The sequence below is a fragment of the Micromonospora sp. H61 genome (assembly GCF_018070325.1).
Classification (GTDB): domain Bacteria; phylum Actinomycetota; class Actinomycetes; order Mycobacteriales; family Micromonosporaceae; genus Micromonospora; species Micromonospora salmantinae.
Window position 1 is genome coordinate 227,828 of the sequence record NZ_JAGPXY010000002.1, and the last position, 46,251, is coordinate 274,078.

General features: G+C 72.2%; 42 protein-coding genes and 1 riboswitch (1 of these 43 running past the window's edge). Of the genes, 23 read left to right on the forward strand and 19 right to left on the reverse strand.

Features of this window, described 5'->3' with window-relative positions; all coding sequences use genetic code 11:
* The 3 genes in view from KBX08_RS02565 to KBX08_RS02575 are tightly spaced (at most 30 nt apart) and all read left to right on the forward strand, a layout consistent with a single transcriptional unit that may run on beyond the window.
* A protein-coding gene (locus KBX08_RS02565) for a BTAD domain-containing putative transcriptional regulator (protein WP_210780878.1) crosses the window boundary here: on the forward strand, window positions 1-1,544 show its 3' portion. 1,309 nt of this gene lie to the left of the window's left edge; 1,544 of the gene's 2,853 nt are visible here — the last part of the coding sequence; the start codon falls outside the window, past its left edge; its stop codon occupies window positions 1,542-1,544.
* 30 nt (window positions 1,545-1,574) lie between these two features.
* A complete protein-coding gene (locus tag KBX08_RS02570; RefSeq protein ID WP_210780879.1) occupies window positions 1,575-2,564 on the forward strand; it encodes an ATP-binding cassette domain-containing protein in 990 nt (329 codons plus the stop codon).
* Window positions 2,561-3,346, forward strand: a complete 786-nt coding sequence (locus KBX08_RS02575; protein ID WP_210780880.1) for an ABC transporter permease — start codon at window positions 2,561-2,563, stop codon at window positions 3,344-3,346. Before KBX08_RS02570 ends, KBX08_RS02575 begins: the two co-directional genes overlap by 4 nt.
* A gap of 19 nt (window positions 3,347-3,365) precedes the next feature.
* Here the strand turns inward: KBX08_RS02575 and KBX08_RS02580 are convergent, their stop codons facing one another.
* Window positions 3,366-4,601, reverse strand: a complete 1,236-nt coding sequence (locus tag KBX08_RS02580) for an APC family permease (RefSeq protein ID WP_210780881.1) — start codon at window positions 4,599-4,601, stop codon at window positions 3,366-3,368.
* A 10-nt stretch (window positions 4,602-4,611) separates the two neighbouring features.
* On the reverse strand, window positions 4,612-5,349 hold the full coding sequence (locus tag KBX08_RS02585) for a phosphatase PAP2 family protein (protein ID WP_210780932.1): 738 nt from the start codon (window positions 5,347-5,349) through the stop codon (window positions 4,612-4,614).
* Between the two features lie 120 nt (window positions 5,350-5,469).
* Here KBX08_RS02585 and KBX08_RS02590 point away from each other — a divergent pair, with 120 nt between their 5' ends.
* Complete coding sequence (locus KBX08_RS02590; protein WP_210780882.1) at window positions 5,470-6,693, forward strand: DUF4032 domain-containing protein; 1,224 nt, start codon at window positions 5,470-5,472, stop codon at window positions 6,691-6,693.
* A 296-nt stretch (window positions 6,694-6,989) separates the two neighbouring features.
* Here the strand turns inward: KBX08_RS02590 and nagA are convergent, their stop codons facing one another.
* The 3 genes from nagA to KBX08_RS02605 are packed head-to-tail and all read right to left on the reverse strand — an operon-like array spanning window position 6,990 to window position 9,972.
* Window positions 6,990-8,099 (reverse strand): N-acetylglucosamine-6-phosphate deacetylase, encoded by a 1,110-nt coding sequence (gene nagA / locus KBX08_RS02595; protein ID WP_210780883.1) that lies wholly within the window; start codon window positions 8,097-8,099, stop codon window positions 6,990-6,992.
* On the reverse strand, window positions 8,096-9,046 hold the full coding sequence (locus KBX08_RS02600; RefSeq protein WP_210780884.1) for an ROK family protein: 951 nt from the start codon (window positions 9,044-9,046) through the stop codon (window positions 8,096-8,098). Before KBX08_RS02600 ends, nagA begins: the two co-directional genes overlap by 4 nt.
* Window positions 9,043-9,972, reverse strand: a complete 930-nt coding sequence (locus KBX08_RS02605; RefSeq protein ID WP_210780885.1) for an SIS domain-containing protein — start codon at window positions 9,970-9,972, stop codon at window positions 9,043-9,045. The genes KBX08_RS02600 and KBX08_RS02605 overlap by 4 nt, the downstream gene beginning before the upstream one ends.
* A gap of 200 nt (window positions 9,973-10,172) precedes the next feature.
* Between KBX08_RS02605 and KBX08_RS02610 the strand changes: the two genes are divergently transcribed.
* The 9 genes from KBX08_RS02610 to KBX08_RS02650 all read left to right on the forward strand — a co-directional run bounded on the left by KBX08_RS02610 (window position 10,173) and on the right by KBX08_RS02650 (window position 16,960).
* A complete protein-coding gene (locus KBX08_RS02610; RefSeq protein ID WP_210780886.1) occupies window positions 10,173-10,958 on the forward strand; it encodes a DeoR/GlpR family DNA-binding transcription regulator in 786 nt (261 codons plus the stop codon).
* Window positions 10,959-11,079: 121 nt separating this feature from the next.
* On the forward strand, window positions 11,080-12,090 hold the full coding sequence (locus KBX08_RS02615) for an ABC transporter ATP-binding protein (RefSeq protein WP_091403013.1): 1,011 nt from the start codon (window positions 11,080-11,082) through the stop codon (window positions 12,088-12,090).
* On the forward strand, window positions 12,087-13,103 hold the full coding sequence (locus tag KBX08_RS02620) for an ABC transporter permease subunit (RefSeq protein WP_210780887.1): 1,017 nt from the start codon (window positions 12,087-12,089) through the stop codon (window positions 13,101-13,103). Before KBX08_RS02615 ends, KBX08_RS02620 begins: the two co-directional genes overlap by 4 nt.
* A gap of 87 nt (window positions 13,104-13,190) precedes the next feature.
* The gene (locus KBX08_RS02625) at window positions 13,191-13,598 is read left to right on the forward strand and encodes a DUF3263 domain-containing protein (RefSeq protein ID WP_210780888.1); all 408 of its coding nucleotides are present in this window, start codon (window positions 13,191-13,193) and stop codon (window positions 13,596-13,598) included.
* A gap of 194 nt (window positions 13,599-13,792) precedes the next feature.
* On the forward strand, window positions 13,793-14,431 hold the full coding sequence (locus KBX08_RS02630) for a hypothetical protein (RefSeq protein ID WP_210780889.1): 639 nt from the start codon (window positions 13,793-13,795) through the stop codon (window positions 14,429-14,431).
* Window positions 14,428-14,823 (forward strand): phage holin family protein, encoded by a 396-nt coding sequence (locus KBX08_RS02635; protein WP_210780890.1) that lies wholly within the window; start codon window positions 14,428-14,430, stop codon window positions 14,821-14,823. Before KBX08_RS02630 ends, KBX08_RS02635 begins: the two co-directional genes overlap by 4 nt.
* A gap of 22 nt (window positions 14,824-14,845) precedes the next feature.
* Window positions 14,846-15,445: a DUF3618 domain-containing protein gene (locus KBX08_RS02640; RefSeq protein ID WP_210780891.1), complete on the forward strand. Its 600-nt coding sequence runs from the start codon at window positions 14,846-14,848 to the stop codon at window positions 15,443-15,445.
* The gene (locus KBX08_RS02645; protein WP_210780892.1) at window positions 15,414-16,301 is read left to right on the forward strand and encodes a hypothetical protein; all 888 of its coding nucleotides are present in this window, start codon (window positions 15,414-15,416) and stop codon (window positions 16,299-16,301) included. Before KBX08_RS02640 ends, KBX08_RS02645 begins: the two co-directional genes overlap by 32 nt.
* Before the next feature lie 149 nt (window positions 16,302-16,450).
* Window positions 16,451-16,960 carry a GNAT family N-acetyltransferase gene (locus tag KBX08_RS02650; RefSeq protein ID WP_210780893.1) on the forward strand — a complete coding sequence of 170 codons (510 nt, stop codon included), beginning with the start codon at window positions 16,451-16,453 and terminating at the stop codon, window positions 16,958-16,960.
* A 5-nt stretch (window positions 16,961-16,965) separates the two neighbouring features.
* Here the strand turns inward: KBX08_RS02650 and KBX08_RS02655 are convergent, their stop codons facing one another.
* From KBX08_RS02655 to KBX08_RS02685, 7 genes are read right to left on the reverse strand one after another with little or no spacing between them, the layout of a single operon-like run.
* Window positions 16,966-19,179: an AAA family ATPase gene (locus KBX08_RS02655; protein ID WP_210780894.1), complete on the reverse strand. Its 2,214-nt coding sequence runs from the start codon at window positions 19,177-19,179 to the stop codon at window positions 16,966-16,968.
* Window positions 19,180-19,215: 36 nt separating this feature from the next.
* A complete protein-coding gene (locus tag KBX08_RS02660; RefSeq protein WP_210780895.1) occupies window positions 19,216-19,716 on the reverse strand; it encodes a hypothetical protein in 501 nt (166 codons plus the stop codon).
* 38 nt (window positions 19,717-19,754) lie between these two features.
* A complete protein-coding gene (locus KBX08_RS02665) occupies window positions 19,755-20,513 on the reverse strand; it encodes an ATP/GTP-binding protein (protein ID WP_210780896.1) in 759 nt (252 codons plus the stop codon).
* The gene (locus KBX08_RS02670) at window positions 20,491-20,979 is read right to left on the reverse strand and encodes a DUF742 domain-containing protein (protein WP_210780897.1); all 489 of its coding nucleotides are present in this window, start codon (window positions 20,977-20,979) and stop codon (window positions 20,491-20,493) included. The genes KBX08_RS02665 and KBX08_RS02670 overlap by 23 nt, the downstream gene beginning before the upstream one ends.
* Complete coding sequence (locus tag KBX08_RS02675; protein ID WP_091402960.1) at window positions 20,976-21,449, reverse strand: roadblock/LC7 domain-containing protein; 474 nt, start codon at window positions 21,447-21,449, stop codon at window positions 20,976-20,978. Before KBX08_RS02675 ends, KBX08_RS02670 begins: the two co-directional genes overlap by 4 nt.
* Window positions 21,446-24,064 carry a nitrate- and nitrite sensing domain-containing protein gene (locus KBX08_RS02680; RefSeq protein ID WP_210780898.1) on the reverse strand — a complete coding sequence of 873 codons (2,619 nt, stop codon included), beginning with the start codon at window positions 24,062-24,064 and terminating at the stop codon, window positions 21,446-21,448. The genes KBX08_RS02675 and KBX08_RS02680 overlap by 4 nt, the downstream gene beginning before the upstream one ends.
* Window positions 24,051-25,229 carry a hypothetical protein gene (locus KBX08_RS02685; RefSeq protein WP_210780899.1) on the reverse strand — a complete coding sequence of 393 codons (1,179 nt, stop codon included), beginning with the start codon at window positions 25,227-25,229 and terminating at the stop codon, window positions 24,051-24,053. Before KBX08_RS02685 ends, KBX08_RS02680 begins: the two co-directional genes overlap by 14 nt.
* 372 nt (window positions 25,230-25,601) lie before the next feature.
* On the opposite strand from KBX08_RS02685, the gene KBX08_RS02690 reads away from it, so the two are divergent.
* Together KBX08_RS02690 and KBX08_RS02695 are read left to right on the forward strand one after the other, a co-directional pair.
* On the forward strand, window positions 25,602-28,466 hold the full coding sequence (locus tag KBX08_RS02690) for an alpha/beta fold hydrolase (RefSeq protein ID WP_210780900.1): 2,865 nt from the start codon (window positions 25,602-25,604) through the stop codon (window positions 28,464-28,466).
* Window positions 28,466-29,332: an ABC transporter permease gene (locus KBX08_RS02695; protein WP_210780901.1), complete on the forward strand. Its 867-nt coding sequence runs from the start codon at window positions 28,466-28,468 to the stop codon at window positions 29,330-29,332. The genes KBX08_RS02690 and KBX08_RS02695 overlap by 1 nt, the downstream gene beginning before the upstream one ends.
* Here the strand turns inward: KBX08_RS02695 and KBX08_RS02700 are convergent.
* The gene (locus tag KBX08_RS02700) at window positions 29,322-29,945 is read right to left on the reverse strand and encodes a DUF4232 domain-containing protein (RefSeq protein WP_210780902.1); all 624 of its coding nucleotides are present in this window, start codon (window positions 29,943-29,945) and stop codon (window positions 29,322-29,324) included. The genes KBX08_RS02695 and KBX08_RS02700 overlap by 11 nt on opposite strands.
* Before the next feature lie 266 nt (window positions 29,946-30,211).
* Here KBX08_RS02700 and KBX08_RS02705 point away from each other — a divergent pair, with 266 nt between their 5' ends.
* On the forward strand, window positions 30,212-30,667 hold the full coding sequence (locus tag KBX08_RS02705) for a DoxX family protein (RefSeq protein WP_210780903.1): 456 nt from the start codon (window positions 30,212-30,214) through the stop codon (window positions 30,665-30,667).
* Between the two features lie 205 nt (window positions 30,668-30,872).
* On the opposite strand, the gene KBX08_RS02710 is transcribed toward KBX08_RS02705, so the two are convergent.
* Entirely contained in the window at window positions 30,873-31,178 is a 306-nt protein-coding gene (locus KBX08_RS02710) for a helix-turn-helix transcriptional regulator (protein ID WP_210780904.1), read from the reverse strand.
* Window positions 31,179-31,269: 91 nt separating this feature from the next.
* Between KBX08_RS02710 and KBX08_RS02715 the strand changes: the two genes are divergently transcribed.
* The 3 genes from KBX08_RS02715 to KBX08_RS02725 all read left to right on the forward strand — a co-directional run bounded on the left by KBX08_RS02715 (window position 31,270) and on the right by KBX08_RS02725 (window position 34,866).
* On the forward strand, window positions 31,270-32,079 hold the full coding sequence (locus KBX08_RS02715; RefSeq protein ID WP_210780905.1) for a DMT family transporter: 810 nt from the start codon (window positions 31,270-31,272) through the stop codon (window positions 32,077-32,079).
* A gap of 68 nt (window positions 32,080-32,147) precedes the next feature.
* Window positions 32,148-32,283: riboswitch (SAM riboswitch) on the forward strand.
* 10 nt (window positions 32,284-32,293) lie between these two features.
* The gene (gene thrC / locus KBX08_RS02720; RefSeq protein WP_210780906.1) at window positions 32,294-33,580 is read left to right on the forward strand and encodes a threonine synthase; all 1,287 of its coding nucleotides are present in this window, start codon (window positions 32,294-32,296) and stop codon (window positions 33,578-33,580) included.
* Between the two features lie 266 nt (window positions 33,581-33,846).
* On the forward strand, window positions 33,847-34,866 hold the full coding sequence (locus KBX08_RS02725; RefSeq protein ID WP_210780907.1) for a GNAT family N-acetyltransferase: 1,020 nt from the start codon (window positions 33,847-33,849) through the stop codon (window positions 34,864-34,866).
* Between the two features lie 9 nt (window positions 34,867-34,875).
* Here the strand turns inward: KBX08_RS02725 and KBX08_RS02730 are convergent, their stop codons facing one another.
* Window positions 34,876-37,068 carry a hypothetical protein gene (locus tag KBX08_RS02730; protein ID WP_210780908.1) on the reverse strand — a complete coding sequence of 731 codons (2,193 nt, stop codon included), beginning with the start codon at window positions 37,066-37,068 and terminating at the stop codon, window positions 34,876-34,878.
* A gap of 178 nt (window positions 37,069-37,246) precedes the next feature.
* On the opposite strand from KBX08_RS02730, the gene paaN reads away from it, so the two are divergent.
* Window positions 37,247-38,920 carry a phenylacetic acid degradation protein PaaN gene (paaN, locus tag KBX08_RS02735; protein ID WP_210780909.1) on the forward strand — a complete coding sequence of 558 codons (1,674 nt, stop codon included), beginning with the start codon at window positions 37,247-37,249 and terminating at the stop codon, window positions 38,918-38,920.
* A 169-nt stretch (window positions 38,921-39,089) separates the two neighbouring features.
* Here the strand turns inward: paaN and KBX08_RS02740 are convergent, their stop codons facing one another.
* Window positions 39,090-39,620, reverse strand: coding sequence for a GNAT family N-acetyltransferase (locus KBX08_RS02740; protein ID WP_210780910.1), 531 nt, complete (start codon window positions 39,618-39,620; stop codon window positions 39,090-39,092).
* Window positions 39,621-39,947: 327 nt separating this feature from the next.
* On the opposite strand from KBX08_RS02740, the gene KBX08_RS02745 reads away from it, so the two are divergent.
* From KBX08_RS02745 to groL, 3 genes are all read left to right on the forward strand, one after another.
* Window positions 39,948-40,151, forward strand: a complete 204-nt coding sequence (locus tag KBX08_RS02745; protein WP_091402914.1) for a cold-shock protein — start codon at window positions 39,948-39,950, stop codon at window positions 40,149-40,151.
* 93 nt (window positions 40,152-40,244) lie between these two features.
* Window positions 40,245-41,417 (forward strand): hypothetical protein, encoded by a 1,173-nt coding sequence (locus KBX08_RS02750; protein ID WP_210780911.1) that lies wholly within the window; start codon window positions 40,245-40,247, stop codon window positions 41,415-41,417.
* A 272-nt stretch (window positions 41,418-41,689) separates the two neighbouring features.
* Window positions 41,690-43,312: a chaperonin GroEL gene (groL, locus tag KBX08_RS02755; protein ID WP_210780912.1), complete on the forward strand. Its 1,623-nt coding sequence runs from the start codon at window positions 41,690-41,692 to the stop codon at window positions 43,310-43,312.
* Between the two features lie 56 nt (window positions 43,313-43,368).
* Here the strand turns inward: groL and KBX08_RS02760 are convergent, their stop codons facing one another.
* The 3 genes from KBX08_RS02760 to KBX08_RS02770 all read right to left on the reverse strand — a co-directional run.
* Entirely contained in the window at window positions 43,369-43,617 is a 249-nt protein-coding gene (locus tag KBX08_RS02760; RefSeq protein WP_210780913.1) for a hypothetical protein, read from the reverse strand.
* 79 nt (window positions 43,618-43,696) lie between these two features.
* A complete protein-coding gene (locus KBX08_RS02765; protein WP_210780914.1) occupies window positions 43,697-44,632 on the reverse strand; it encodes a GNAT family N-acetyltransferase in 936 nt (311 codons plus the stop codon).
* Window positions 44,633-44,701: 69 nt separating this feature from the next.
* A partial coding sequence (locus KBX08_RS02770) for a S8 family serine peptidase (protein WP_210780915.1) occupies window positions 44,702-46,251 on the reverse strand: 1,550 nt, incomplete at its 5' end.

Consider the following 46,251-nt stretch of genomic DNA (forward strand, 5'->3'; position numbering starts at 1 on the left):
TCGCGCCCGACTTCACCGTCACGCCGGCCAACGTCGAGATGGTGCTGCGGATCTGCCGCAGCCTGGACGGCCTGCCGCTGGCGATCGAGTTGGCCGCCGCGCGGCTGCGGGCGCTGTCCGTCGCCGAGGTGGCCGCCCGTCTCGACGACCGGTTCCGGCTGCTGTCGACGGGCAACCGGGCCGCGTCGCCGCGACACCGCACCCTCCGGGCCGTGGTCGGGTGGAGCTGGGATCTGCTCGACGACGCCGAACGGGAAGTGGCCCGGCGGCTGACCGTCTTCGCCGGTGGGGCCACGCTGGAAGCGGCCGAGCGGGTCTGCGGCCTGCCCACCGCCGACTTCGTCGACGCGCTCACCGGCCTGGTCGACAAGTCCTTCGTGGAGATGACGGGTGGCCGGTACCGGATGCTCGAAACGGTGCGGGCCTTCTGCGCCGAGCGCCTCGCCGAGGCCGGCGAGGCCGACCAACTCCGTCGCGCGCACACCGCGTACTTCCTGGAGTTCGCCTGGACCGCCAGCGACCACCTCCGGCGTGCCGAACAACTGCACTGGCTGCGGCTGCTGGACGCGGAGCGGGACAACCTGCACGCGGCGTTGCGCCGGGCCACCGCGGCCGGTGACGCGTCCGACGCGGCCGGAATGGTCGCGGCCCTGTCGTTCTACTGGTGGCTGCGCGGCATGCGCGGGGAAGGGGCGCGGCTTGCCGCGGACGTCCTCGAACTGCTCGGCACCGAGGCGCCGCCGGGGCTGGGTGAGGAGTTCGCCCTCTGCGTCTACAACGCCTCGCTCGCCGGCTCCGGGCATCTGCCGTCCCTCGGGACGCAGCGGTCAGTGATCCGCAGCCTCGACCGGCCGCCCCGACAGCCCTTCCTGCTGTACCTGTCGGGGATCTCGACGGGACCGCCGTCCGGCGGCGCCGAGGATGTCGACGAGCTGATGGCGGAGCTGCGGCGGCTGGTCGGCCCGGACCCGTGGATCAACGCGCTCGGCGCGATGGGCAGCGGCTCGGCGCTGATGTGGAGCGACCAACGGGACCGGGCCAGGGCCGCGCTGGCCACTGCGCTCGACGGCTTCCGCGCCACCGGGGACCGGTGGGGCACCATGATCACGCTCGGTGCGCTCGGCGAACTGGCCGCCTGGCAGGGCGATCCGGAGACGGCGGGGGCCCACATGGATGAGGCCATGGGACTGGTCGAGGCGCTCGGGTCGGCCGTCGACCAGGCCGACATGCTGCGTACCCGGGGCGAGATAAGGCTGCGCGCCGGTGACCTCGCGGCGGCGCACGACGACTTCGCCGGTGCGCTGCTCCTCGCGCAGCGCAGCGGCGCGCCCGAGTTCGTGGCCAGCGCCCGGCTCGGCCTCGCCCAGGTGGCCCGGGTGCGCGGAGACCTGGCCGCCGCGAGGCGGTTCTGCGAGGAGGCGTTGGCCGGCGGGCTCACCGGCTGGTACGTCGGCGAGGCCGCCCGTGCCGAGATCATTCTCGCCCTTAAGGAGATCACCGAGGCGGAGAAGGCCGGTGCGCCGCCGTCAGCGGACGGTGCGTGACCGGTCAGCGCCCGGCAGCACCGTGGGGGCATGACGACATTCGAGGTGGTCGCCGAGGGTCTGGGCAAGCGGTACGGCCCGACCCGTGCGCTCGACGCGTTCGACCTGACAGTGCCACCCGGCACGGTCCACGGACTGCTGGGACCGAACGGCGCGGGCAAGACGACTGCCGTACGGATCCTCACCACGCTGCTGCGTTTCGACACGGGACGGGCCACAGTGGCCGGGTACGACGTGCTGCGCCGGCCGGACGAGGTGCGCGCCCGGATCGGGCTGACCGGGCAGTACGCCGCGGTCGACGAGATCCTCAGCGGCCGGCAGAATCTGGAGCTGTTCGGCCGCCTGTTCCGGCTCGGCCGACGGGAGGCCCGCCGACGCGCCGGTGAGCTGCTGGAACGGTTCGGGCTCGACGAGGCGGCGAGCCGGTCCGCCGGTGAGTACTCGGGTGGGATGCGTCGCCGGTTGGACCTCGCCGCCAGCCTGATCCGTACGCCGCGGGTGCTGTTCCTGGACGAGCCGACGACCGGCCTGGACCCGCGCAGCCGCAACCAGGTGTGGGACCTGGTCCGCGGTCTCGTGGCGGACGGGACGACCGTGCTGCTCACCACGCAGTACCTGGAGGAGGCCGATCAGCTCGCCGACCGGATCTCGGTGATCGACGCCGGTCGGGTGGTGGCCGAGGGTTCACCGGACCAACTGAAGGCGATGACCGGTGGCGACCGGATCGAGGTGGTGGTCCGCGACGCGGCCGAGCTGAGCCGGGCGGCCCGCCTCGTCGCGCCGATCTGCGGTGCGGAACCCGAACTCGACCCGGTGATCCGGCGGCTCAGCGTGCCGGTGCTCGATCGGGTCGCCGGCCTGGTCGACGTGGTACGCGCGCTGGACGACGCCGGGATCGCGGTCGAGGACATCGGCCTGCGGCGCGCGACGTTGGACGAGGCATTCCTGCACCTGACCGGGCACCGGCCGGACGAGGCCCGCGAGCCCGTGGCGGCCGAACGAACTGTGGAGGTGGCATGACCACGGCGATCGCTGACGGTTGGACGATGACCAGGCGGAACATGACGCACGTGGTCCGCGCTCCGGAGGAGCTGATCCTCTACTTCTCGCTGCCGATCATGTTCGTGCTGGTCTTCGGGTACGTGTTCGGCAGCGGCATGCAGGTGGCGGGTGGCGGCAACTACCGCGAGTTCCTGCTGCCCGGGGTCTTCGTGATGACGATGCTCTACGGGTTGGGGGCCACCGCGACCGGCGTGGCGCTGGACCTCAGCCGGGGCGTGGTCGACCGGTTCCGGTCGATGCCGATGGCACGGTCCGCCCTGATGACCGGTCGCAGCGCCGCCGACCTGCTGCGCGCCCTGCTGGAGATGTCCACCCTCCTGGTGTGTGGCCTGCTCGTCGGGTGGCAGTGGCGACAGGGTGTCGGAAAGGCGATGCTCGCCGTCGGTCTCCTCCTGCTGCTGCGAATCGCTATCACCTGGGTCGGGATCTACCTGGCGCTGCTGGTCCGCAACCCGGACACGGTCGGCGTGATCGTCTTTCCGGCGGCGTTCCCGTTGAGCGCGATCTCCAACGTCTTCGTGTCGCCCGAGCTGATGCCTCCGGTCATCGGGACGATCTCGGAGTGGAACCCGCTGTCGGCCACCGTCGCGGCGATCCGCGAACTGTTCGGCAACCCGGGCCTGGGTGGCGACTCCTGGCCGGCGGAGCACGCGCTGCTGTTGGCGGTGCTGTGGCCGGTGCTGCTGATCGCGACGTTCGCCCCGCTGGCCGTGCGCCGCTACCAGCGGTTGAGCCGCTGACGCCGGCCGCCTGCCCGGGTCAGCGGCGGGCCCGCAGCGCGTAGCAGGCGGCACCGACGGCGAGCACGCCGAAGCCGGCGATCACGCTGCTCAGCGGCAGGTTGACCGCGAGCAGCAGACAACCGAAGAGCCCGAGAACGGCGAGCGCCCGGACCGGCAAGCGTCGGTCCGGGTCCCGGCCCACTGTGAGCGCCGCCGCGTTGGTGATCGCGTAGTAGACCAGCACGGTGCAGCTGGAGAAGCCGATCGCGTCGCGGACGTCGCCTATCAGCACCACCACGATCACCACGGCGGCGACCGCCAGCTCGGCCCGGTGCGGCACCTGGTGCACAGGGTGCACGGCGGCCAGCGCACCGGGCAGGTCACGGCGGCGGGCCATCGCGAGGGTGGTCCGACCGACCCCGGCGACCAGGGACAGCAGCACCCCGACGACTGCGATGGTGGCACCGGCGCGGACCACCCACGCCAGGCCGGGCAGCCCGGCGGCGGTCACCACGTCGACAAGGGGCGCGGCGGAGTCGGCCAGCCGGTCGGCGCCGAGCACGCCGAGGGTGACCACGGCCAGCACCAGGTAGATCACGAGCACCACCCCGAGCGCCAGCGGCAGCGCGCGCGGGATGGTCCGTTGCGGGTCGCGGACCTCCTCGCCGAGCGTGGCGATCCTGGCGTACCCGGCGAACGCGAAGAACAGCAGCCCGGCGGCGGTGAGCACGCCCCGCGCCGAACCGCCGGGTTCGCCGAGCCGGTCCAGATGCACCGGCCCACCGACCAGGCCGACGACCGTGACCAGGGCGAGCACCGCCAGCACGAGCGCGACCAGCGCCCTGGTCACGGTGGCCGTCTTGCCGATGCCGCGCAGGTTCACGGCGGTCACCGCGAGCACCGCGCCGACGGCGACCAGCCGGGCCTGCCCCGGCCACAGGTACGCCCCGATGGTCAACGCCATCGCCGCGCAGCTTGCCGTCTTGCCGACCACGAACCCCCAGCCGGCCACGAAACCGGCGAACGGTCCGAGGCGCTCCCGGCCGTAGACGTAGGTGCCACCGGACTCCGGGTAACGGGCCGCCAGCCGCGCCGAGCTGGTCGCGTTGCAGAAGGCGACGAAGCCGGCCAACGCCAGCGCGGGCAGCAGGCCCGCGCCGCCGGCCGCCGCCACCGCCGGGCCGAAGACCACGAAGATGCCGGCGCCCAGCATCGAGCCCAACCCGATGACAACCGCATCGGGTACGCCCAACCGCCGCCTTAGTTGATCCACGAACCACAACCTAGGGGTACGAGGTGAACGGCCGATCCCACTCGCGTAACCGGCCGGGGAGCGGCACGCCGTCCCAGGGTGCCCGGTGCAGCAGCCGGTCCAGGAGCAGGCCCAGCAGCAGCCCGGCCACCGAGTCGGTCAGCCAGTGCCAGCCGAGGTAGGTGGTGGTGGTGAGGACGACCAGCGGCGGCACGACGCGGATCACTGTGACGAGCCGGGCTGGCAATTGGCGGCCGAAGCTGCGGGCCAGCGGGGCGAGCAGCAGCGCGATGACCCCGTACCAGACGATCGCGTTGGCGACGTGCCCCGACGGGTAGGACTGGGCGAACCGCACCGGCAGGTCGTCGTGGAACAGCGGCAGGGTCTGCTCGGGCGTCAGGAACGGCTCCTTGACGCTGGCGCTCGGTGCCGCCCGCGCGGTCCAGATCTTGAGTGGGCCGATCGTCAGGTTGGTCAGCGCGAACGCGACCACCGGAGGCAGAATCGGCCGCACCGACCGCAGCCGGACGGCCAGCAGCACGCCCAGCCCGACGGCGATCAACGTCAGCGGAGTGCCCTGGCCGAGGAAGTTCAGCACCCGGGCGACCCAGTAGGCGGCGGCCGGCCGGTGCCCGTCGGCCCAGTCGGCGATCGCCCGGTCCACTCCGAAGAGCTGGTCGGCGGCGAGCGCCACCGTCAACCCGACCAGACCGACCAGCAGGAGCGCGTCGAACCACCAGCCGGCCGGCCGGACGGACCGTAGCCGCAGGTCACGTCGTACCGCTGAGGGTTTGAGCACGCGACCACGCTACCGGCCCGGCGCGAGGGCGGGGTATGCGGCGCTGTGGGCCCAACCACGATCAGGGGCGGATGCGGGGGGCGACCAGTCATGCTTGTGCCCGTGCGGATCACGTCTGCCCTCGTGGACCCGGCGCTGCTCGACCTGCCATGGTCGACACCGCTGGAGGAGTGGCCTGCCCAACACCTGGTGGCGCTGCCGCAGGGCATCTCCCGGCACATCGTCCGTTTCGTCCGGTTGGGCGACTACGTGTACGCGTTCAAGGAGACCCGCGAGCGGATCGCCGAGCGGGAGTACGACCTGCTCCGGGCCCTGGAGCGGATCGACTTTCCCTCGGTCGAGGCCGTGGCGGTCGTCGCCGACCGGCAGACCGAGGACGGGGAGCCGCTCGAATCGGTGCTGATCACCCGGCACCTGCAGTTCTCGCTGCCATACCGGGCGCTCTTCTCGCACACCCTTCGGCCGGAGACGATGAGCCGGCTGCTCGACGCGCTCGCCGCCCTGATCGTGCGGATGCACCTGACCGGCTTCTTCTGGGGCGACTGCTCGCTGTCGAACACGCTGTTCCGGCGGGACGCGGGCGCCTTCGCCGCCTACCTGGTGGACGCGGAGACGGGTGCCCTGCACAACACGCTCTCCAACGGTCAGCGTGGCGAGGACCTGGAGATCGCCCGGGTGAACATCTTCGGTGAGGCGCTGGACCTGCAGGCCGCCGGCCTGCTGCACGAGTCCATCGACCCGGAGGTGGTCTGCGAGGAGGTCGTGCAACGCTACGAGCGGCTCTGGCACGAGATCACCTATGAGCAGGCGATCGAGCGGGAGGCCCGGCACGACATCGAGGGCCGGATCCGCCGCCTCAACGAGCTGGGCTTCGACGTCGCCGAGGTGGCCATGTCATCAATCGACGACGGACGGTTCCTGGTCCGGCCGAAGGTCGTCGACGCCGGCTACCACACCCGGCGGCTGCTGCGGCTGACCGGGCTGGACGCCGAGGAGAACCAGGCCCGCAAGCTGCTCAACGACCTGGACGCCTACCGCGCGGAGAGCGACCTGATCGACGAGCAGCAGGCCGCCCACCGCTGGCTCACGGAGGTCTTCGAGCCGGTGGTCCGGGCCGTCCCCGCGCACCTGCGCCGCAAGCTGGAGCCGCAGGAGCTGTTCGCCCAGATCATCGAGCACAAGTGGCTGCTCTCCGAGCAGGCCGGCCGGGACGTCGGCATGCGCCACGCGGTCCAGTCGTACCTGACCGACGTGCTGGTGCACCGCCCCGACGAGCAGGCCGTCCTGGGCGTGGAAGTCCCCAGCCTGGGTTGAGGCCCGGCCTGGGTTGAGGCCCGGCCTGAGTTGTCCGGCTCAGACGGTCGCCAAGTCGGCTCCGGGCGCTAACCGAACTGTTTGTGTCGCTGCCTTTGGAGCTGATGTCGTAAACGATTCAGCTCCAAAGGCTCCTTGGGCGGCCTGTCGAGCCGCCCCGGATAGGGGGCGGCGGTCGCACCACGCGGCGACAACGAGCGTTCGCCTACCTGCCCCCGATTTGGGGCTGGGCGACAGGCGCGGCGGTTCACGGCGGATCACATCTTGGAGGCCGGCCTGCGCGAAGGGCCCGGCGATCACTCCACCCAGGAGCCTGCGCGCAGCACCCGCACCACGTTGAGGTCGTCGTCGAGCACCACCAGGTCGGCGCGGAGGCCCACCTGGAGGGACCCGACCCGATCACCCAGGCCGATGGCCCGCGCCGGGGTGGTGGCCACCATCCGTGCGGCGTCGGCGATCGGGATTCCGGCGTTCACGGCGTGCCGCAGCGCTGCGTCCATGGTCAGCGTGCTGCCGGCGATCGCGCCGTCGCGGGCGAGTCGAGCCACCCCGTCGGCGACGGTGACGGCCTGGCCGCCCAACTCGTACTCGCCGTCGGGCATGCCGGCGGCGGCCATCGCGTCGGTGATGAGCGCGGCGCGGTCCGGGCCGGCGGTCGCGGTGGCGAAGGTCAGCATGCCGTCGTGCAGGTGAATCCCGTCGGCGACCAGCTCGCAGATCACCGTGGGCGCGTCGAGCAGAGCCACCACCGGCCCCGGCTCACGGTGGTGCACCGGGCGCATGCCGTTGAACAGGTGGGTGCCGACGCTGGCGCCGGCGGCGACCGCGGCGCGGGTCTGCTCGTACGTGGCGTCGGTGTGGCCCACCGCCGCCACCACCCGCTGCGCGGTGAGCAGCTTGATCGCCTCCAGCGCGCCGTCGCGCTCCGGGGCGAGGGTGACCATCCGGATCGCGCCCCGGCCCAGCTCGATCAGCTCGGTCAGCTCGTCGGTCGACGGGTCGCGCAGGTACTGCGGGTTCTGCGCGCCGCAGCGGGCGGCCGACAGGTACGGCCCCTCGAAGTGGATCCCCGCCAACACGCCCTCGTCGACCAACGGGGCGAACGCCTCGGTGGCCGTACGCATCAGCGGAAAGGGCGCGCTGACCAGGCTGGCCAGCAGTGTGGTGGTGCCGTGGGCGAGGTGGAAGTCGGCGGCCGCGCGGGCCTCGTCGGCGTCACCGGTGGTGAAGGTGTGCCCGCCACCGCCGTGCGTGTGCATGTCGACGAAGCCGGGCACGATCCAGTGCCCGTCGCGCACCGACGGATACTCGGCCACTGCTGTGATCCGATCACCGTCCCACTCGACGCAGCCCTGTCGGACGACTCCGGTCGGGGTCACCACTCGGCCGTTCACCCGTACGGTCATCGCTTCTCCTGATGGTCACGGACACCCACGGCGTCCAGGGCGAGCAGGGCGGCACCGAGGCAACCGGCCTCGTCGCCGAGGGCTGCCGCTACCAGCTGCGGCTCCCGGTGGAAGGTCATCCGTTCGTGCAGTGCCGCCCGCAGCGGGGTCAGCAGCAGGTCCCCGGCCTGGGCCAGGCCGCCGCCGAGCACTATCGTCGCCACGTCGAACAGCGCCTGCCCGCTGGCGAGGCCATCGGCGAGCGCCTCGACCGCCTCCTGCCAGACCTGGCCGGCGAGCTGTTCGCCGGCCGCGGCCCGTTCGGCCACCTCGGCCGCGGTCACCGGGGCGTCCGCGGTGTCGCCGGCGAGTTCGGCGTAGCGGCGGCCGATCGCGGCGGCCGACGCGACCGCCTCCAGGCAGCCGGGGCGGCCGCAGCCGCAGCGCGGACCGGCGGGCCGGACCAGGATGTGGCCGATCTCCCCGGCGGCGCCGTGGGCCCCCACGGCGGCCGTGCCGTCCACGACGTGCGCGGCGGCGATGCCGGTGCCGATCGCCACGAACAGCACGTGCCCGGTGCCCCGTCCGGCGCCGAGCCGGGCCTCGGCGAGACCACCGACACGCACGTCGTGGCCGAGCGCCGCCGGCAGGCCGAGCCGCCGCACCGTCAGGTCCCGCAGGGGTACGTCCCGGAAGCCCACGTTCGCCGACCACACCGCGACGCCGCGCGTCTCGTCCACCACCCCGGGCACGGCGATGCCGACCGCGATCGGGGTGAGCCCGTCGGCGCGGGCCTTGTCGGCCAGCCCGCCGGCCACCTCCAGGATGGTGCCGACCACGGCGGCCGGGCCGCGTGCGGCGTCGGTGGGGTGCCGTTCGGTGCGCACCACGACGCCGTCCGGTCGGACCAGGGCGCACTTCATGCCGGTGCCACCCACGTCCAGCGCAACGACCACCCGGTCGCTCACGCCAACACCACGGACCGGGTCAGGTGGCGGGGCGCGTCCGGGTCGAGGCCTCGGCTGGTGGCCAGCGCGACAGCGAAGCGCTGCGCCAGGATCAGGTCGGCCATCGGATCGACCGGGGTGCGGCCGGCGGACCAACTGCCCAGCACCGTGCGCCAGCCGTGCGTGCGGCTGTGCACGAAGGCCGCGCCGGTGGCCGCCACATCCTCGGGCAGCCCGTCGGGCAGCTCACCGAACGCCCAGACCAGCCGGCCCGGCGCGGCGACCGAGATGGGCCCGTGCCGGTAGTCCATCGCCGGGTACGCCTCGGCCCAGAAGGTGGCCGCCTCGCGGCACTTCAGCGCCGCCTCCTGGGCCAGCCCGATCGTCCACCCCCGACCGAGGAAGGTGACCTGCTCGATGGTGGCCGGGTCGATCGGCAGTGGGGATCGCACCGCCACCTCGGCGTCGGCGGCGAGCGCTGTCACCGGGTCGCCGAGCTGGGCCCGGAGCAGGGCCAGCGCGGTGGTCGCGAAGCGGGTCTGCACCACCGACCGCTCGTCGGCGAAGGGCAGGGCCACGGTGGCGGCGGCCAGCTCGACCGCCGGGGACGCGGGGTCACCGACGATGACTGTGGTGGGTGTCTGTCCGCGCAGCGCGGCGAGCAGCTCCAGCACCTCCGTGGTGGTGCCGGAACGGGTGATCGCGATCAGCCGGTCGTAGCGGCGGCCGGCGGGGAACTCGGACGCCTGGAACGCGTCGGTCTCACCCTGGCCGGCCTGCTCGCGGCGGGCCGCGTACGCCATCGCCATGAACCACGACGTGCCGCAACCGACGACGGCGACCCGCTCCCCGGGGCGCGGCAGGTCACCGCGTACGACCTCGGCCAGCCTGGCCGCCTCCCGCCAGCAGTCGGGTTGGCTCGCGATCTCCGCGTCCACGTGTGCCATGGGAAACTCCTCGCAGGGCCGATCGATGCGCAATACGGCTCGTTAGACCCGCATTTCGCGCGTTATTCTGCGCGAACGCGGGTGACCATGGCAACCGGTCGCCCGATCGCGCAGGTCAGTCTTTTGCGCAAGCCTAGTTTCGCGCACTAGTGTGCACGCAATCAATCACCGTCCGTGCAGTTGCTGGGAGGGGCCCCGCGGTGGACCGGTACGCCAGATGGAACGCCCTGCTCGAAATGCTGACCGACAACGGCCGGGTCAGCGTCGAGGCGGCAGCCGAACGGCTGGGCGTCTCCCAGGCCACCATCCGGCGTGACTTCGACCAACTCGCACAGCAGCAAATGATCACGAGGACCCGCGGCGGCGCGGTCGCCAACGGCGTGTCGTACGACCTGCCTCTGCGCTACAAGACGGCCAAGCACTCGGCCGAGAAGCAGCGGATCGGGGCGGCCGCCGCCGCGCTCGTCACGCCGGGCACCGTGGTCGGTCTGAACGGCGGCACCACAAGTACCGAGGTGGCGAGGGCGCTCGCCGTGCGACCGGATCTGAACACCAGCGCCGAGGGTGCCCAGCTCACAGTGGTGACAAACGCGCTGAACATCGCCAACGAGCTGCTGGTCCGATCCCGGATGAAGGTAGTGGTGGCCGGCGGCGTGGTGCGCCCGAAGTCGTTCGAGCTGGTCGGCCCGCTGGGCGGGGCGCTGCTGCGCGAGGTCACCCTGGACGTCGCCCTGCTCGGCGTGGACGCGATCGACCCGCAGCTCGGCGCCGCAGCCCACCACGAGGGGGAGGCGGCGATGAACAACCTGATGGTGGCCCGCGCCAAGCGCGTGGTGATCATCGCGGACTCGTCCAAGCTGGGCGGTCACGCCTTCGCCCGGATCTGCCCGGTCGAGCGGGTGGAGACGCTGGTGACCGACTCCGGTGCCGCGCCGGAGGTGGTGGACGCGTTCCGCGCTGCCGGCGTACAGGTCATCTGCGCCTGAGAGGTCACGCTCCGTCGATGAACTAGCCTGTTCGGCGCGTCGATGCATACCGCGTATTGCGCGCATCTGCATACCGCGTATGGTGTCGGCTGTCACGCCCACCCATCGGGGGAGGTGCAGCTTGCCAGCTGTCCTGGAGATCGAAGGTCTACGTAAGACGTACAAGAGTCGTCGACGCGGCACCCGCAACGCGCTCGACGGCTTCGACATGCGGGTCGACGCGGGGCAGGTGCACGGCTTCCTGGGTCCCAACGGGTCCGGCAAGACCACCACGCTGCGTACGCTGCTCGGCCTGATCCGACCCGACGGTGGCCGGATGGCGCTGCTCGGGCACGAGGTCCCCGACGCGCTGCCCACTGTCGCCGGCCAGGTCGGCGCGATCGTGGAGAGCCCGCAGTTCTTCCCGCACTTCACGGCCCGGGACACGCTGTCCCTGCTCGCGGGGGCGGGCGAGGTGCCGGCCGTCCGGGTCGACGAGGTGCTGGAACTCGTCGGGCTACGCGACCGGTCCGGCGAGCGGGTCAAGACGTACTCGTTGGGCATGAAGCAGCGGCTCGCCGTGGCCTCGGCCCTGCTGAAGAACCCGAAGCTGCTCATCCTCGACGAGCCGGCCAACGGCCTCGACCCGGGCGGCATCCGGGAGATGCGCACGCTGATGCGCACCCTGGCCGAGTCCGGAATGACAGTGGTGCTGTCCAGCCACATCCTCGGTGAGATCCAGCTGATCTGCGACTCGGTCACCATCATCTCGCTGGGCCGGCGGGTCGCGTTCGGGCCGGTCGACGAGGTGCTCGCGCAGCACTCGTCCGGTGCGGTCCGGATCCGGCTGGAGGCGGTCAGCGACCTGCCGGTGGCCACCGAGGCGCTCACCCAGGCCGGGATCCGGGTCACCGGTCACCCGGACCACCTGATGCTGGCCGGCGTCGACAAGCCGGCGTCGGTGACCCGGCTGCTCGCCGAGAAGAACCTCTACGTCAGTGAGTTGGCGCCGATCGCCGTCGACCTGGAGAGCGTCTTCCTCGAACTGACCGCCACCGCGCCGGTACCCGGTCAGCACCGGCAGGTCGACGAGTCCATGAAGGTCGGTGGGACGGGTCAGCCCGGTCCCGCCGGGGGAGGGTGGGGCGCGTGAGCCTCTTTCGTACCGAGCTGCGCCGGCTCAGCAAGCGGCGTTTCACCCGCTACATGACACTGCTCGGCCTGCTGGTGCTGGCCGCGGTGGTGGTCGGGGTGTTCTTCACCAACCAGAAGATCGACGCCGGTCAGCTCGCCCGGGCCGAGCGTCAGGCCGACCAGCAGTACCAGGAGCAGGTGCGCTGGAGCGAGCAGGAGCGCGTTGCGTGTGAGCAGGCCAAGACGGCCGGCACGGCGACCGACGGCCGCTACCCGGACGACTGCTCGGTGATCACTCCGCCGCCCCGGGAGGAGATCAAGGCCGAGTGGTTCCTGCCGTCGACGTTCGACTTCAAGGAGACGTTCGACGAGACGCTGATCCCGTTCGCGGCGATCCTCGCCCTGGTCGGGTTCGTCATCGGCGCGTCCTTCGTCGGTGCCGAGTGGAGCACCGGCGGCATGATGAACCTGTTGCTCTGGCGGCCGAAGCGGCTCACCGTGCTGCTCACCAAGCTGGCCGCGCTGCTCACCGGCATCCTGGCGGTGACGCTTCCCGCCGCGGTGCTGTGGTTTGCCGGGTTCTGGGCGGTCGCCAACTTCCGGGGCAGCACCGAGAAGATGACCTCGGGGGTCTGGCAGTCGTTCATGCTGACCGGTGTACGCGGTGTGGTGCTGGTGTTGGTGCTCACCACCATCGGCTTCGCCCTCGCCTCGCTCGGTCGGCACACCGCGATGGCCCTCGGTGGCGTGGTGGCGGTGATGGTGGTCGGCCAGTTCGGCCTCGGCATCCTGCTGTCCATGGCGAGCGTGCGGTTCGCCGAGGCCTGGCTGCTGCCCACGTACGCGCTGGCCTGGATGACGAAGACGGTCACGTTGCAGGACTGGAACTCCTGCAACGCGACCTACTACGGGGAGTGCAAGCCGGCCACGATGGACATCACCTGGCAGCAGTCCTCCGTCCTGCTCTCGGTCGGGGTGGTGGTGATCCTCGGGGCGGCGCTCTGGGCGATGCGTCGCCGCGACATCTCCTGAGCTGACCGAAGTGACGCGGCGCGGGCCGCCCCGGCCGGGCGGCGCCGCTTGCTGCGTCCCTGGTCGCCGCTGACTAGGCTGAAAGACATGTCCGCCGACACCACCCCGGCCGCCCCAGAGCCGTCCATCGACGCTCGTCCGGGTGAGGCCGTGGGTGCTGCCGGGCCGACCGTCCCGAATCCCCGACCGGCGCCGCCCATCGAGACCGCCGACGCGCCACCTGCCGACGAGGCGGCGCAGCCCACTGATCCCGCTGATCCGGCGGCGGGGCTGACCGAGCGGGAGCGGGCCATCCTCGCCTTCGAGCAGCAGTGGTGGCGGCACGCCGGCGCCAAGGAGCAGGCCGTCCGGGACACCTTCGGGATCTCGTCGACCCGGTACTACCAGCTGCTCAACGGCCTGCTGGACAATCCGGCAGCCCTCGCCGCCGACCCCGTGCTGATCAGCCGACTCCGCCGCTTGCGCTCGTCGCGCGCCCGTAACCGCCGCCGCTGACCGCACGCTCCGCGCGATCTTGCACTTACTGTCGCCGATTCACGTCTTTTGTGGGTCTTTGCCGGGACACAAAGTGCAAGATCGCCGCGTCGGCCGCCGGCCAGCCTGCTTAGCCGCATGCCGGCTGAGCAGGCGGGTAGGCGGGAGGCGCGCCGAGGTCGCTTGCGACCTCGGGCCCAGGAAGGGAGCGGGGTATGACGGCAACGAACCAGAGCGGCAGAGGTCAGCAGGCCCGCCAGGAAGCCTCGCGCGTCGGCCAGCAGGCCGCGCAGGCCGGGGGCCAGGTCGCCCACACCGCAGCTGAGCAGGGCGGGCAGGTGGCCGCAGAGGCGCGGCGACAGGCCCAGCAGTTGACCGGTGAGGCGACTGGGCAGCTCCGGGATCAGGCGCAGACGCAGCAGCGGCGGGCCGCTGCGGGCCTGCGCGACATGGGTCAGAACCTCAGTTCGATGGCCGAACGGGACGGCGATTCCGGGCTGGCCGGTCAAGTGGTGCGCAAGGCGGCCGACGCCGCCCAGCAGGCCGCCGGTTGGCTCGACGAGCGCGAACCCGGCGAGGTGCTCGACGAGGTCCGCACGTACGCGCGGCAGCACCCGGCGACGTTCCTCGCGGGCGCGGCGGTGGCCGGGCTGCTGGTCGGGCGGCTCACCCGTGGTCTGACCGCGCCGGCCTCGGGCAACGGTCAGGGTGCAAGCGCGTCCGGTGCTCCCTCACCCCAGCAGGGCGCACCGGCGGACGTCGGTCAGCAGCCGTACGTGGGGACGGCACGGGCGCAGAACGTCTCGCCCGCCGGTGACCAAGCGCGGGACCTGCCCGGCGGGGTGGCACCGTGAGCGCCCCCGAGAAGGAGCGGACCCAGGCATCGGTCGGCGAGCTGATCGGCGATGTGACCCGGGACATGTCGACTTTGGTGCGCAAGGAGGTCGAGCTGGCCAAGGCTGAGTTGCGCGAGGAGGTCAGCCAGGCGGGTAAGTCCGGCGGCATGTTCGGCGCTGCCGCGCTGGCCGGGTTCCTGGCGGTGCTCTTCGTGTCGTACGCCCTCTGGTGGGGGTTGTCCAACACGATGGACCAGGGGTGGGCGGCGTTGATCGTCGCGGTCCTCTGGGCAGCCGTGGCCGGTGGTCTCTTCATCAACGCCCGGACCCAGCTGAAGCGGGCACGCACGGTTCTGCCCCGGACGAAGCAGACTGCCCGGGAGCTGCCGGACGCCCTGCGGGGCCGGTGAACGAGTCGGGAGGGAACAGGTCATGTCCAGTGATCCGGATCGGATCCGGCGGGAGATCGAGACCACCCGCAACGAGTTGAGCAGTGACGTCGACGCGCTGACCGACAAGGTCAACCCGCGTCGGATCGCCGGTGACCGCGTCGGGCAGGCCCGCGGGGCGTTCACCCGAGCGAAGGAGAAGATGATGGGCAGCTCGAACCACCTGGGGCAGGAGGCTGGCCAACGGATGTCGCACGCGGCCGGTTCGGTACGCGACGAAACTCGTTCGCTCGGGCAGCACTCCCGCGAGCAGGCTCAGGGCAACCCGATGGCCGCCGGACTGGTCGCCTTCGGAGTCGGCCTGTTGGCCGCCTCTCTGATCCCGCCGAGCGCACGTGAACGGCAACTCGCCGGACGCGCGCGGAGCATGGTGAGTGAGCACTCTGGTGAGCTGCGCGAGCAGGCGAGCCAGGTTGGCCACCAGATGCAGGACAACCTGCGGGAGCCTGCGCAGCAGGCGGCGCAGTCGGTCCGGTCCAACGCCCAGCAGGGCGTGTCCGCGGTACGCGACCAGGGCCGTTCGGCTGCCGGTCAGGTGCAGGGAGAGACGCATGCGGCCGTCGACGAACTTCGACAGCGCTGACCCGACCGGTGTGCCGGGGCCGGTGCCGGTGATGCGGGTGCGCTCCGCGTCCGCGCCGGCCCCGGGCCGGCCGGTCAACGAGGACCTGGTCTTCCGGTTCGGCCCGTTGGTCGGTGTCCTGGACGGCGCGACGGTGCCGGACGGCTTCGACACCGGCTGCGTGCACGGGCCCGAGTGGTACGTCCGGCACCTGGCGGCCCGGATCGGCGTCGCCGAGGCGGTACGCCCGGCCGCCCGGCTGACCAGCAACCTGGCCGCGGCCATCCTCGCGGTACGCGCCGACCACGGCGGGCAGTGCGACCTCGACCATCCGGGCACCCCGTCCAGCACTGTCTGCCTACTGCGGGACTGCGGCGACCAGGTGGACTATCTGGTGCTCTGCGACAGCCCGCTGGTCCTCGACGTCGGTGGGCAGGTCAGCGTGGTCACCGACAACCGGCTGGACGCGGCGATGGCGGAGCTGCGGAAGACGGTGGCCGTCGTGCCGGGCGGCGCGGCGGACCCGGTCACCCGGTTCCGGCACGCCGTGAGCGTCCAGCGGGAGCGGATGAACCGCACCCACGGCTACTGGGTGGCGGCCTCCGACCCGGACGCGGCCTTCCACGCGGTCACCGGGACCGCGCCCCGGCGCGGTCCGAGGGCGTTACGGCGGGCGGCGCTGCTCAGTGACGGCGCGTCCAGCGCGGTGGAGCAGTTCGCGCTGACCGACTGGGCCGGTCTGCTCGACCTGCTGAGCGTCGACGGTCCGGGCGCGTTGATCGACCGGGTGCGGGACGCCGAGCGCGACCACCCCGACCGATTGCGCCGACACAAGTCCACCGACGACGCCTCGGTGGTGTTCTGCGAGTTCGGGTAGGCGTTTTGGTCCCCTGACACCCGGTCGGGTGACAACAGAGCGTGATGTGGAACACCCGGGCCGCCCGACCGGCCGGTACCGCTGTCCGGACCGCCAGTGGATGGCCAATGGGGTGGACTTCGGCCGATGAGGGCGGCAGACTGCGGCACGTGGCGGGTGCGGTCCGGTTGGAGCCGGTGGACGAACGGAACCTGGAGCCGTTGCTCTCCGTAGCGGCTGCGGAGGCGGAGCCGGGTGACGTGATGCCGCCGGTCGAGGCACCCGCCGGCTGGTCGCTCGCCCGTCGCGAGGCGTTCCGCGAATTCCACCGGGCAAGCTTCGGCGGGCTGGACGGCCCGACCGGTTCGCAGATGTACGCCATCCTCGTCGGCGGCGAGGTGATGGGCATGGTCCGGATGACGCGCTGTGACGAGCCGCGCACTGTGGAGACCGGGATGTGGCTCGGCCGGTCGGCGCGCGGGCAGGGAATCGGCGCGGCGGCCCTGCGGGAGCTGCTGAACGCCGCCGCTCGGGCGGGCATGCGGGCCGTGGTGGCCGAGACGACCCCGGACAACATCGGCGCGGTCGCGGTGCTGCGGAAGTGCGGCGCGAAACTGCGCGAGGACGACGGCAAGGTACGCGCCGAGATCTGCCTCGATTCGACGCCGCCCGCGTTCTAAAGGGCTCACTCCCGGTTGGCGGCGTACGCGGCCAGGCCGGCGACCTGGGCCGGATCCAGCGACGGTCGTACCCGGGCCCGTGCGGTCGACACGTGCTCGGCGGTGACAGTGGCGGCGGCGAGTGACTCCCGCATCGCGGCCAGCGCCGCCTCGCGGATCAGCGCCGCGCAGTCCGCGGCGGAGAAGCCGGTCAGCTCGTCACCGAGAGCCGGCAGGTCGACGTCAGGTGCCAGCGGCACCTGCCGGGACGCCGCCCGCAGGATCTCCGCGCGGGCGGGCCCGTCCGGCGGCGGCACGTAGACCAGCCGCTCCAACCGGCCCGGCCGCAGCAGCGCCGGGTCGACCAGGTCCGGCCGGTTCGTCGCACCGACCACCACCACGTTGCGCAGCGTCTCCACCCCGTCCAACTCGGTGAGCAGGGCGGCGACCACCCGGTCCGTGGTGCCCCCGTCGGTGGCCTGGCCGCGTACCGGCGCCAGCGCGTCCACCTCGTCCAGGAAGATCAGCGTGGGGGCCGCCTCCCGGGCCCGACGGAACAGCTCGCGGACCGCGCGTTCGCTCTCACCGACCCACTTGGAGAGCAGTTCAGCCCCCTTGACCGACAGCACGTTGGCCCGCCCCGACCCGGCCAGCGCGGTGACCAGGTAGGTCTTGCCGCAGCCCGGCGGCCCGTAGAGCAGCACGCCGCGCGGCGGCTGCACGCCGAGCCGGGCGAAGGTGTCCGGGTAGGTCAGCGGCCACAGCACCGACTCGGTCAGCGTCTGCTTGACCTCGTCCAGGCCACCCACGTCGTCCAGGGTCACCGAGGCCAGATCCAGCGTGGACGCCGCCATCGTGGTGGGCCGGACCACCTCCCGGGCGGCGGTGAAGTCGGCCATCGACACCGTCGGCGTCTCGGCGGACTTCTGCCGCAGCGCCGCGCGTACCCCGGCCTCCCGGACCAGTGCGGCCAGGTCCGCAGCGACGAACCCGGGGGTACGCGCGGCCACCTCGTCCAGCCGGACGTCGTCGGCCAGCGGCACCTGCCGGGTCAGCACTGTGAGCTGTTCGCGGCGCAGCGCCTGATCCGGGAGCGGGACGCTGATCCGCAGCGACAGCAGGTCGGGGGCGCGCAGTGCGGGGTCGACCGCCTCGGGTCGGCCGGTGGTGCAGACCACTGCGACGCCGGCGCGGATGCTCTCCGCGAGCACCTGACGGAACACCGTCGCCACCGGACCGGGATCGTCAGCGGGTGCGAGCGCCTCGACGTCGGTGACCAGCAGTACCGCCGGCCCTTCGGCCCGTGCCGCCGATGCCGCGACGCGCAACCGCTCGGCGGCGGCCTGACCGGCCAACGCGGCCACCTCCGGCGCCCAGAGCGGGTGAACGCGGGCGCCGACCCGGGCGGCCACGGCCCGGACCAGCGCAGACTTCCCGGAGCCCGCCGGGCCGACGAGCAACACCCCCAACGAGATGGTGGTGCCCAGTCGACCCAGCACCTCCCGGTGGTGGAAGCCGAGGTCCAGCAGCTCGGTCAGTTCCTCGGCCTGGGCCCGCAACCCGGGCAGCTCGTCCACGTCGGGCGCGTCCTCCGCCGCAACGGCGTCGGCGCTCGTACCCCGCCGGGTCGACGCGGCGCCGACCGGGGCGGGCCCACCGTGGGTCGTCGCACCGTGCGCCCAGGCGACCGACGTGCCCATGGTGACCAGTGCGCCGGCCGCCGGCTCGACAGTGACCACGCTGAGCAGCGTGCTGGTCCAGGCGAAACCGACGGTGTTGGCGAGGCTGTGTCGCGCCGCCTCGACCAGGCTGCGGACCGAGGCGTCCGGCAGCACGTCCTGCGGCAGCAGCGACACGTCGTCCCCGGCGGTGAGCACCTTGCCCAGCAGGGCGAGCCGGAGCATCTCCGGGCTGACCGCCGCGACGACCCCCACCGGCCCGGCCAGGACGACCCGGCTCGCGGGGACCAACGGCACCGGGCTCACCCGCACCTGACCGCCGTCGCGCAGACCCAGGTTGCCCAACGTCAGGTCGTCGGCGTACAGCAGGGCGCTGCTCGCGCCCGGCCCGGCCGCCGCAGCGATCCCGGCCGTCTCCCGGCGGCCGACAAGGCGGACCGGGTCACCGGGGCGCAGCCCCAGCGCTGTCAGCGCCTCCGGGTGCAGGCGCACGATGCCCCGTCGGGCGTCCAGCGCCGCCGGCCGTAGGCTCGCCGTCAAGGTCAGGTCGGGTTGCGCCACTGCCCGACCGTAGCCGCCGGTAGCCAGCCCCGCCGGTCAGCGCCGCGGATCCAGTTCGTCCAACAGCGTCGGGTCGCTTCGGATCAGCTCGGCCAACCGGGCCGCCGGGTCCGGCGTCAACCCGTCCGGACCGGGTGCCCAGGCGGGCACCGTCCGGCCGGAGAGCGGCCAGGCCGGCGGGGGTTCCACAGGCGTCGGCGGCGGAACCGGCCCGACCGTGACGGCAGGGCCGTCCCAGGAGACCCGCATCGGGTACGTCCGCCCGGCGTGCTCCACCTGCACTGTCACCGCCAGCCCGGGGTAGGCCCCGACGACCTGGCGGACCGCCTCGGCCACCTCCTCGACCGGCCCCCATCCGGCCACCTCGCTCGCAGTCTCCACCCCCGCGTGCCGGCCCGACCGGGCGTTGCGGGTGTCACCGCCGAGGCCGGGCGGGCTCGACGGCGCGGTGGTGTCGTCACGGTCGGCGGCCCGACGGCGCGACGCCTCCACACGTCGGGCCAGCCGGGCCAGCGTCTCGTCCAGGTCGCCCCTCACCAGATCACCTCTTCCCGCCACGGCCGGAGCTGGTCGGCTCAGGCCCTCCTGTCCCGGGTAGCGCGGTCCAGCGCGCGGTCCAGGACGACCAGTAGTGCGTCCCGCACCGAGAGCCGGTCGCGGGCATCGAACTGCACCAGGGGTACATGATCACCGATGGCCAGCGCCCAACGGATCTCGCCGAGTTCCAGGGCCAGTCGCCCGTCGAAGGCGTTGACCCCGACGACGAACGGCAGCCCGGCCCGCTCGAAGAAGTCGATGGCCGGGAAACAGTCGTCCAGCCGGGCGCTGTCCACCACCACCAGCGCGCCGAGCGCTCCCCGGGCCAGGTCGTCCCACATGAAGCCGAACCGGGTCTGCCCCGGCGTGCCGAACAGGTAGAGCTTCAGGCTGCGGTCGATCGTCACGCAGCCGAAATCCATCGCCACGGTGGTGGTGGTCTTTGTGGACCGGGCACCCGGGTCGTCCACGCCGATCCCGGCGGTGGTCATCTCGGCCTCGGTGGTCAGCGGCGCGATCTCGGAGATCGCACCCACTGTGGTGGTCTTGCCCACCCCGAACCCACCCGCCACCAGGATCTTGACCGGGATCGGCGGGGCGGCCGGCTTACCGGCCGGAGGCGACGCCGACCCCGCGGCGGCCGGGGGCCGGTACGGAGGCGGCGCGGTCGGCGGTGGGCCGGCCCGCCCGACTATCGGCCCGGTGCCCGGGGACATGCCGTAACGGGCGGCGGCGCTGTTCGCGGCGACCCCGCCGAGCGGGGCGACCGGCCATTCAGGAGATCGCACGGAGTCCATCAATCACTCGCAGGATGAGATCGGGGTCGACAGCGTCGTCGGTGTCGGTCACGTGCACGTCCAGGTGCCCGGCGGCGCGTAGATCGCCGACCAGGACCCGCGTCACGCCGAAGTGCAGTCGGGCGCGGGCCGAGATCTCGGCCACCGAGATCGGCTCGACGCAGAGCGCGATGATGGTCTGAAGTTCCGGTGCCAGCAGCGCGCCGGGTGGGCCGGCCCACCAGCCGCTGTCCATGCGGGCGGTCACCTGGGTCTCCAGCCCGATCGCCGGGTCGGCACCCGCGACCCGCCCGGAGGTGAGCACGAACGGACGGGGACCGGTGGGTTGGTCCCCGTCCGGCTCCGGCTCGGGCAGCGCCGGTGTCGCCGCCGCGCCCGCCCCGGTCGGGGGTGACGTGCGCAGGTACGGGCGGATCCGAACCCTCGGGTCCGGGTCCGGATCCTCGCCGGCGACGTCGGGGGTCACTGCTGAACGGCGTTCTTCAACTCGACGATCAGTCGCGGGGTCAGGGCGCCACCGGCCCGCCCGGCGAAGAGCGTCATCTCGTACGCGACGGTGCCCAGGTTCGCCGAACGGTCGGCGACCACACCGAGCACGGAACCGCTGCTGATCGCGCTGATCAGCAGGTAGCCGTCGGCCATGTCCACGATCACCCGGTTCAGGCCGCCGAGGGCGTACCAACTGGCGGCCCCACCGGCGAGGCTGGTCATCCCGGACACGACTGCGGCCAACCGCTCCGCGTTCGACCGATCCTTGATCGCCGACATGGCCATCAGCAGACCGTCCGAGGAGACCGCGATCGCCTCCAGGACCCCGGCGGTGCTGGAGGTGAAGGAGTCCAGCAGCCAGTTGAACGTACGGGCCTCCGGGCTGAGGTCCCCATTGGCGCTGGGCTGACTCTGGTCGACATTGTCGTGCAGGAAGGGGCTGGTCACCGTGATGATCCTTCTTCGTTCCGGTGGTCGGGGCTGACTTCGCGGAGAGCGCGGGCGACGCCCGCCTCGAACTCGCTGATGAGGTCGCGGACCTCGGCCGGGTCACCGAGGTGGGTGCTGGGCGGTTGGCAGACCGGGATGGCGGTGAGGTTCGCTCCCGGCACCCGTCGACTCAACCGGGGCCGCTCCGGTGCGGCATCGGTCGAGCCACCACCACGCGGCACCGTGGGGCCGGCGCCTCCCGGGGTGCTGGGCAGGTCGACGGTCGTGCCCAAGTCCACCACGGCCGCCCCGGCACCGGCCGTCGGGTCGGCGGCCGTCCGCGCCGAAGCGCCTTCGAGGCCCGGCGCCACGTGCAGCTCGGCCCGGCGTACACCAGCTTGGAATGCCTCGACCAGCGCGCGGGCGGCGGCGGGGTCCGCTCCGGTGGCGTCCACCGGCCGGGTCGTCGGGGCGGTGGCGTGCAGCGTGGCTCCGGGCACCCGCTGCCGCACCCGTGGCCCGCCCGGCTTGCCCACCGGTTCCGGGCTCTGGGGTTCGGGAGCGGCCTGCTCCGGCTGGCCCCGCCCGAACGCGTTCCAGGACGGGCCGGCGTCCAGGCTGAGGGTGGCCCGGCTCAGCAGGTCCGAGTCGAAGCGGGCCGGCACGGCGACGGCCACCGCGCTGGGCCGCGCCTCGCGCTCGGGGTTGGGCGTCGCCGTCGTACGCCGGTCCCGATCCGGCACCGCGGCGCGGGCCACCGTGGCCCCGGCGCGGTCGGCGCGGCGCAGCACCAGCGACGTCGACGGGATCTCCAGCTGTGCGGTCACCCCTCCGCCGCCGGTGGCGGCCAGGGCGACCTGCCAGCCGTGCCGACGGGCCAACCGGCCCACCACGAAGAGACCGAGCACCTCGGTCGGGGCGAGGTCGAGCCGTTCCCGGCGGGTGAGCCGGGCGTTCTCCTCGGCCAGGCGTTGCTCGCTCATGCCGATGCCGTGGTCCACCACCGTGAGCCGTGCGCCGAGGCCCGACGTCTCGGCGGCCACCAGCACACGGGTGTGCGGCGGGGAGAAGGCGGTGGCGTTCTCCATCAGCTCGGCCAGCGCCAGGACGAGGTCACCGACCACCGCCGGCGCGGCCGAGACGCCCGCCGGCACCTGCACCTCCACCCGGGTGTAGTCCTCGATCTCGCCGAGCGCCAACCGGACCACGTCGGCCAGCGGCACCGGCGCGGTGTGCGCGTCGGCCCCGGCCGAGCCGGAGAGCACCACGAGGCTGCCGGCGTTGCGCCGCAACCGGCTGGAGATGTGGTCGAGTCGGTACAGGTGCTCCAGGCGGCCCGGGTCGGCCTCCTGCTGCTCCAGCCGGTCGATCAGCGCGATCTGCCGACCCACCAGGTTCTGGGTACGCCGTCCGACGTGGCCGAACATCTGCGCCACGTTGCGTCGGCCGGCGACCTGCCGCTCGACGAGTTGCGCCGCGGTGTTCTGCACCCGGTCGAAGGCCCGCGCCAGGTCGCCGATCTCGTCGTTGGCGCGGATGTCCACCGGCTCCAGCCGGACCGCTTGAGGTGTCTCCGCCTCGTCGTCGGTGACCCGGACCAGCTCCGCCTCGGCGACCCGGGCGACCCGGTCGGCCGAGCGGGTGAGTCGGGTCAGCGGTCGGGCCACCGTCCGCGCCACCGCCACGCTGAGCAGCACCACCAGCGTCAGGATCAACGCCGCCGCGGCGCCGACCAGGTACGCGGCGCTCAGCGCGCGCCGCTGCTCGGCCGTCACCTCGGCGAGCACGTCGGCGATCAGCTTCTTCTCGACGAACTGACCGAGCCGGATCATCGTGCGGACGGCCGGGAAGAGCGCCTCGATCGTCACATCGCTGACCGCGGCCGCCGGATCGCGGGCGCTCCTGACCAGGAAGTCGGGTTGGGTACGCGCGGCCACGGCGGCGTCGTTGAGCTGGGCCACCTTGAGCTGCTCGGGCGTGATCAGGCTGCGGAAGCGCGAGTTGTCGACCATGAGCGCGGCGATGCACCCCACGTACCCGGCGGTGGTGTCCGGGGTGCCGATCGCCTTGACCAACAGGCTCAGGGTGGCGCAGGTGGCCAGGCCCTCGTCGGCGCGGAGCAGCCCGTCGAGGGCGAGCACCTGACGGCCCGGCAACGTGTCGGTGTCCACCCCGACCACCAGCCGCAGCGACTCGATGATGCCCTTGTTGACCGGGCCGAACGCGTCCATCACCTGACCCGGTTTGGCGGCCCGGGCCAGGATGGCCGTGCGCAGCTCGACGAGGCTGGACACGCCGTCGAGGGCGCTGTCGACCTCGTCGGTCAGCGCGTCGCTCCGCGCCGCCCGCAGGTCGGCCACCCGGTCGTCCACGTCGGCGGACTTACGGACCAGCTCACCGCGTTCGACCCGGCCGAGCAGGAAGCCGACGGAGAGGATGCGTTCCTGCTGGAGGTCCTGGACCAGGCTGCCGACCCGACTGGCGAGCCGGACCCGTTCGGCGGTGTCGCCGGCCCGCTGTGCCGCGGTGACCCGGTCGAGCATCACCGGCACGGCCAGGCCGACCATGCTGAGCAGCGGAATCACCACGAGCAGCGCGAGCTTGCCGCGGATCCGGAGCCTACCGAGCAGCATCGAACGCCCCCCACTGTGCGGTCTCCGGGTCACGGGCCGCGCCGACCGGTTGCAGCGCGCGCGGCTCGTCGGCCGGCGGTTGCCACGGGTCGCGCTGCGGCGGGGTGTCGGGACTCTCCGCGTGGGTCGCGGCCAGGGCGGCCCGCCGTTGTGCCCGGCGACCGGCGGCGACCAGCAACGCGGCGAGCCAGCCCAGCAGCAGGACGGCGACGACACCCGCCCCGGCGGTCAGCCAGCGGTCCCGGTCGAGCCGATCGATGCGCTCGGCCAGCAGGGAGTCCAGCTCGCCGAGGATGACCGGCTGGAGTTGGCGGGCGGAGCGGTGCGAGCTGAGCGCGGCGGCACTCAACTGGCCCGGGTCGACCACGCCGGTCTCCTTGTCCGGCAGGGAGTACCCGGCGAGCGCCTCCACCGAACGCTGGTAGGTGTCCAGCGGGGTCAGCACGTTGGCACCGAGGTCGGTGCTCTCCGAACCGTCCACGGCCGAGCGCAGGTTGTCGACGAGGTCCGCGGCGGGGGTCAGGGCGGACACCCGCAGGCCGGTCAGCTCGAGCAGGCCGCGCGGTTGCTCGGCGGCTGGCCGGCGGGAGACGAGCGTGGACAGGTCGGCCAGCCGACCGGCGCCGATCACCGCCTCGGGCAGCTCCTGGCCGGCGCTGTCCTGGAGGAAGAACGAGTCGGCCTCGGGGTCACGGACCAGCCCGGAACTCTCCCGGACCTTCCGGTGCAGGGCCAGCAGCAGGTCGGATACCTCGCCGTACGCGGTGTAGGCGGCCTCGGGGTCGGTGGCGGTGCGGCCGCGCAGCGCCTCCAGCTTGGCCCGTACGCCGGCCCAGCGTTCCTGGCTGAGCAGCTCCCCGCCGATGCGGGCGTCCACAGCGGCGGCCTTCTCGACCGCCCCGTTCAACGCCTCCCGGGCGACAGGGCGACCGTTCACCGCGTTGGACTGGGCCTCCACGAGGGCATCGGTGACCGCCGCCAGCGCGGTGAGGTACTGCACGCCGAGCCGTTCCCGGGCGGCGAGGTCCCGGTCGTCGGTGACCTGCCGCCAGTTCGACGTGACGAGCAGGCCCAACGGTGCCAGCAGTGCTGCGATGAGCAGCAGGGGCAGCAGCCGGCCCAGCGTGGACGGCCGTCGACGGGCCCGCGGCGCGGGGACTGTCATGTGTGTCTCCTCCGGCGTGGGGCGCTGATCGGCGCGGCGTCGGGCTGGCCGACAAGTCCCGTGCACCGGACCGGAAAACTAATCGAACCCCTGCCTGGTCAGACCTCACTCGGCGAGTCAGGTTCGCGTCACTTCGAGCCATGTCACCATTTGTCCGCGTTACCGGCACGCTCTGTGTCCGCTGTGGGTGTGACATGGAGGGATCGATGTGGATATCCGCGGAAGATCGGAATTCACGGGATCCGAACTCAACTCACTGTGCCGCGTCGGACGTTGCGCGCTCGCACCCCATCGCGCACCGATCGGGGCAACCGGACGGACGTACGGCGGATCTCAGCGAACGCTCAGGCTGTGGGCCGTACCGTGTGCCGCATGACATCGCCGTCGCCGGCCGCGTGGTTCCGGCGTGCCCTGCCCACCCGCCGCCGCGCGACCGCCGCCGCAGTGGTCGTCGTGCTGTTGGCCGCCGCCGTGACCTGGGCGGTGTGGCCACAGGGACCGGGCGTACGCACCGAGAGCGCGATGCTCACCGTCCGCTCCGGACCGTCCGGTGACCAACCGGTGAACCTGGACACCACCCTGTACCTGCCGGATGACGCCTCGTCCGGTCGGAAGGTGCCGGCGGTGCTGCTGGCGCACGGGTTCGGCGGCACGAAGGAGTCGGTGCGCTCCGACGCGGAGGAGTTCGCCGGGCGCGGCTACGCGGTGCTCACCTGGACCGCGCGGGGGTTCGGTCGCAGCGGCGGGGAGATCCACCTGGACAACCCGGACTACGAGGTACGCGACGCCGAGCGGCTGCTGGACTGGCTGGCCGCGCGGCCGGAGGTGCGCACCGACGCCGCCGGCGACCCGAAGGTCGGTGTGGTCGGCGGCTCGTACGGCGGTGGGTTGGCGTTGCTGTTGGCCGCCCAGGACCGTCGGGTCGACGCGATCGTGCCCATGATCACTTGGAACGACCTGTCCCGCGCGTTCCTGCCGGAGAGCACCGGCGGAGCGCCGACCGAGGGCGTGTTCAAGAAGGGCTGGGCCGGTCTCTTCTTCGGCGGGGGCGGCAACGTGGGCTCCGGCCCGGCCGGGCTCTCCGGCGCGACCGCCGCCCAGCCGCAGGGCGCACCGGCGTCGGCCGGCCCGCCCAGCCCCGGGCCGGGCGCCGGCCCCGGCACCGGTCCCGGTGGCGCCCCGACCGGTGCCGCCGACCCGTCCTGCGGTCGGTTCGCCGCCGACGTCTGCGCCGCGTACCTCCGGATCGCCACCACCGGCCGCGCCGACCAGGCCGCCGTGGACCTGCTGCGCCGCTCCAGCCCGGCTGGTGTGCTGGACCGGATCAAGGCCCCCACCCTGCTGGTGCAGGGCGAGGCGGACACCCTCTTCCCGCTCGGTGAGGCCGACGCGAACGCGCGCGGCATCGCCGCCACCGGCACCCCGGTACGGGTCGCCTGGTTCACCGGCGGGCACGACGGTGGCAGCGGGCCCCGCTCGGACTCCGACCGGGTGAAGTTCCTGACCGTCCAGTGGCTCGACCACTACGTCAAGGGCGAGGGCGACGCGCCCGGCGACGACTTCACCTGGTCGCGGATCGCCGGCTTCGACGCGCTCGACCGGGGTCTCGTCGCCACCGGTTTCCGCCGCGCCGACTACCCGGGCCTCACCGGCAACGCCCGTCGGGAGGTGACTGTCGCCGGCCCGGCACAGCCGATCGCGAACCCGCCGAACGGCAACCCGGCCGCCATCTCCTCGATCCCGTTCGCCGGCGGGCTCGCCTCGCTGCTGGACGGCGTGGCCGGTGACGTGCCCGGCCAGCACGCCCAGTTCGAGTCGACCCCGCTGACCGAGGCGGTGGACGTGGCCGGTGCGCCGACCGTCACCCTGCGGGCCGCGTCGCCGACCGGCGAGGCGGTGCTCTTCGTCAAGCTCTACGACGTCGACCCGGACGGCGCGGCCACCCTGCCGAACGGCCTGGTCGCACCGATCCGGCTCACCGGCCTCCCGCAGCAGGTGCAGGACGCCCGCCCGGTCACAGTGACGCTGCCCGGGATCGTCCGCCGGGTGGAGGCCGGGCACCGGCTGCGGCTGGTGGTGGCCACCTCCGACCAGGCGTACACCACGCCGGCCGCGCCGACCGTCTACACGGTGGCCGCTGACGGCGCGGTCAGCCTGCCCACTGTCAGCGGTGAGCCGATCCCCACCGCGGCGACGATCTGGCGCTGGGTGCTCGCCGGACTGCTCGCCGCCATCGTGATCGGGCTCGTCGTGGTCGTCGCCCTGGTTCGCCGCCGGCACCGCCGCCAGGACCGGTCGGTGCACCCGGAGTACGCGGACACCCCGCTGGCCGTGCGCGCGCTGCGCAAGGAGTACGCGGACGGCTTCGTCGCCGTGTCGAACGTGGACTTCGAGGTGCACCCCGGTCAGGTAGTGGGTCTGCTCGGGCCGAACGGCGCCGGCAAGACCACCACCCTGCGGGTGCTGATGGGGCTGACCCAGCCGACCGCCGGGGAGATCTACGTCTTCGGTCGTCGGCTGGTGCCCGGCTCGCCGGTGCTGTCCCGGATCGGGGCGCTGGTGGAGGGGCCGGGCTTCCTGCCGCACCTGTCGGGTCTGGACAACCTGAAGGCGTACTGGCGGGCCACCGGGCGGCCGTGGGAGGACGCACAGTTCGACGCGGCGCTGGAGATCGCCGGGCTGGGCGACTCCGTGCACCGGAGAATCAAGAACTACAGCCACGGGATGCGTCAGCGGCTCGCCATCGCCCAGGCCATGCTCGGCCTTCCCGAACTGCTGGTGTTGGACGAGCCGACCGACGGGCTGGACCCGCCGCAGATCGCCGAGATGCGCCGGGTGCTCCAGCGGTACGCCACGGACGGCCGGGCGGTGCTGGTCTCCAGTCACCTGCTGGCCGAGGTGGAGCAGACGTGCACGCACGCGGTGGTGGTGAACAAGGGCCGGATCGTGGCGTCCGGGCCGGTGGAGGAGATCGTGGGCGAGTCGCCGAGCGTGCTCTTCGACGTCACCGACCCGGTGGCGGCGCGGGCGGTGCTGGACCGGCTGCACGGGGTCCGCGTGTTGCCGGAGAGCGACGGCCAACTGGTGGTCGACACCAACGGCACGGCCCGCAGTGAGGTGGTGGCGGAGCTGGTGCGCGCCGGCATCGGGGTGGACCGGGTGGTGCCTCGGCGGCGCCTGGAGGACGCGTTCCTCGCCCTGGTGGGCGAGAACTCTCGGGGAAGCGGTGACCGGTGATGGCTGTTACTGACGCGGGTGAGGCCCGTGGCTACCGGCCGTCGGCCACCATGCCGTTCGTGGCGGAGTTCCGCCGGCAGGCGTCGCGGCGGCGGACCCAGTTGGCGCTCGGGTTCATGGTGCTGCTGCCGCTGATCATCCTGATCGCGTTCCAGTTCGACTCGGGCGGCGACGACGACAACGGTCGCAACGAGTTCGCCAGCCTGGTCGAACTGGCCACCTCGGGCGGGCTCAACTTCACCCTGTTCTCGATCTTCGTCTCGGCGTCGTTCCTGCTGGTGGTGGTCGTCGCGCTGTTCTGCGGCGACACGGTGGCCAGCGAGGCGAGCTGGGGCAGCCTGCGCTACCTGCTGGCGATCCCGGTGCCCCGGGCGCGGTTGTTGACTGTGAAGCTGGTGGTCGCGCTCGCGTACTCGGGACTGGCCCTGCTGCTGTTGGCCGGCACCGCGTTGCTGGCCGGCACCCTGCGCTACGGCTGGTCGCCGCTGCGCAGCACCGTCGCCGCCGAGCTGGAACCCACCGAGGGGTTGCTCCGGTTGCTGGCCGTGCTGGGCTACCTGGCTGTCGTACTGCTGGTGGTGGCCGGCCTGGCGTTCCTGCTGTCGGTGATCACGGACGCCGCGCTGGGTGCTGTGGGTGGTGCGGTTCTGCTCTGGATCCTGTCCAGCATCCTGGACCAGATCACCGCCCTGGGCGCGCTGCGCGACTTCCTGCCCACCCACTTCAGCACCGCCTGGCTGGGCCTGCTGTCGACTCCGGTGCAGACCGACGACGTGGTGCGCGGCTGCATCTCGGCGATCAGTTACGCGACGCTGTTCTGGGGGTTGGCGTTCTGGCGCTTCACCCGCAAGGACATCACGTCGTAGGTGGGCTGCTCGGGTCGGCCTTCTTCCAGGCGCTGACGCCGATCCGGCCGGTGTTGCCGAGGTCGATCGGCCCGTCCGGGTCGACCTCCTCGGCCGGCTGCCCGGCGGCGGGCGCCACAGTCAGGAACTCGCCGTTGGTGGCGACCACTGTCGAGTCGGTGACCAGGTTGCGCCAGAGCACCACGGCGGTGGCCCGCTCGCCGGCGGCGAGGGTGACCTGCCGGGGTGGTTGGTCGAAGCCGGAGGTGATCTCCTTGGCGCCGTTGACCACCCGCAGCATGATCGGCTCGCGCGCTTCGTCGAACACGTGCAGCACCGGGTACCCGTTGAGCTGGTAGGGGTGCTCGCCGCAGTTGACCAGTTCCAGGCCGAGTGCGCGCAGGCCCATGGCGGCGTCCCCGCCGGTCGACCGGATCCGGACGCCGGGGGCCGGGCACTCGGCCGGCGGCTCGGTGCTGGCGGTCGGGCCTGCTTCCGCCCTCGACCCGGGGGGCGGCCCGCTCGGGTCCCCGCCCTGGCCCCGATGGTCGCCGGGAGTGCAGCCGCCGAGCGCGAGAGCTGTCGCGACCGTCGCGGTGATGCGTCGCCGTGCTGCCATGTCGCGGGAGATCATCCGTTGATCCTTGCCCACTTGCGCAGCACGCCGCCGCCCGGCCCCGGCCTCGCCGGCCCTCCCTGCGCCGCCACCTGAACTGGTGGGGAACCTCTCCTGGTGCGCCTTTGGAGCTGAATCGTCTGCGACATCACCGGGGGAGGGTGAGGCGCCTCGTTCACACCGTTTTCACGAGGGATTATCCCACCAGCAAGGAAATTATAATATTCGATGTCTTGATGCCTCAGGATCGACGAGACCCATTCACTCTCCTCGATGGAGGTGCCATGAACGTCTCTCGGCTCGGCGGGCCGACCCTGTCCCTGTTCCGCATCGTGATCGGCCTGCTGTTCACGTTGCACGGCCTGTCCTCGGTGTTCGGGTTGTTCGGCGGCAACCCGATGACTGGCAAGGCGGTCCCGCTCGGCACCTGGCCGGGCTGGTGGGCTGCCTTGATCCAGTTGGTCTGCGGCGTACTGGTGCTGGTCGGGCTCTTCGCCCGGCCCGCCGCGCTGCTCGCCTCCGGCTCGATGGCGTACGCCTACTTCGTGGTGCACCAGCCGGATGCGCTGCTGCCGCTGCACAACGGAGGCGAGCGGGCAGCGCTCTTCTGCTGGGCATTCCTGCTGGTCGCGGCTCTCGGCCCGGGCGCCTGGGCACTCGACACGCTGCTCACCCGGCGTCGCACCCACACCCCCTCGGCATCGGCTTCGGCGGCCGAGCCCGACGCGGTGTCCGTCTGATCGCACCCGAACCACGCGTCGCCGAAGCCTCGACGAGGCGGCTTCGGCGGCGCGCCGGGTGAGGTGCCCCGTCGGGCCGCACCTCTTCGCTGATGTCGCAGACGACTCAGCTCCAAAGCGAGCGCCTGGGGCAGGTCCGACCCGCCCCCCGCCGCCGTGTCTGGCGGCGGCCGGACGGGCCGATGTGGGCCAGGGTGGGGCGAGGTCAGGCCGGCGGGCGCTGGGTGAGGACCGCGTCCAGCAGGCCCGGGTAGAGCTTGTCCAGCTCGTCCCGGCGCAGCCGGACCAGTCGGCTGGTGCCGGCCGCCCGGGTCCGGGTCAGGCCCGCCTCGCGCAGCACCCTGAGGTGGTGGCTGCGGGTCGCCTTGGAGACGCCGAAGTCGAAACTGCCGCAGGCGGACTCGCCGCCCTCGGCGAGCGCCCGGACGATCTGTAGCCGCACGTCGTCGGCGAGTGCGGCCAACACGTTGGTGACCGGTACGGCGGTCAGGTCGGGCTCGTGCGGCTCCATGTGACCAGTGTAACCCTTGTTCGACAACTATCGAACGACGCCCTATGGTCGGTGTCGTTGGTTCGACGATACTCGAACATTGGAGTTGCCGATGCGATCCCGCGCCACCGCGTACCCACTGGTCGCCGTGCTCGGCTGGGGCGTGATGTTTCCGATCCTGGCCAGCGCGCTCGACCGGGTCGACCCGCTCAACCTGACCACCGCGCGCTACCTGCTGGCCGCCGTCGTCCTGGTCGCCATCCTGCTGCTCCGCGAGGGTGCCGGCGCGCTCCGGCACGGTGGCCGCGCGCTGGAGGTGGTGGTGCTCGGAGTGGTCGGCTTCGCGGGCTTCAACCTGCTCACCAACCTGGCGCTCGAACACGCCGCCCCGCAGCAGATCTCCCTCTTCGTGGCCACCACTCCGGTGATCACCCAGTTGGTCCGCTGGGCCCGTGACGGCGTACGCCCGAAGCCGCTGCTGCTGGCCCTCTCCCTGGTGGCGCTCCTCGGCGTCGGTCTGGTGATCACGCGCGGCAGCCTGGCCGGGCTCGGCCAGTTCGGCCTCGGCGGGCTCATGATGATCGGCGCGGTGCTGGGCTGGGGCATCTACACCCACGGCGCCAGCCGGTTCGGCGAGTGGTCACCGCTGCGCTTCACCACACTGACCGCGCTCGCCGGCACGGCCGCCATGCTCGTCCTGAGCGTCGGGGCCGACGCCGTCGGCTGGCAGCACGCGCCGGCCGCCGCCGACCTCGTGGCGGTCGCCCCGCAACTGGCGTACGCCGTCCTGGTGGGTGCCGTGATCGCCGCCCTGATCGCCGCGAACCTCGCGGCCCGGCCCCGGACCGAGTCGCTGCCCCGACCGAGCGCGGTGACGGACCCGATCGCGGTGACCGACCCGCTGGCGGTGAGCGCCCGCTGACCCACTACCTGGGATCAGCGCTAGCAGCGACCGACAGCGTTGTCCTAGACTCGACGGCACAACTGAATACCTCATCCAGAGGGGCTGAGGGATACGGCCCGACGACGCCCCGGCAACCACCCTGCGCGCTCACCGCTGAGCGACCCGCGGGGCAGGTGCCAATTCCGTCCCCGCCGCACCGTGCGATGCGGGGAAAGATGAGAGGACTCTCGACATGACGTCGACGCTCGTCGCCTCCGGCATCGACACCTCCGCCAGCCCCGCCCGCGCCCTGGTCTGCCGTGCCTGCTCGGCCCGCTACCCGCTCGCCGCCCAGCACGCCTGTTACGAGTGTTTCGGCCCGCTGGAGGTCGACTACGACACCGCGGCACTGGCCGCCGTCACCCGCGAGCAGATCGAGGCCGGCCCGAACAACATCTGGCGGTACGCCGCCCTGCTCCCCGCCGGCCAGGACCCGGCCAGCCGGGTCACCCTCGACCCGGGGCTGACCCCGCTGGTGGCGGCCCCGCACCTCGCCGCCGAACTGGGCATCACCGCGCCGCTCTGGGTCAAGGACGACAGCGCCAACCCCACCCACTCGTTCAAGGACCGGGTCGTCTCGGTGGCGCTCACCGCCGCCAAGGCACTCGGCTTCAGCCGGTTCGCCTGCGCGTCGACCGGCAACCTGGCCAACTCGGTGGCCGCCCACGCGGCCCGCGCCGGGGCGCCCTCGGTGGTCTTCATCCCCAGCGACCTGGAGCAGGGCAAGGTCATCACCACCGCCGTCTACGGCGGCGAACTGGTCGCCATCGACGGCTCGTACGACGATGTCAACAGGCTCTGCGGCGAGCTGGTGGAGACCGACGAATTCGAGGACACCGCGTTCGTCAACGTGAACGTCCGGCCGTACTACGCGGAGGGCTCCAAGACCCTCGGCTACGAGGTGGCCGAGCAGCTCGGCTGGCGGATCCCGGCGCAGGTGGTCATCCCGATGGCCAGCGGCGAGCTGCTCACCAAGATTGACAAGGCGTTCTCCGAGCTGGTGGAGATCGGCCTGGTCGAGGCGCCCGCCGACGGCTGGAAGGTCTTCGGCGCGCAGTCCGCCGGCTGCAACCCGATCGCCGTCGCCCTGCACGCCGAGACCGACACGATCGTTCCGGTCAAGCCCACCGGCATCGCCAAATCGCTCAACATCGGCGACCCGGCGGCCGGCCTCTACGCCCTGGAGGCGGTCCGCCGCACCGGCGGCTGGATGGAGTACGCCGACGACGACGAGATCCGCGCGGGCATCCGCGATCTGGCCCGTACCACCGGGGTCTTCGCCGAAACCGCTGGTGGGGTCACAGTGGCCGTGCTGCGCAAGCTGGTCGAGTCCGGTCGGCTCGACCCGACGGCCGAGACCGTCGTGTTCAACACTGGCGAGGGTCTGAAGACCATCGATGCGGTGGCCGGCCAGGTCGGTCCGACCCACCACATCAAGCCCTCGCTGCGCGCCGCCCGCGACGCCGGCCTCCTGGGCTGACGGGCTCGCTCGGAGCCGTGGCCGAGTCGATCAGTCGGTAACTGGGTTTTCGCTGTGAGTGTGGAAAACCTGCCGCTACGGACTTGACGGCAGGAACCGGACGGCGCAAGATGCTCCGTGCGGGAGGGCATTTCGCCGAAGACTTTTGAAGTTCTTGCGACCCAACGCCGGAGGCGTTGTGCGAGTGCCCCTCCCGACCAACGTTCGATCGGGCCAGCGAGTAATTCGCTGGCCCGATCGCTTTTGTACGGTGCAGGCTCACCGGCATGAGCATCACCATCGCGTCGTTCGACGGCGCCGACCGCACGTCGGTCGACGAGGCGTACCGGATCGGGGCGGCGGCCAACGACGCCGATCTCCCGGACTTCCCGCCCTTCTGCCGGCGCCGCTTCGACGCGTTGTTCCACACGCCGATGCCCGGCACCCGGTCGCTCTGGGCGCTGGCCCGATTGGACGGCGTGCCGGCCGGCTACCTCCAACTGGACCTGCCGCAGCTCGACAACACCGACAACGCCACCGTCGAGCTGCTGGTGCATCCGCAGCAGCGGCGCCGGGGCGTTGGCCGGGCCCTGCACGAGTACGGGCTGCGCCTGCTCCGCGAGCACGGCCGCAAGCGGGTGGTGGCGATGGCCGTCTCCGCGCTGCCCGGCGGGCCGGCCCGAAGCGTGGCCGGTGACGCGTTCGCTGCCGCTTCCGGCGCTCAACCAGCCCTCACCGAGGTGCGTCGCCGGCTCGACGTCGGCGAGATCGACCGGGTCGCTCTGCGGGCCGCGCTCGCCGAGGCCCGACCGCGAGCCGAGGGCTATCACTCCGTCTGCTGGCAGGGCTCCACCCCGCAGGAGTACGTGGCGGACATCGCTTACCTCGACGGCCGGTTGCTGATGGACGCGCCCATGGGCGACGTGCAGTGGGAGCCGGAGCAGGTGGACGCCGAACGGATCCGCGGCAACGAGCGGGCGCTGGACGCCCGGGGCCGGCGGCGCTACCACCTCGGGATGCGGCACGAGGCGTCCGGTCGGCTGGTCGCCTGGACGCTGCTGGACGTGGGCGCCTCCGCCGACTGGCACGCGTTCCAGCAGATCACCATCGTCGACCCGGCCCACCGTGGGCACCGGCTCGGCCTCATCGCCAAGGCGGAGAACCTGCACCACCTGCTCACCCACGAGCCGGCGGTACAGGTGATCGACACCTTCAACGCGGCCAGCAACAGTTACATGGTGTCGATCAACGAACGGCTCGGCTTCCGCCCGGTGGACTGCTGGACCGACTGGCAGCTCACCCTCTGAGCCGACCGTTCACTCGGCCGTCCGTTCCAGGCGCTCGACCAGTTCGCCGATCGCGGTGTGGAAGTCGTCGTCGGGAGTGAACCGGTGGCCCCGCACCGGCGGGGGCACGGTGTCGGTCGGTGGGATGAGCAGTCCCTTCGGATCCCGTACCCGACGGTCGACCCGGGCGGCCGGGTCGTCGGGTCCGGCGACGAACGGACCGAACACCGCTCCGCCCACCGCGTCGGTGTACCGCCACAGGTTGATCCACCGCCAGGCCAACCGGCTGCCGACCTCGCGCAACATCTCGTCGCTGACGTACGCCGGGAAGATCCGCCGGTACCGGTTGCCGAGCGGGGCACCGTAGGTGAGCAGAGCCACCCGCCGGCGGCAGTGGTCGGGCAGTTGAAGGATCGTCGCCGCCGCGAGCACGCTGCCGTGACTCTGCCCGGACAGCAGCACCGCGTTCCCATTGGCGGTGAGCTGCCCGATCCGGCGGGTCAGCTCGGGGACCGCCCGCTCGACGTAGCACGGCGGGGCGAGTGGATGCGCGGCACGCGGCCAGAAGGTGGCCAGCTCCCAGAGCACCCCGACCAGCCTGATCGCGCCGGACCGGTAGGCGACCAGCCCCAGCACGGCGAGGATCGCGGCGAACAGCCCGATCAGCAAAGCGCCCAGGTCGGTCACGAAGATCACCGGACGGGCCAGCGGCTCGCCGCCGAGTCGCAGCGCGAGCGCACCCGGGCCGGGACCGACCACCGAGAGCCCGGCCGCCGCCAGGGTGAGCAGCGCCAACACCACGTACGCGGTGGCCAGCAGTGGCCCGAGCCGATCCGTCAGCCGGGCACGCACGATCACGTCGCGGACGGCCCGGACCCGTTCGGGGGCCGCCCGGGAGGCTTCCGGATAGTCCCGCCGAACCAGTTCCTCGGCCTCCCGACGGCGACGATCACGGCCGATCCGGGGTATGAGCAGTGCCGTCACGAGCACCAGGAGCACGGCGAGGGAGAAGCCGAGGGTGGCCCAGCGGAAGGCGATCGGCGGCGACAACGGTGGCGCCCCGGGCGGCAGCGGCCGGGCGGGCGTCGGGCTGGAGCCACGGTCCAGATACTCGGCGAGCCCGTAGGTCAGGCCCGAGTCGTAGGCGACGCCCAGCCCGATCGCGACGGTTGTCAGCACCGGCGCACCCAGCCCGGTCAGCAGGAAGAGGGACCGAGGAAGGGAACGGCGCTGCACCACGACCACCAGGCCGAGCATCGCGAGCAGCACCACCTGCCCGGCGAACAGTCCGGCGGCCACCGTCCCGTACCCGGGCAAGGTTCCCTGGGCCGTCCACGGCGGCCGTGGCGCCAACGCGTAGCCCACTGTCAGTACGGTGAGCGCGATGGCCGCCCAGCGGATGGTCCGCGAGCTCCACTGGTCCCGCTCTCCGCGCCGCTCTATCGCCGGCCGGCAGAGCAGCACCAGCGCGGCGGCGAGCAGCGCCACGTCCGCGGCCAGCAGCAGCCAGCCGGGCACTGTGGCGTCATGCGGTGCCAGAGCCAGCAGCAGAGTGATGTTGAGCGTGCCCAGCGCCACCGCGACGTGAACCGAGCGCAGGCGGCGCAGCAGCGAGCGGGTGTCCCAGAAGGCGGGCGCGTCGAGCCGGTCCGCACCTACCCCGGGCGCCTGGTCGCTGTCCTCGGGGAGCTGCCAGGTCCGGGCACCGAGGCGCCAGATCAGGACGATCGCGATGATCGGCGGTACGGCCAGCAGTGCGAGCCGCTGCCCTAGCGGCACGCCGCCCAGCCAGGAGATCTCCCGCCGCCCCTCCAGACACCTCGGGTAGGCCGCGCACTGCCAGGCGATCAGGTCGAGGGACACCCCGACGGCGGAGAGGACGTACATCGAGGTCATCGTCGCGGCGAGCAGTCGGCACAGCGCCCGCGCGGCGTAGCCGCCGCGTCCGGTGACCGGCAGCATCCAGAGCGCGATGTTGCTGAGCATGAACGGCAGGAGCAGGACCAGGGAGAACGTCCGGGTGGCGGTGCCGCCGGTCAGCCTGCTCCAGCGGTACGCCTCAAGCGTCACCCCGTTGCGGTCCGCGGCGGCACCGTAGCCGGGCCGCGGCCGGTAGAAGCCGGAGTTGTCGTCTCCCGCGACCCGCGCGACGATCGGTCGGTCGAGGATCGTCTCGGGCCCCTTGTCGGCGACCCCGTGCACCCGGATCTCGGTGATCCTCACCCGCCGTCCTCCCCTGGCCGGCTCCCCTGGCCGAAGCCCCGCGGTTACCCGCTGCCGCGGCGAGCAACCCCGTGCCGTCGGCCATTGGCGCTGCTGCTCGCGGACTGGACTCAGGCATGAGCCGCTGTCGGGCATTCGCGCTACTGCTCGCGGACTGGACTCAGGCATGATGGCGGGCATGACGGAGACCCCGCATCCCCTGTACGACAGGCACGCCGACACCCTCAACCGTGCGCTGACCGCGATCACGGAGCGGGGCTACTGGTCCGCCTATCCCGAATCCCCCAGCCCCCGGGTGTACGGCGAGACCGCCGCCGCCGACGGTAAGGCCGCCTTCGAGGCGTACCTCGGCGGGGACTTCCCGCTCGGCCAGCCCGGCGCGGGCGTTCGGGTCGCCACCGAGACGAGCCCGTTCGGGGTGGAGTTGGCGGTGCGTTACCCGCACGCCGGCCCCGGTGAGCTGGTCGACGCCGCCTCCGCCGCGCTGCCGGCGTGGCGCGACGCCGGCCCGCAGGCCCGGGTGGGCGTCTGCCTGGAGATCCTCGACCGGCTGCACAAGAACATCTTCGAGCTGGCCAACGCTGTGCAGTTCACCAGCGGGCAGGCGTTCGTGATGGCCTTTCAGGCTGGTGGCGCGCACGCGCTGGACCGGGCGCTGGAAGCGCTGGCGTACGCGTACGCCGAGATGACCCGACACCCGGGCACGGCGGGCTGGGAGAAGGCCGCCGGCAAGGGTGACCCGCTGCGGATGACCAAGACGTTCCACGTGGTGCCGCGTGGGGTGGCGCTGGTGATCGGCTGCAACACCTTCCCGACCTGGAACTCGTACCCCGGGCTGTTCGCCTCGCTGGTCACCGGCAACCCGGTGATCGTCAAGCCGCACCCGCGCGCGGTGCTGCCGCTGGCCATCACCGTGAAGTACGCCCGGGAGGTGCTCGCCGAGGCCGGGTTCGACCCGAACCTGATCATGCTGGCGGCCGAGGCCCCCGGTGAGAAGCTCGCCAGCGACCTGGCCCTGCACCGCGCCATCCGGATCGTCGACTTCACCGGCTCCACCGAGTACGGCGACTGGCTGGAGACGCACGCGCGGCAGGCATCGGTCTACACCGAGAAGGCCGGCCTCAACACCGTCGTCATCGACTCCACCGACGACTTCGCCGGCATGTGCCGCAACCTCGGGTTCACGCTGACCCTCTACAGCGGGCAGATGTGCACCACCTCCCAGAACATCCTCATCCCGGCCGGGGGCATCGAGACCGACCAGGGGCACAAGAGCTTCGACGAGGTGGCCGGCGGGATCGCCGCAGCGGTCGGCAAGCTCACCGCCGACCCGGCCCGAGGTGTGGAGCTGACCGGCGCCATCGTCAACGACGGGGTGCTAGAGCGGCTGGCCGAGGTGACCAAGGTCGGCGAGCCGGTGCTGGAGTCGCGGGCCGTGGCCCACCCGTCGTACGCCGACGCGGTGGTGCGTACCCCGACGATCGTGAAGCTGACCGCCGACGACGCGGAGACGTACGGCCGGGAGTGGTTCGGGCCTATCTCGTTCGCCATCGCCACCGACTCCACCACGCACAGCCTGGAGCTGCTGCGCCGGACGGTCGGCGAGAAGGGCGCGCTCACCGCCGGGGTCTACTCGACGAACGAGGCCGTGCTGGACGCGACCGAGGCGGTGGCGATCGAGGTCGGGGTGCACCTGTCCTGCAACCTCACCGGCGGTGTCTTCGTCAACCAGTCGGCGGCGTTCTCCGACTTCCACGGCAGTGGGGCCAACGCGGCGGCGAACTCGGCGCTGACCGACGGGGCTTATGTGGCGAACCGGTTCCGGATCGTGCAGTCGCGGCGTCATGTTTGATCTTTAGTTGCGGTGGGGGTTTCCGGGGCAGCCCGCCCCGCTCCGGGCGGTCAGGCTTGATCCCTGCGCGGGTCGGGCTGCCCCGGAAACCCTTTGTGGGCACGGTGGGGGCATCGCTGCCGGCTTTTGGGGGCAGCTCAATGGTTCTGCCGTGGGATGGTTCTTGGTTTTAGGCGGGTCTGCGCATTTGTAGCTCGGTTAGGGCTGGGATGTTCGGGTGGGGGACTCGTACCCCGGTGTCCTTGAAGCCCAGGCGCTGGTAGGCGCGGTAGGCGCGGTCGTTGCCGACCACCACCTCCAGCAGCAGTTCCGGTCGGCCACAGGCTCGCGACCAGGCGGCCACCCCGTCGATCAGCTCGCCGAGCAGGCCACTGCCGCGCCAGGTCGGCGTGACGTACACGGCGTAGATCACGGTCAGCCCCGGCTCGTTCGGGTGGGTCGTACCACCGGCGTGCCCGACCAACCGGCCGCCCGGATCGGCGACGAACTGCGCGTTACCGACACCGGCCGAGGTGTACGCGACCCGGGCGGCGAACTCGTTGTGCGGTCGGGCCGCAGCGTCCGCCAGGGTCTCCAGGAAGGCCAACGGCGCGTCGGCCAGCATCTCCAGGCGCAGCGCCCGCATCCGGGCGGCGTCCTCCGGCCGGACCCGGCGGATCTCCGCGAGCCGCAGGGCCGGCGAGCCCATGTCGGTGGTCATGTCCGCATGCCTACCACAGGGCGGGGATGGCGTTTCGCGAGCTGGGCCCGATCGCCGTCATCTCGGGGCCCGCCCTGCGGCCCTCCCCTCCATTCGCAAATGACGCTGGCGAATCCGGTGGCTCGGGAACCCGGCCGATCAGCGCGGTCGGGACGCCCCGATGTCTGTCGGATTTGTGGCCGTGCGCCTCCGTCACTCCTCGTGTAGCGTGCGATTTCGGTCACCTGCTTCAATGGCGGTCATCGATCGCTGAGTCGGTGGTCCGGGGCGTCCGGCCGTGCCGTGCGCCGAGTCAGGCAACGCCGCGCAGAGTGAGGGAAGTGCACCGTGGCACAGGGCTCCGTGAAGTGGTTCAACGCCGAAAAGGGCTACGGCTTCATCGCCGTCGACGGCGGTCAGGACGTGTTCGTCCACTTCTCCGCGATCGAGATGGACGGTTACAAGGCGCTGGACGACGGTCAGCGGGTCGAGTTCGAGATCACCCAGGGCCAGAAGGGCCCACAGGCGGAGCACGTACGCGTCATCGGCTGAACTCCTGGCCGATCGGCCCCGTGAGTCGGGGCTGCGGCAGGGGCGCACAGCCGGGAAGATCGTGAACCGTTCCAGCCGATTTGAGGAGCGTTCATGACCGACCAGCCACCCCCGCCCACTCCGTCCTCCGGGTCGGGGGAGCCGGACCCGTCCGATCCGTCCTCGCCCGCCGGCAGCCCCGGCCCGGCCGGTCCGCCGCCCGGCTGGGGGCCGGGCATGCCCCCGGCCGGCCCGTCCTCCGGCCCCGCCGGTCCGCCGCCCGGCTGGGATCCCGCGCAGGGTTCCTGGGGTGCGGCCCCGCCACCGCAGGGCTGGGCGTTCCCGCCCACCGGGGGCTACCCGCCCGGGTCGGGTCCCTACGGCGGGCAGCCGTGGTACCCGGGGCCGCCGGTCGGCTGGTACCCGCCGGGTCACGGGTTCGACCCGAACGACGCCCTGGTCACGCCGCCCGGCGCCGGTATCGGCGGCTGGTTCAACCGGTGCGGGGGAGCGCTGCGCCGGGGCTGGCGGCAGTTGGTGCCGATCATGCTGCTCACCCAGGTGCTGCCGGCGGCGGTGCTCTCGGTGGTCTCCTTCGGGCTGGACCCGTCGGCGAAGTGGGCCGCCCAGGCCGAATCGACGTCGACCCCCGCGCTGCCGGACAATTTCGCCGCCGAACTGCTGAGCCTCCTGGTCCTGCTGGTCGGCGGCAGCGTGGTGGTCGGGTTGGTGCAGGCCGTCGGCTGGGCCGCCGGCACCTGGGTGATCACCAAGCAGGCGGCCGGTCAGCCGGCCAGCCTGGAGGCCGCGCTGCGCTACGGCCTGCGTCGGGCACTCGGGCTGTGGGGCTGGACCCTGTTGGTCAGTCTGCTCATCGGCGTCGGTGTCTGTTTTTGCGTGCTGCCGGGCATCTACCTGGCCTTCGCGCTGAGCATGGCCGGTCCGGTCTATCTCTTCGAACGGCACAACCCGATCGGTCGATCGTTCCGGATGTTCCACGACCGGCTCGGCCTGCTGCTCGGACGGGTGGCCCTGGTGGCCGCGGCGGTGATCGTCGGCACCCTGATCCCCGGTGCCCTGGAAGGAATCGGCACCTCCCCGCTCGGAACGGACCCGTTCTCCTCGGCCGGCACCGCCGCCGGGGCGGTGGTGGTGATCGGGATCACCGCCGTGCTGGCCCTGCCGGCTCACCTCGCGCAGATGATCGGTCTGCTGGTGACGTACGCCGAGCAGCGTGCCCATGAGGCGCCGGTGAACAGCGCTGGACTGGCTGCGGAACTCGGCTGAGCGGCGGCATCGTGCTTGCACTCGGCAGGTGAGAGTGCTAAACAAGTCATTGGCACTCGCATACCGTGAGTGCCAATGGTCGGGACGGTGGGGCCAGGTTGCACCGGCGTGGAGACGCCGGGGCGGCACATGGCCGGTCGTCGCGGGCTATCCGGCCCGGCCGAAGGACGTCGTCGTCGCCAGGTGGCGACGTCCCAAGGTGCGTACACCAGGCGGCCCATCCGGGGCACACATCTCGGGTGGCCCGTGAGTGTCCAGGAGGACAACGCCGTATGGCCAAGATGATCGCGTTCGACGAAGAGGCGCGCCGCGGCCTCGAGCGGGGCATGAACCAGCTCGCCGACGCCGTAAAGGTGACCCTCGGCCCCAAGGGCCGCAACGTCGTGCTCGAGAAGAAGTGGGGTGCCCCCACCATCACCAACGATGGTGTGAGCATCGCCAAGGAGATCGAGCTCGAGGACCCGTACGAGAAGATCGGCGCTGAGCTGGTCAAGGAGGTCGCCAAGAAGACCGACGACGTTGCCGGTGACGGCACGACGACGGCGACCGTCCTGGCCCAGGCCCTGGTTCGCGAGGGCCTGCGCAACGTGGCCGCTGGCGCCAACCCGATGGCCCTGAAGCGGGGCATCGAGGCCGCGGTCCTGAGCGTCTCGGAGGAGCTGTCCAAGCTCGCCAAGGACGTCGAGACCAAGGAGCAGATCGCCTCCACCGCCTCCATCTCCGCTGGCGACAGCACCGTCGGCGAGATCATCGCCGAGGCGATGGACAAGGTCGGCAAGGAAGGCGTCATCACCGTCGAGGAGAGCAACACCTTCGGGCTGGAGCTGGAGCTCACCGAGGGTATGCGCTTCGACAAGGGCTACATCTCGGCCTACTTCATGACCGACCCGGAGCGTATGGAGGCCGTCTTCGACGACCCGTACATCCTGATCGCCAACAGCAAGATCTCGTCGGTGAAGGACCTGCTCCCGATCCTGGAGAAGGTCATGCAGTCGGGCAAGCCGCTGCTGATCATCGCCGAGGACCTGGAGGGCGAGGCCCTCGCCACCCTGGTGGTCAACAAGGTCCGTGGCACCTTCAAGTCGGTCGCCGTCAAGGCGCCGGGCTTCGGTGACCGCCGCAAGGCCATGCTGACCGACATCGCCATCCTCGCCGGTGGTCAGGTCATCAGCGAGGAGGTCGGCCTCAAGCTCGACGCCGCCAGCCTCGACATGCTGGGCCGCGCCCGCAAGGTCGTGGTGACCAAGGACGAGACCACCATCGTCGACGGTGCCGGTGACGCCGAGCAGATCCAGGGCCGGGTCAACCAGATCCGGGCCGAGATCGACAAGAGCGACTCCGACTACGACCGGGAGAAGCTGCAGGAGCGGCTGGCCAAGCTGGCCGGCGGCGTTGCGGTGATCAAGGTCGGCGCGGCCACCGAGGTCGAGCTCAAGGAGCGCAAGCACCGCATCGAGGACGCCGTTCGCAACGCGAAGGCCGCCGTCGAGGAGGGCATCGTCCCGGGTGGTGGCGTCGCGCTGGTGCAGGCCGGCAAGACCGCCTTCGACAAGCTCGACCTGGTCGGCGACGAGGCGACCGGCGCGAACATCGTCAAGGTCGCGCTGGACGCCCCGCTGCGGCAGATCGCCGTCAACGCCGGCCTTGAGGGCGGCGTCGTGGTGGAGAAGGTCCGTAACCTCGAAGCGGGTCACGGTCTGAACGCCGCCAACGGCGAGTACGTCGACCTGCTGGCCGCGGGCATCATCGACCCGGCCAAGGTGACGCGCTCGGCGCTGCAGAACGCCGCTTCCATCGCGGCGCTCTTCCTCACCACTGAGGCCGTTGTCGCGGACAAGCCGGAGAAGAACCCGGCTGCCCCGGCTGGCCCGGGTGGCGGGGACATGGACTTCTGAGTCCAGTTTCGACACCGAACGGGGCGGGCCGCTGACGCGGTCCGCCCCGTTCGTCGTCAGGTCGGTAGTGGGCGCTGGTTGCGCCGCTTCTGCGCCCGGCTGTACGGCGGAGGCAGTTTGATCGGCGCGTCCACCATCTCCTGCGGTTCCTCGGCCACCGACGGCTCGCCGTCGGTGGTCATCTCGGCCAGTTGCTCGGCGTCGCCGTAGTCGAGCCTGTCGAACGGCAGTTGGCCGGGGAGTTCACCGACCGGTTTCCAGGTGATCGGCGGGCCGTCCTCGGTCTGGTTGTCATCCGTGGTCATGGCTGCCTCCTCTACCGAAACGGTAGGGGGCGTCGATGGGCCGATGCGGGCGAATGGATCCATGTCCTGTTTGCCCTGTTTATCCCCTGGACAGGGTTCGCCGGTACAGGAAGAAGACCCGTTCGATCCACGCCCCCGCGCTGCCCGAATAGAACGGCACCGGTCCCACCCAGCCGATCTGTGCCCGGTCCAGCCCCGCCGCCCGCTGGTCGCGCAGGCAGCGTCGCAACAGCACCCCACCGATGCCCGAGCCCTCTGCGGCCGGCGCGGTGCCCATCGGCCCGAACCAACTCGGCCGCGACGACCCGTACGCGGCGAAGCCGAGCACCTCGCCGTCCCGCTCCGCCAGGTGGCAACCGGCGTCGGCGCGTCCCACCGACCCGGCCAGCTCGCCGTCCCACGTTCCGCCGAAGGTGGACCGGGCGAACGCGATCAGCGCCGGCAGGTCCGCCGGCTCCGCCCGGCGTACCGTGACGCCCTGATCGGCCAGTCGCCGCTCCGCCGCCTCGGTGGAGCGCAGTGCCGGCGACCCGTCGTACGACAGGTCCGCTGTCATGTTCCAGGCGGTCCGGTCCTGCTGGTAGCCGAGCGCGAGGGCGGCGCAGACCGCCGGCGTGTAGCGGACGTCGATTCCCGGCCACGCGTAGTACGGCGGGTTTCCGGCCAGCAGCACCTCGGTCGCCCCGCGCTCGGCGAGCACCCGTTCGGCCCGCTGGAGCAGCGCCCGGCCGACGCCCCGACGCCGCTGATCCGCAAGGACCGCGACCAGGTCCACGTGCCCGATCCCCGGCTCGGTCGACGACACCGAACAGATCAGCACCCCCACCAGGTCCGCACCTCGGTACGCGCCCAGCCCGACCACCGGCCGGTCGGCGGTGGCCCGGGTCCAGAGCACGTCCACGATGGCAGCCGCCTCGGCGGCGTCCTCGGGCAGGTCGAGAGCCTGCTGGCAGAGCTGTACGACGCTGGTGACCAGGTCGGCGGTCAGCTCGGTGACGGTGATCTCGGCGTCCATGGTCGCCGACCCTAGATCACCGGCTGTCGGGCCGCACCCTCGGCTCAGCACCTCAGGAAGGAAACCTGCCTATTGCTGGGCGGCGCGAACGGCGGCGTAGGCGTCGACCTGGCCGGCGCCGGTGACGTTCGACGGGGCACCGCAGGCGTCGGAGGGGCTGTCGGAGCGATAGGTGGGCGTCGCCGCCGTGGCGGTGTCCCGAAGGATCTGCCGGGTCCGGGTCACGTCACCGACCAGCGCCGGGTTCGCCGACCACATCAGCGCGACCACCCCGGCCACCTGTGGGGTTGCCATCGACGTGCCGTCCAGGGCGGCGTACGTGCCGCCCGGCATGGCCGACACCACCTTCACCCCCGGTGCCAGCACGTCCGGTTTACCCGAGCCGCCCGGCGCCGGCCCGCGCGAGGAGAACTCGGCGACCCGCCGCTGGGCGTCCACTGCGCCCACTGTCAGCACGTCCGGGTACGGGGCGGGCGGATCGTCGATCGACGCGCACCAGGGGCCGGTGTTGCCGGCCGCGGCGACCACGAAGATCCCGGCGGCGTCGAGGGCGGCGGTGGCCGGCCGCAGAACGCGCTGGTCGCAACCCTCGATGGGCGGGCAGCCCCACGAGTTGGTCAGCACCTGCGGGGCGCGCTCCGGACGGCCGTCGGTGAACGGGTCGCCGCCGGCCGGGAAGGGCGCCAACATGAACTGGAGACAGTCCAGGTAGTGCGCGGGGCTGCCCAGGTTGCGGTCCAGATTGACGCAGCCCACCCACTGCGCGTCCGGCGCCACCCCGATGCCGTCCCGCCCGACCGCGCTGCCCACCGTGTGGGTGCCGTGCCCGCCCTGGTCGGTCGGGCTCCGGGTGTCGTCCCACGGGTCGTACCAGGAGTCGTCCCCACCACGGAACCCGGCTCGTAGCGCCGGATGGGCACCGTCCACCCCCGAGTCGGAGCTGCCGACCACGATGCCCGTGCCGGTGACCCGGAGTTGGGACCACACCCGGTCGGCGCCGATCTGGCGGATGTTCCACTCCGGGCCGGTGGGCTTGGGCAGGGTGCCCCGGTTCTGCCCGGCCGGTGCCGGCAGCGGTCGCAAGCGCTGGCTGACCAGCACCCGCGCCACCTCCGGTCGGCGGGCGAGCCAGGCCCGCACCGCCGGGCCGCCGTCCACCTCGACCGCGTTGACCAGGTAGTACGACACCGGGTCGAGGCGCAGCCGGTTCAACCCCCGCAGCAGGTCGCCCTGGCTCTGCTCGGCGGTCGTCACCAGCCGCCGGTAGACCTCGGCCGCGCGAGCGTCCCGCCCGGCCCGACCCGGCGCGGCGGCCGGAAGATCGCTCAGGTCGGCCTGCGTACGCAGCACCACGAACAGCCGCTCGCCGTGCAGGCCCGGCTGGCCGGGGCCGAGGTCGACCGCCCCGACCGCCACCAGCAGCACCACGGCCGCCACCGCGGCGACCCGCCTGCTCGGGGGGCGTGCCGTCGGCCGGGCGAGCAGCACCGCGTACCCGATGGCGACCAGTACCGCGACGGCGAGCCCGACGCCGGCGGCGGCCGCCACCCAGAACGGAATGTCCCGGGTGCCGACCAGCAGCAGGCTGATCTCTTCCGGGTCGGTGAAGGCCAGCGGGC

Excerpts from the sequence above, each read along its gene's own strand:
- KBX08_RS02725 (WP_210780907.1), top strand. The coding sequence starts at position 33,847 with ATGAGCATCACCATCGCGTCGTTCGACGGCGCCGACCGCACGTCGGTC.
- KBX08_RS02750 (WP_210780911.1), top strand. The coding sequence starts at position 40,245 with ATGACCGACCAGCCACCCCCGCCCACTCCGTCCTCCGGGTCGGGGGAG.
- KBX08_RS02605 (WP_210780885.1), bottom strand. The coding sequence starts at position 9,972 with ATGGCACACGTGGACGCGGAGATCGCGAGCCAACCCGACTGCTGGCGG.
- KBX08_RS02760 (WP_210780913.1), bottom strand. The coding sequence starts at position 43,617 with ATGACCACGGATGACAACCAGACCGAGGACGGCCCGCCGATCACCTGG.
- KBX08_RS02575 (WP_210780880.1), top strand. The coding sequence starts at position 2,561 with ATGACCACGGCGATCGCTGACGGTTGGACGATGACCAGGCGGAACATG.
- KBX08_RS02570 (WP_210780879.1), top strand. The coding sequence starts at position 1,575 with ATGACGACATTCGAGGTGGTCGCCGAGGGTCTGGGCAAGCGGTACGGC.
- groL (WP_210780912.1), top strand. The coding sequence starts at position 41,690 with ATGGCCAAGATGATCGCGTTCGACGAAGAGGCGCGCCGCGGCCTCGAG.
- KBX08_RS02715 (WP_210780905.1), top strand. The coding sequence starts at position 31,270 with ATGCGATCCCGCGCCACCGCGTACCCACTGGTCGCCGTGCTCGGCTGG.
- KBX08_RS02625 (WP_210780888.1), top strand. The coding sequence starts at position 13,191 with ATGTCCGCCGACACCACCCCGGCCGCCCCAGAGCCGTCCATCGACGCT.
- KBX08_RS02695 (WP_210780901.1), top strand. The coding sequence starts at position 28,466 with ATGGCTGTTACTGACGCGGGTGAGGCCCGTGGCTACCGGCCGTCGGCC.
- KBX08_RS02630 (WP_210780889.1), top strand. The coding sequence starts at position 13,793 with ATGACGGCAACGAACCAGAGCGGCAGAGGTCAGCAGGCCCGCCAGGAA.
- KBX08_RS02710 (WP_210780904.1), bottom strand. The coding sequence starts at position 31,178 with ATGGAGCCGCACGAGCCCGACCTGACCGCCGTACCGGTCACCAACGTG.
- KBX08_RS02685 (WP_210780899.1), bottom strand. The coding sequence starts at position 25,229 with ATGACAGTCCCCGCGCCGCGGGCCCGTCGACGGCCGTCCACGCTGGGC.
- nagA (WP_210780883.1), bottom strand. The coding sequence starts at position 8,099 with ATGACCGTACGGGTGAACGGCCGAGTGGTGACCCCGACCGGAGTCGTC.
- thrC (WP_210780906.1), top strand. The coding sequence starts at position 32,294 with ATGACGTCGACGCTCGTCGCCTCCGGCATCGACACCTCCGCCAGCCCC.
- KBX08_RS02700 (WP_210780902.1), bottom strand. The coding sequence starts at position 29,945 with ATGATCTCCCGCGACATGGCAGCACGGCGACGCATCACCGCGACGGTC.
- KBX08_RS02705 (WP_210780903.1), top strand. The coding sequence starts at position 30,212 with ATGAACGTCTCTCGGCTCGGCGGGCCGACCCTGTCCCTGTTCCGCATC.
- KBX08_RS02765 (WP_210780914.1), bottom strand. The coding sequence starts at position 44,632 with ATGGACGCCGAGATCACCGTCACCGAGCTGACCGCCGACCTGGTCACC.
- KBX08_RS02665 (WP_210780896.1), bottom strand. The coding sequence starts at position 20,513 with ATGGACTCCGTGCGATCTCCTGAATGGCCGGTCGCCCCGCTCGGCGGG.
- KBX08_RS02690 (WP_210780900.1), top strand. The coding sequence starts at position 25,602 with ATGACATCGCCGTCGCCGGCCGCGTGGTTCCGGCGTGCCCTGCCCACC.
- KBX08_RS02640 (WP_210780891.1), top strand. The coding sequence starts at position 14,846 with ATGTCCAGTGATCCGGATCGGATCCGGCGGGAGATCGAGACCACCCGC.
- paaN (WP_210780909.1), top strand. The coding sequence starts at position 37,247 with ATGACGGAGACCCCGCATCCCCTGTACGACAGGCACGCCGACACCCTC.
- KBX08_RS02590 (WP_210780882.1), top strand. The coding sequence starts at position 5,470 with ATGCTTGTGCCCGTGCGGATCACGTCTGCCCTCGTGGACCCGGCGCTG.
- KBX08_RS02740 (WP_210780910.1), bottom strand. The coding sequence starts at position 39,620 with ATGACCACCGACATGGGCTCGCCGGCCCTGCGGCTCGCGGAGATCCGC.
- KBX08_RS02645 (WP_210780892.1), top strand. The coding sequence starts at position 15,414 with ATGCGGCCGTCGACGAACTTCGACAGCGCTGACCCGACCGGTGTGCCG.
- KBX08_RS02680 (WP_210780898.1), bottom strand. The coding sequence starts at position 24,064 with ATGCTGCTCGGTAGGCTCCGGATCCGCGGCAAGCTCGCGCTGCTCGTG.